The sequence below is a fragment of the Pseudomonas sp. genome (assembly GCF_002796985.1).
In the GTDB taxonomy this organism is placed as follows: Bacteria; Pseudomonadota; Gammaproteobacteria; order Pseudomonadales; family Pseudomonadaceae; genus Pseudomonas.
On the sequence record NZ_PEKX01000011.1, the window covers coordinates 56,915 to 114,585 of the forward strand.

General features: G+C 64.9%; 40 protein-coding genes and 1 pseudogene (2 of these 41 running past the window's edge). 24 read left to right on the top strand and 17 right to left on the bottom strand.

Annotation, left to right across the window (positions count from 1 at the left end; translation table 11 throughout):
* The 3 genes in view from CTR55_RS17530 to CTR55_RS17540 are tightly spaced (at most 27 nt apart) and all read left to right on the top strand, a layout consistent with a single transcriptional unit that may run on beyond the window.
* Positions 1-558: the 3' end of a MexC family multidrug efflux RND transporter periplasmic adaptor subunit gene (locus CTR55_RS17530; protein WP_296288102.1), read on the top strand. The gene continues 600 nt to the left of window position 1, outside the view; 558 of the gene's 1,158 nt are visible here — the last part of the coding sequence; its start codon lies beyond the left edge, outside the window; the stop codon is at positions 556-558.
* 27 nt (positions 559-585) lie between these two features.
* Positions 586-3,717 carry an efflux RND transporter permease subunit gene (locus CTR55_RS17535; RefSeq protein WP_296288103.1) on the top strand — a complete coding sequence of 1,044 codons (3,132 nt, stop codon included), beginning with the start codon at positions 586-588 and terminating at the stop codon, positions 3,715-3,717.
* A 5-nt stretch (positions 3,718-3,722) separates the two neighbouring features.
* Positions 3,723-5,126: an efflux transporter outer membrane subunit gene (locus CTR55_RS17540; RefSeq protein ID WP_296288148.1), complete on the top strand. Its 1,404-nt coding sequence runs from the start codon at positions 3,723-3,725 to the stop codon at positions 5,124-5,126.
* Between the two features lie 172 nt (positions 5,127-5,298).
* On the opposite strand, the gene CTR55_RS17545 is transcribed toward CTR55_RS17540, so the two are convergent.
* Positions 5,299-5,607, bottom strand: coding sequence for an NIPSNAP family protein (locus CTR55_RS17545; RefSeq protein WP_296288104.1), 309 nt, complete (start codon positions 5,605-5,607; stop codon positions 5,299-5,301).
* A gap of 302 nt (positions 5,608-5,909) precedes the next feature.
* On the opposite strand from CTR55_RS17545, the gene CTR55_RS17550 reads away from it, so the two are divergent.
* Positions 5,910-6,602, top strand: a complete 693-nt coding sequence (locus CTR55_RS17550) for an MgtC/SapB family protein (protein WP_296288105.1) — start codon at positions 5,910-5,912, stop codon at positions 6,600-6,602.
* 56 nt (positions 6,603-6,658) lie between these two features.
* Here the strand turns inward: CTR55_RS17550 and CTR55_RS17555 are convergent, their stop codons facing one another.
* Entirely contained in the window at positions 6,659-7,003 is a 345-nt protein-coding gene (locus tag CTR55_RS17555) for a cupin domain-containing protein (RefSeq protein WP_296288106.1), read from the bottom strand.
* 250 nt (positions 7,004-7,253) lie between these two features.
* Between CTR55_RS17555 and CTR55_RS17560 the strand changes: the two genes are divergently transcribed.
* Positions 7,254-8,591 carry an OprD family porin gene (locus tag CTR55_RS17560; protein WP_296288107.1) on the top strand — a complete coding sequence of 446 codons (1,338 nt, stop codon included), beginning with the start codon at positions 7,254-7,256 and terminating at the stop codon, positions 8,589-8,591.
* 644 nt (positions 8,592-9,235) lie between these two features.
* Here the strand turns inward: CTR55_RS17560 and CTR55_RS17565 are convergent.
* From CTR55_RS17565 to CTR55_RS17590, 6 genes are all read right to left on the bottom strand, one after another.
* A complete protein-coding gene (locus tag CTR55_RS17565; RefSeq protein ID WP_296288108.1) occupies positions 9,236-10,036 on the bottom strand; it encodes an AraC family transcriptional regulator in 801 nt (266 codons plus the stop codon).
* 50 nt (positions 10,037-10,086) lie between these two features.
* Positions 10,087-10,824 (bottom strand): TorF family putative porin, encoded by a 738-nt coding sequence (locus CTR55_RS17570; RefSeq protein WP_296288109.1) that lies wholly within the window; start codon positions 10,822-10,824, stop codon positions 10,087-10,089.
* Positions 10,825-10,891: 67 nt separating this feature from the next.
* A complete protein-coding gene (locus CTR55_RS17575; protein WP_296288110.1) occupies positions 10,892-12,565 on the bottom strand; it encodes a carboxylesterase family protein in 1,674 nt (557 codons plus the stop codon).
* 452 nt (positions 12,566-13,017) lie between these two features.
* Positions 13,018-16,167, bottom strand: coding sequence for a CusA/CzcA family heavy metal efflux RND transporter (locus tag CTR55_RS17580; protein ID WP_296288111.1), 3,150 nt, complete (start codon positions 16,165-16,167; stop codon positions 13,018-13,020).
* Between the two features lie 12 nt (positions 16,168-16,179).
* Positions 16,180-17,430, bottom strand: a complete 1,251-nt coding sequence (locus CTR55_RS17585) for an efflux RND transporter periplasmic adaptor subunit (RefSeq protein WP_296288112.1) — start codon at positions 17,428-17,430, stop codon at positions 16,180-16,182.
* 171 nt (positions 17,431-17,601) lie between these two features.
* The gene (locus CTR55_RS17590) at positions 17,602-18,810 is read right to left on the bottom strand and encodes a TolC family protein (RefSeq protein WP_296288149.1); all 1,209 of its coding nucleotides are present in this window, start codon (positions 18,808-18,810) and stop codon (positions 17,602-17,604) included.
* A 440-nt stretch (positions 18,811-19,250) separates the two neighbouring features.
* Here CTR55_RS17590 and CTR55_RS17595 point away from each other — a divergent pair, with 440 nt between their 5' ends.
* Together CTR55_RS17595 and CTR55_RS17600 are read left to right on the top strand one after the other, a co-directional pair.
* The gene (locus tag CTR55_RS17595; RefSeq protein WP_296288113.1) at positions 19,251-19,925 is read left to right on the top strand and encodes a heavy metal response regulator transcription factor; all 675 of its coding nucleotides are present in this window, start codon (positions 19,251-19,253) and stop codon (positions 19,923-19,925) included.
* The gene (locus CTR55_RS17600; protein WP_296288114.1) at positions 19,922-21,307 is read left to right on the top strand and encodes a heavy metal sensor histidine kinase; all 1,386 of its coding nucleotides are present in this window, start codon (positions 19,922-19,924) and stop codon (positions 21,305-21,307) included. Before CTR55_RS17595 ends, CTR55_RS17600 begins: the two co-directional genes overlap by 4 nt.
* Before the next feature lies 1 nt (position 21,308).
* Here CTR55_RS17600 and CTR55_RS17605 read toward each other — a convergent pair whose 3' ends face one another.
* Positions 21,309-21,644, bottom strand: coding sequence for a DUF2790 domain-containing protein (locus CTR55_RS17605; RefSeq protein ID WP_296288115.1), 336 nt, complete (start codon positions 21,642-21,644; stop codon positions 21,309-21,311).
* Between the two features lie 331 nt (positions 21,645-21,975).
* Here CTR55_RS17605 and CTR55_RS17610 point away from each other — a divergent pair, with 331 nt between their 5' ends.
* Entirely contained in the window at positions 21,976-22,644 is a 669-nt protein-coding gene (locus CTR55_RS17610; protein ID WP_296288116.1) for a TIGR04211 family SH3 domain-containing protein, read from the top strand.
* A gap of 408 nt (positions 22,645-23,052) precedes the next feature.
* Here the strand turns inward: CTR55_RS17610 and panB are convergent, their stop codons facing one another.
* Entirely contained in the window at positions 23,053-23,877 is an 825-nt protein-coding gene (panB, locus tag CTR55_RS17615; RefSeq protein WP_296288117.1) for a 3-methyl-2-oxobutanoate hydroxymethyltransferase, read from the bottom strand.
* An 86-nt stretch (positions 23,878-23,963) separates the two neighbouring features.
* Between panB and CTR55_RS17620 the strand changes: the two genes are divergently transcribed.
* The 6 genes from CTR55_RS17620 (at position 23,964) to CTR55_RS17645 (ending at position 34,524) form a co-directional block, all read left to right on the top strand.
* On the top strand, positions 23,964-24,764 hold the full coding sequence (locus CTR55_RS17620; RefSeq protein WP_296288118.1) for a helix-turn-helix transcriptional regulator: 801 nt from the start codon (positions 23,964-23,966) through the stop codon (positions 24,762-24,764).
* Positions 24,765-25,124: 360 nt separating this feature from the next.
* Positions 25,125-27,437, top strand: a complete 2,313-nt coding sequence (gene metE / locus CTR55_RS17625) for a 5-methyltetrahydropteroyltriglutamate--homocysteine S-methyltransferase (protein WP_296288119.1) — start codon at positions 25,125-25,127, stop codon at positions 27,435-27,437.
* Positions 27,438-27,695: 258 nt separating this feature from the next.
* The gene (gene cobF / locus CTR55_RS17630) at positions 27,696-28,460 is read left to right on the top strand and encodes a precorrin-6A synthase (deacetylating) (protein WP_296288120.1); all 765 of its coding nucleotides are present in this window, start codon (positions 27,696-27,698) and stop codon (positions 28,458-28,460) included.
* A 238-nt stretch (positions 28,461-28,698) separates the two neighbouring features.
* Entirely contained in the window at positions 28,699-29,265 is a 567-nt protein-coding gene (locus CTR55_RS17635) for a cysteine dioxygenase family protein (protein ID WP_296288121.1), read from the top strand.
* 119 nt (positions 29,266-29,384) lie between these two features.
* The gene (locus CTR55_RS17640) at positions 29,385-30,515 is read left to right on the top strand and encodes a two-component system response regulator (RefSeq protein WP_296288122.1); all 1,131 of its coding nucleotides are present in this window, start codon (positions 29,385-29,387) and stop codon (positions 30,513-30,515) included.
* Positions 30,516-30,558: 43 nt separating this feature from the next.
* A complete protein-coding gene (locus CTR55_RS17645; RefSeq protein WP_296288123.1) occupies positions 30,559-34,524 on the top strand; it encodes a response regulator in 3,966 nt (1,321 codons plus the stop codon).
* A 13-nt stretch (positions 34,525-34,537) separates the two neighbouring features.
* Here CTR55_RS17645 and CTR55_RS17650 read toward each other — a convergent pair whose 3' ends face one another.
* Positions 34,538-35,314, bottom strand: coding sequence for an IclR family transcriptional regulator (locus tag CTR55_RS17650; protein ID WP_296288124.1), 777 nt, complete (start codon positions 35,312-35,314; stop codon positions 34,538-34,540).
* Between the two features lie 177 nt (positions 35,315-35,491).
* Here CTR55_RS17650 and CTR55_RS17655 point away from each other — a divergent pair, with 177 nt between their 5' ends.
* From CTR55_RS17655 to CTR55_RS17670, 4 genes are all read left to right on the top strand, one after another.
* Complete coding sequence (locus tag CTR55_RS17655; RefSeq protein ID WP_296288125.1) at positions 35,492-36,250, top strand: ABC transporter substrate-binding protein; 759 nt, start codon at positions 35,492-35,494, stop codon at positions 36,248-36,250.
* A gap of 110 nt (positions 36,251-36,360) precedes the next feature.
* Positions 36,361-37,017 carry an amino acid ABC transporter permease gene (locus CTR55_RS17660; protein WP_296288126.1) on the top strand — a complete coding sequence of 219 codons (657 nt, stop codon included), beginning with the start codon at positions 36,361-36,363 and terminating at the stop codon, positions 37,015-37,017.
* Positions 37,014-37,757, top strand: a complete 744-nt coding sequence (locus tag CTR55_RS17665; protein WP_296288127.1) for an amino acid ABC transporter ATP-binding protein — start codon at positions 37,014-37,016, stop codon at positions 37,755-37,757. Before CTR55_RS17660 ends, CTR55_RS17665 begins: the two co-directional genes overlap by 4 nt.
* The gene (locus tag CTR55_RS17670) at positions 37,754-39,040 is read left to right on the top strand and encodes an FAD-binding oxidoreductase (protein WP_296288128.1); all 1,287 of its coding nucleotides are present in this window, start codon (positions 37,754-37,756) and stop codon (positions 39,038-39,040) included. The genes CTR55_RS17665 and CTR55_RS17670 overlap by 4 nt, the downstream gene beginning before the upstream one ends.
* Before the next feature lie 29 nt (positions 39,041-39,069).
* On the opposite strand, the gene CTR55_RS17675 is transcribed toward CTR55_RS17670, so the two are convergent.
* The gene (locus CTR55_RS17675; protein WP_296288129.1) at positions 39,070-39,837 is read right to left on the bottom strand and encodes a nuclear transport factor 2 family protein; all 768 of its coding nucleotides are present in this window, start codon (positions 39,835-39,837) and stop codon (positions 39,070-39,072) included.
* A 224-nt stretch (positions 39,838-40,061) separates the two neighbouring features.
* Between CTR55_RS17675 and CTR55_RS17680 the strand changes: the two genes are divergently transcribed.
* From CTR55_RS17680 to CTR55_RS17695, 4 genes are all read left to right on the top strand, one after another.
* Positions 40,062-41,156 carry a polyamine ABC transporter substrate-binding protein gene (locus CTR55_RS17680; RefSeq protein WP_296288130.1) on the top strand — a complete coding sequence of 365 codons (1,095 nt, stop codon included), beginning with the start codon at positions 40,062-40,064 and terminating at the stop codon, positions 41,154-41,156.
* 226 nt (positions 41,157-41,382) lie between these two features.
* Positions 41,383-42,741, top strand: a complete 1,359-nt coding sequence (locus tag CTR55_RS17685; protein ID WP_296288131.1) for a glutamine synthetase family protein — start codon at positions 41,383-41,385, stop codon at positions 42,739-42,741.
* Between the two features lie 41 nt (positions 42,742-42,782).
* A complete protein-coding gene (locus CTR55_RS17690; RefSeq protein WP_296288132.1) occupies positions 42,783-43,868 on the top strand; it encodes a polyamine ABC transporter substrate-binding protein in 1,086 nt (361 codons plus the stop codon).
* Between the two features lie 14 nt (positions 43,869-43,882).
* Positions 43,883-45,178, top strand: coding sequence for an FAD-binding oxidoreductase (locus CTR55_RS17695; protein WP_296288133.1), 1,296 nt, complete (start codon positions 43,883-43,885; stop codon positions 45,176-45,178).
* Positions 45,179-45,469: 291 nt separating this feature from the next.
* On the opposite strand, the gene CTR55_RS17700 is transcribed toward CTR55_RS17695, so the two are convergent.
* From CTR55_RS17700 to CTR55_RS17710, 4 genes and pseudogenes are all read right to left on the bottom strand, one after another.
* Complete coding sequence (locus CTR55_RS17700) at positions 45,470-46,270, bottom strand: helix-turn-helix domain-containing protein (protein ID WP_296288134.1); 801 nt, start codon at positions 46,268-46,270, stop codon at positions 45,470-45,472.
* 338 nt (positions 46,271-46,608) lie between these two features.
* Positions 46,609-53,550 carry a YadA-like family protein gene (locus CTR55_RS17705; protein ID WP_296288135.1) on the bottom strand — a complete coding sequence of 2,314 codons (6,942 nt, stop codon included), beginning with the start codon at positions 53,548-53,550 and terminating at the stop codon, positions 46,609-46,611.
* Between the two features lie 33 nt (positions 53,551-53,583).
* A pseudogene (locus CTR55_RS27390) lies at positions 53,584-54,114 on the bottom strand (ESPR-type extended signal peptide-containing protein); the annotation flags it as partial.
* Positions 54,115-54,506: 392 nt separating this feature from the next.
* Positions 54,507-55,403, bottom strand: coding sequence for a hypothetical protein (locus tag CTR55_RS17710; protein ID WP_296288136.1), 897 nt, complete (start codon positions 55,401-55,403; stop codon positions 54,507-54,509).
* Between the two features lie 602 nt (positions 55,404-56,005).
* Between CTR55_RS17710 and CTR55_RS17715 the strand changes: the two genes are divergently transcribed.
* On the top strand, positions 56,006-56,284 hold the full coding sequence (locus tag CTR55_RS17715; RefSeq protein WP_296288137.1) for a hypothetical protein: 279 nt from the start codon (positions 56,006-56,008) through the stop codon (positions 56,282-56,284).
* Positions 56,281-56,748 carry a hypothetical protein gene (locus tag CTR55_RS17720; RefSeq protein WP_296288138.1) on the top strand — a complete coding sequence of 156 codons (468 nt, stop codon included), beginning with the start codon at positions 56,281-56,283 and terminating at the stop codon, positions 56,746-56,748. Before CTR55_RS17715 ends, CTR55_RS17720 begins: the two co-directional genes overlap by 4 nt.
* 103 nt (positions 56,749-56,851) lie before the next feature.
* On the opposite strand, the gene CTR55_RS17725 is transcribed toward CTR55_RS17720, so the two are convergent.
* A protein-coding gene (locus tag CTR55_RS17725) for an RNA methyltransferase (RefSeq protein WP_296288139.1) crosses the window boundary here: on the bottom strand, positions 56,852-57,671 show its 3' portion. It continues 224 nt past the right edge of the window; only the last 820 of its 1,044 coding nucleotides appear in the window; the start codon falls outside the window, past its right edge; it ends in the stop codon at positions 56,852-56,854.

Here is a 57,671-nt window from a genome sequence, read left to right on the forward strand (position 1 = left end):
ATGGCGCGCATCCAGCAACTCGACCCGATCTACGCCGACTTCACCCAGCCCGTGGCCGATGCCCTGCGCCTGCGTGAGGCGCTCAAGAGCGGCAACCTCGCCGCCGGCCAGAGCCAGGCCCTGAGCCTGCGGGTCGAAGGCACGCAGTACGAGCGTCAGGGCGAGCTGTTGTTCACCGACATCTCGGTGGACCGTGGCACCGGCCAGGTCTCGCTGCGCGGCAAGTTCACCAACGCCGACGGCCTGCTGCTGCCGGGCATGTACGTGCGCGTCACCGCGCCGCAAGGCACCGACGCCAAGGCCATTCTGGTGCCGCAACGCGCCGTGCAGCGCGCCACCGACGGCACCGCCCACGTACTGGTGATCGGCGCTGATAGCCGCGTCGAGACCCGCTCGGTGCAGACCGGCGCCATGCAGGGCTCGCGCTGGCAGATCAGCCAGGGCCTGGCCAGCGGTGACCAGGTCATCGTCGGCGGCCTCACCGGCCTGCAGCCAGGCGCCAAGGTCGAAGCCCGTCACGCCCAGGAGCAACAGCAGCAACAGGCGTCGAGCCAGTAAGGCGAGGACCGCCGCGAGGAATTTCCCATGTCACTGTTCTTCATCAAGCGCCCCAATTTCGCGTGGGTGGTGGCGCTGTTCATTTCCCTGGCCGGCCTGCTGGCCATTCCGCTGCTGCCGGTGGCCCAGTACCCCAGCGTGGCGCCACCACAGATCACCGTCACCGCCACCTACCCCGGCGCCTCGGCACAGGTGCTGGTGGACTCGGTCACCAGCGTGATCGAGGAGGAGCTCAACGGCGCCAAGGGCCTGCTCTACTTCGAGTCCACCAGCAACTCCAACGGCATGGCCGAAGTGGTGGTCACCTTCCAGCCCGGCACCAACCCGGAGCTGGCCCAGGTGGACGTGCAAAACCGCCTGAAGAAGGCCGAGGCGCGCATGCCCCAGGCCGTGCTCACGCAGGGGCTGGAGGTCGAGCAGACCAGCGCCGGTTTCCTGCTGATCTACGCGCTCAACTACAAGGAAGGCTCCGCGCGCACGGATACGACCGCCCTGGGCGACTACGCCGCGCGCAACATCAACAACGAGCTGCGCCGCGTACAAGGCGTCGGCAAGCTGCAGTTCTTCTCCTCCGAAGCCGCCATGCGGGTGTGGATCGACCCGCAGAAGCTGGTCGGCTACGGCCTGTCCATCGATGACGTGGGCAATGCCATTCGCGGGCAGAACGTGCAGGTGCCGGCCGGCAGCTTCGGCGCCTCCCCCGGCAGCAGCGAGCAGGAGCTGACCGCCACCCTCGCGGTGAAAGGCACCCTGGATGACCCGGCGGAGTTCGGCCGCATCGTCCTGCGCGCCAACCCGGACGGCTCCACCGTCAAGCTGGCCGACGTCGCGCGCCTGGAAGTGGGCAGCGAAAGCTACAACTTCACCGCGCGCCTGGACGGCAAGCCCACCGTGGCCGGCGCCATCCAGCTCTCCCCCGGCGCCAATGCCCTGCAGACCGCCGCGCTGGTGAAGGAACGCCTGGCCGAGCTGTCGGTGAACTTCCCCGACGACGTCGAGTACTCGGTGCCGTACGACACCTCGCGCTTCGTCGACGTGGCCATCGAGAAGGTCATCCACACCCTGCTCGAAGCCATGGTGCTGGTGTTCCTGGTGATGTTCCTGTTCCTGCAGAACGTGCGCTACACGCTGATCCCGGCCATCGTGGTGCCGGTGTGCCTGCTCGGCACGCTGACGATGATGTACCTGCTGGGCTTCTCGGTGAACATGATGACCATGTTCGGCATGGTGCTGGCCATCGGCATTCTCGTCGACGACGCCATCGTGGTGGTGGAGAACGTCGAGCGCATCATGGCCGAGGAAGGCCTGCCCCCGGCCGCCGCGACGGTCAAGGCGATGGGCCAGGTGTCCGGCGCGATCATCGGCATCACCCTGGTGCTCTCGGCGGTGTTCCTGCCGCTGGCGTTCATGGCCGGCTCGGTGGGCGTGATCTACCAGCAGTTCTCCCTGTCGCTGGCGGTGTCGATCCTGTTCTCCGGCTTCCTCGCCCTGACCTTCACCCCGGCGCTGTGCGCGACGCTGCTCAAGCCAGTCCCTGAGGGCCACCACGAAAAACGCGGTTTCTTCGGCGCCTTCAACCGCGGCTTCAACCGCCTGACCGAGCGCTACACGCGGCTCAACAGCGCGCTGGTGAAACGCGCCGGGCGCTACATGCTGATCTACGCCGGCATCCTCGCGCTGCTCGGCTACAGCTACCTGCGCCTGCCGGAATCCTTCGTGCCGGTGGAAGACCAGGGCTACATGATCGTCGACATCCAGCTGCCGCCGGGCGCCACCCGCGCGCGCGCCGACGTCACCGGCCAGGAGCTGGAGCAGTTCCTGAAATCCCGCGAGGCGGTGGCGTCGTCCTTCCTGGTGATGGGCTTCAGCTTCTCCGGCATGGGCGAGAACGCCGCACTGGCGTTCCCGACCCTGAAGGACTGGTCCGTGCGCGACAAATCGCAGTCCGCCGAGGCGGAAACCGCGGCGGTAAACCAGCGTTTCGCCGGCATCAGCGACGGCGCGATCATGGCCGTTACCCCGCCGCCAATCGACGGCCTGGGCAACTCCGGCGGCTTCTCGCTGCGCCTGCAGGACCGCGCCGGCCTCGGCCGCGAAGCGCTGCTGGCAGCCCGCGACCAGTTGCTCGGGCAGGCCAACGGCAACCCGAAGATCCTCTACGCCATGATGGAAGGCCTCGCCGAGGCGCCGCAGCTGCGCCTGGAGATCGACCGCGAGAAGGCACGCACCCTGGGCGTCAGCTTCGAGTCCATCAGCAGCGCGCTGTCCACCGCCTTCGGCTCCTCGGTGATCAACGACTTCGCCAACGCCGGCCGCCAGCAACGCGTGGTGGTGCAGGCCGAACAGGGCGACCGGATGACCCCGGAAGCCGTGCTCAAGCTCTACGTGCCCAACGCCAGCGGCGAGCTGGTGCCGCTGTCCGCCTTCGTCAGCACCCGCTGGGAAGAAGGCCCGGTGCAGTTGGCGCGCTACAACGGCTACCCGTCGATCCGTATTTCCGGCGACGCCGCCCCCGGCGTCAGCACTGGCGAAGCCATGGCCGAGATGCAGCGTCTGGTGAGTGAACTGCCAGCCGGCATCGGCTACGAATGGACCGGCCTCTCCTACCAGGAGAAGGTCGCCAGCGGCCAGGCCAGCCAGCTGTTCGCCCTGGCGATCCTGGTGGTGTTCCTGCTGCTGGTGGCGCTCTACGAGAGCTGGGCGATCCCGCTGTCGGTGATGCTCATCGTGCCCATTGGCGCCCTCGGCGCGGTGCTGGCGGTGACGGTCACCGGGCTGCCCAACGACGTGTACTTCAAGGTCGGCCTGATCACCATCATCGGCCTGGCGGCAAAGAACGCGATCCTCATCGTCGAGTTCGCCAAGGAGCTCTGGGAGCAGGGCCACAGCCTGCGCGACGCCGCGATCCAGGCCGCACGCCTGCGCTTCCGCCCGATCATCATGACCTCCATGGCCTTCATCCTCGGCGTAGTGCCGCTGGTGCTCGCCAGCGGAGCCGGCGCCGCCAGCCAGCGCGCCATCGGCACCGGGGTGATCGGCGGGATGCTCAGCGCCACGCTGCTGGGGGTGATCTTCGTGCCCATCTGCTTCGTCTGGCTGCTGTCGCTGCTGCGTCGCCAACCCAAACCTGCGCATCAACCCACGGAGGCCGCGCAATGACCACCCTGCGCAAACCCGCGTTTGCCGCCAGCGCGCTGCTGCTCGCGGTGGCCCTGAGCGGCTGTTCCATGGCCCCCACCTACGAGCGCCCCGAGGCACCCGTGGCGCAGAGCTGGAGCGGCCCCGCCGCCCAGCCCGGTACCGCAGCGAGCAACCTGGACTGGCAGAGCTTCATCGTCGACAGCGACCTGCGCGAGCTGGTGAATGTCGCCCTGGACAACAACCGCTCGCTGCGCCAGACCCTGCTGGATATCGAACAGGCCCGCGCGCAGTACCGCATCCAGCGCTCGGACCGCGTGCCCGGCCTGAGCGGCGCCGCCAACGGCAATCGCCAGCGGCTGCCGGCGGACCTGTCCAACAGTGGCAGCTCGGCGGTGAGCAGCAGCTACCAGGTCGGCCTGTCGCTGCCCGAGTACGAGCTGGACCTGTTCGGCCGGGTGAAGAGCCTGACCGACGCCGCGCTGGAGCAGTACCTGTCCACCGAGGAAGCCGGGCGCAGCGCGCGCATCGCGTTGATCGCCGAGGTCAGCCAGGCCTATCTCACCTACGACGGCGCCCAGCGCCGTCTGCAGCTGACCGAGCAGACCCTGGCCAGCCGCGAAGACTCGCTGAGCCTGATCAGCCAGCGGCGCACCGCCGGTGCGGCCACCGCGCTGGACTATCAGGAAGCGCTGGGGCTGGTGGAGCAGTCCCGCGCGGAACTGGAAAGCAATGCGCGGCAGAAGCAGCAGGCGCTGAACGCCCTGGTGTTGCTGGTGGGGTCGGCGGATGCGACCAAGCGCATCCCGCAGGTGCCGCAGGACAAGCCCATGCTGATCCAGGACATCGCTCCCGGCACACCGTCCGAGCTGATCGAACGACGCCCGGACATTCTGGCCGCCGAGCACGTGCTCAGGGCGCGCAACGCCGACATCGGCGCGGCCCGCGCAGCGTTCTTCCCGCGCATCAGCCTGACCGGCAGCTTCGGCACCTCCAGCGCGGAAATGTCCGGGCTGTTCGACGGCGGCTCGCGTTCGTGGAGCTTCGTGCCGACGCTGTCGCTGCCGATCTTCGATGCCGGGCGCAACAGCGCCAACCTGGACCTGGCCAAGGTGCGCAAGGACTCGGCGGTGGCCGCCTACGAAGGCACCATCCAGACGGCGTTCCGGGAAGTGGCCGACGCGCTCGCGGCGACCGACACCCTGCGCCGCGAAGAAGCCGCGCGCCGGGCTTTGGCGAACACCACCAACGAAACCCTGAAGCTGGCCAAGGCTCGCTACGAAGGCGGCGTCGACAGCCACCTGCGCTATCTCGACGCGCAGCGCAGCAACTTCGTCAACGAGGCGGCCTACATCGAGACCAGCACCCAGCGGCAGATCGCCCTGGTGGACCTGTTCCGCGCCCTTGGCGGCGGGTGGAGAGCGCTCTAGCTGCTCCTCTGCCGGCGGATGGCAATCGCGGACGGAGCCCGCTCCTACGCTGGCCGGATACGTAGGAGCGGACTCCGTCCGCGATGATTCCAGCGTGTAGGGCGCATAACCCGGAACGGGTTATCCGCCGCCATGGTACGTAACGCCAGCGTCGGAATCCGCTTCAGGGGAATCAGTCGCCGAACACCGGTCGGAAGAAGCTCCGCTCGTAGCTGAGGATGCAGCGGGTTTCTTCGGCATATCGGAACGCTGCCTGGCATTCGGCGTCCTCCATGGACTGCTGCCGGTAGCGCTCATAGTCGGCCAGGCTGGGGAAGGTGAACATCGCCAGGGCGATGTTGCTGGCCCCCTCGGAAGGCAGGAAGTAACCGTGGTGCTGGCCGCCGAAACGCTCCACCAGCGGGATCCACAACCGGCCGTAGTGTTCGAATTCCTTGAGCTTGTATGGGTCCAGCACGTAGCGCAGGTAACAGGTGACCATCTCGCCAACTCTCTTCCGGTGAAAGGGATGGCCACTCTACCCAATCCTCGCGGGAACACATAAACCCGTGGCATGCGCACCGCTCTTCGTAGGAGCGAGCTTGCTCGCGAACAGCCCTCCCGGCGACGCCGGCGTGAAGCGGTTCGCGAGCAAGCTCGCTCCTACAGGTCACAGCCCGCCTGCGACATGTCAGCCCGATTCGCTGCCAGGCCCGTTAGACTGGCCACACGTTCATTTTCACCCGGGGCACGATGCCCCTTTTCCACTAGCGCCGGCGCAAGGCTGGCGCGGAGCACCAAGGTATGTACTTCGATATCGTCCTCGACCTCTTCGCGGCGCTCTGTTTCGGCGCGCTGATCGGCATGGAGCGCCAGTGGCGCCAGCGCTTCACCGGCGTCGCCACCCACGGCCTGGTCGCCCTCGGCGCCGCCACCTTCGCCACCCTGCCCTTCCTCATGGGCGCGGAGGACCAGGTGGTGCGCATGTCCGCCCAGGTGGTCACCGGCATCGGCTTCCTCGGGGCCGGCGTCATCATGCGCGACGGCCTCAGCGTGCGCGGCCTGAGCACCGCGGCGACGATCTGGTGCACCGGCGCGGTGGGCGTGCTGGCGGGTAGCGGCTTCCTCGCCGCCGCACTGGTGGCGACTCTGCTGATCGTCCTGTGCAACCTCACGCTGCCGCCGGTAACCCGCTGGATCCAGCGCCACGCCCCCATCGAGCCAAGCAGCGAGCGCTACTACACCGTCCAGGCAGTCACCGAGACCCATCAGGAAGCGCTGGTGCGCTCCACCCTGCTGCGCCGCCTGAGCGCCAACGGCCTGGCCCTGCAAAGCCTGGAAAGCCATGCGCGCAAGACCGGCGGCGAAGTGGAGGTCGCCGCCCTGGTGCTGGCACCCAGTGACAAGGACAGCCTGCTGGAATCACTGGTCGGAGAACTGGCCCTGGCGCCTTACGTATCAGCGGTGAGCTGGTCGATCAGCGACGGGCCGCAGTAAGCATCACGCAATGAAAAAGGGAGCCCATGGGCTCCCTTTTCTCATCTCGCCCGGCATCAGGCGAAGACGAAATACTTGCGCACCGTCTCCACCACTTCCCAGGTGCCCTTCATGCCCGGCTCGATGACGAACACATCGCCGGCGCGCAGGTGGACCGGCTGCTCGCCCTCGGGCGTGATGACGCAGTAGCCGTCGAGGAAGTGGCAGTACTCCCACTTCTCGTAGTTCACCGCGAACTTGCCAGGGGTGCAGATCCAGGTGCCCATGATCTTGCTGCCGTCCGCCGACAGGTAGGCATTGAGGTTGACGGTATGCGGATCGCCGCCGATGCGCTGCCACTTGGTGGCGTCCAGCACGGGCGTCGGGCAGGTGTCGCGCAGCACGGTGATGAAGTCGGACATGACAGCTCCAGGTCGTTGCAGGGAAGGTCCGCCACCATAGCCACCGGCCCATCCAAAGAGTTGCCTGGATTCGACATCGGTATGTCTGCCAGCGCTACCCGCCCCCCCCTTCCCGCTCCTGACAGATTTGTCATCCGCCGCTCATGCAGCCGTTAACCGTGCTCCCACACGATGCCCGTGGCCCTCGCCACGCCTGGGCGAAAACAACAACAGCAGGCGGTAACCGACCATCCTGCCTTAGGAGCACATCATGAACCGACGCAAAATCCCGCTGGCGGCTTCGCTGCTGGCACTGGGGGTCGCTTCGCCGACCGTCCTCGCCGAAGCTAAAACCGAAGAAAAAGCCGAAGGCTTCATCGAAGGCGCCAGCCTGGAAATTCTCAACCGCAACCTCTACTTCAACCGCGACGCCCGCCACGGGCAGTCCGTGCCGCCGCGCGGCAACGGCTACTCGGAAGTCTGGGCCCACGGGATCATCGGCAAGTTCGAATCTGGCTTCACCCAGGGCACGGTTGGCGTCGGGGTGGACGCCTTCGCCATGCTGGGTTTCCAGCTCGACACCGGTGACGGCCGCAACGGCGCCGGCAGCTCGGTGGACGTATTGCCCACCGACAACGACGGGCGTACCGAAAGCGACTACTCCAAGGCCGGCGGTGCCGCCAAAGTGCGCCTGTGGGATACGGTGCTGAAGGTCGGCGACGTGTTCCCCGAGACCCCCGTGGTGCATTACGGCGATTCGCGCCTGCTGCCCGAATCCTTCCGTGGCTTCACCCTGCAGAACACCAGCCTGGAAGGCCTGAGCCTGCAGGGCGGCCGCCTGCATTCCATGAGTCAACCACAGTCGCGGCAGATGGACGACGGCTTCGCCACCTTCTACGCAGGCCCGGTGGATTCGCCCTGGCTCGCCTACGGCGGCGGCGACTACGCCATCAACGACAACGCCAGCGTCAGCCTCTACAGCAGCCGCCTGAAGGACGCCTGGAACCAGTACTACTTCGGCACCGCGCTGAACTTCCCGCTCAGCGAGGCGGTGGAGCTGTTCGGCGGCTTCAACTACTACAAGTCGCAGGACGAGGGCCGCGAGCTGCTCGGCGAGTTCAACACCAACATCTGGAGCGCCAGCGCCGGCGTGCACTTCGGCGCCCACCGCATCGCCGTCAGCCATCAGCGCAACAACGGCAACAACGACTTCGACTACCTGCGCCAGGCTGACTCGATCTACCTCGACAACTCCATCCAGTACAGCGACTTCAACTCGCCGAAGGAACGCTCGTGGATGGTCCGCTACGACCTCGACATGGCCACCTACGGCGTGCCCGGCCTGAGCTTCATGACCCGCTACGCGCGCGGCACCGACGCCGATTACTCCAACGCCAACGCCGTATACATGCGCCGCGACGACAACGGTGATCCGCTCACTGACCAGAAGCGCTGGGAGCGCGACATCGAGGCCAAATACGTATTCCAGGAAGGCCAGCTGAAGGACCTGTCGCTGCGCGTGCGCCAGGCCACCACCCGCGCCACCGCTTTCGAGTCGGACCTGGACGAAGTGCGGCTGATCGTCGAATACCCCCTGGCGATTCTGTGACGACCTGCGCCTGGCGGGCGGATGACGGAATTGTCAGCTGCGCCTCAGCCTCCCGTTAGGCGCCCCTGCGTATAACGGAAGGCATCACCGCCCCCCAAGGCATCTGGTGATGATTTCCCCGCAGCAACGTTCCTCTCCCTGGCGCTCCACGTGCCCTTTGGGGGGAGAGGAACACTCGGCGCCCTTCTGGGCGCCTTTTTTTTGCGCCGTAAAAAGCTGTACCGGCAGGGAGCCGGACATTACGCGAGCAAGCTCGCTCCTCCGAAAGGCACTCCGGAGTTTGAGCTGGACTGTAGGAGCGAGCTTGCTCGCGAACCGCACCCTGCCGCCGCCCCGGAAAACGCTTGCGCAGGATGGGTCGGGCGGCGTTCCGCAAGCTTGCGGTACCCATGCTGTCGGTGCACCGGAATCGATGGGTATCGCTGCGCTCCACGCCATCCTACGCTCGTGCTCCGCCGTGATTTCGGTGTGGATGGAAACTCCGCTCCTACCTGAGACTCCGTGCCAGGGCTGGGGTGAGGGGGGAAGCACAGGCACGGACTATCCAGAGGAAGACAGTTGCTCCTACGAGCGAGCTGAGCTGTAGGGGCGCATGCCGCCGCTACAGGGAGCACGGTGCGTCATGCGCCCTGCCAACCAGGCCCTCAGACCTCCTCGCAGCCTTCCACTGTACCCAGGCAATTGACCAACAGAAGCTCTTCGTCGCCATCTGAACGCTGAGTGCCAAAATACTGGAAGATCGTTCTATAGCCGTGGGAGTCGTCATAGAAGCCTGCAGACAGGAAAGCCTCATGAGGCTTCCAGTCGTATGCAGGCCCCTGAGTACTCACCAGGTGCCGAAACATTGCATGCAACTGCTGCCAAGTCTTGTACTTGGATAGGGTCATCCCGACCTGCCTCTTGAAGAGGTGGCGCAGCCGCTCCGACGACAGTCCGCAAACTGCCGCAAGGCTGCTTAGATCCAGCCTACCTACCGGGTTCTTGGACAGCTCTTGTGCAACGAGCTTAAGGCGCTCGTCCTCAAGTTGGGATTCATTCTTCACTGCTACAACTGCTTTCACGGTACTCACAAGAGTCCGAATGTCAGCAGGCGCCAACCGCGCACTGAAAACGCCTTCAAAGCCAGGATTGCACTCCAGCAACCGGTTGTGAATTTGTGGTGCTTCCTTGAGCGTGCAAGGACGGTGCTGTATGGCTTGGCCTGCGGCGGAAAGTGGATCCAGATAGATGACGATGGTGCGCGTAGCGACCACAGAGCTCCAAATCCCTGCTGGATGAAGCAGGCAGATGGAGGACAGCTCCTCCCCTTCGCGCAAGCAACATGTCAGAACATCTTCTGGTCCACCCAACAGAATCGCAGGAGCCAGCATCTCGGAATGGTCATACCCGCCAGGCCCTGCGTACAGGATCCAGTCAGGCCCTACGTACAACGCTTGCTTCGACATGATGATCTTCAAGAATGCGAGCAGGGGGCTTTCGCCCCCTGCTCCAAGTTTTAGAAACTCTTGGTGACGCCAATGACGACGCTGCCGGAGCAAATGTCGTCATATCCCTGGGTGTTGAGACACTCCGATTTCGACAGATCGGTATCGACGTAGCTGGCTTTCCAGGTGACTCCCCAGAGGTCCTTTTCAATGCCAACTTCACCCTCATTGTAGCGAGAGCGACTGTTACCGCTGTTAGTTACGATGACATTGTCTTTTGCATCGACGACACCATAGCGCGCCATCAGCCGGGTCGAATCGTTGACGGGGTACATATAGGCAATCGAGGTGTAGCTGCCGCTTTGATCGCCACGCACGTTATCGGAGTACTGATAGGAGAGTTCGAACCCCAGGTACCGGAAAATTGCGTAGCTGCTTGTCTGATTCAGCTCACTGCTCTTGGGATACTCATACCGAAGAACCCCAAGATCCAGCGATAGATCATCCGTGATTGGGACATACCAACCTACGTAGTAATCCTGCTCCCGGCGGGTATCCACACCCGCGCCATAGTCCACCGATGAAACCCAGACGCCGGTGTAGAGGCCGATAGGTGATGTGAGAGTTACTCCGCCCTGTATCGCCGGGTCGCCCAAGCTTTGAGATATCCCCTTGTCGCGATAGTCGCTTACGGCTCCCACCTCAATGTCCAGTTCGAACCCTTCCCCTAAGGGCACCGCATTGACGTTGCCAGCGAACAGGAATGGCAGGCACGAGCCAGCCACAAAGGTAGCGATCTTACGATTCATGAATGCACCGTTTCTTGTTATTGAGTCCCGTCCAATTGCGGACGGGACATTGGTCGGCAGGTAGGTATTAGAGGAATGAGGTGAATGCTTCCTTGGCCCAGATTTTCCGGCGTTCGGACTCTGGGTCGGCTTCAGCCTTGGAGGCCTCGCTCCAGACCATCGTGCTGCGGCTGGAGGTGTCGTACTTGGGCCACTCGGGCACGTTCGGACCATTGGGGTTGCCGGTCTTGGCAAAGTTTGTCCAGGCGGCAATCATCTGCTCGCTCAACTTCTGATCGACAGCGCGCTGCTCTTTCTCGACGGCATCCCCTCCAGGCACCCATGCCAAATCCATGGTTCCGAAGAGGAAAGGAAGCTCCAATGCATGGACGGCGCCCAGATCAGGCGTTCCACTGGGGAGGTATGAAGTGGGCACTTTCCACTGAAAGCGATAGAGGTAGACGTTGCCGTGCTGACTCAACTGGCGTTCGGCCATGCGGCGCATGGGCTGAATCATCGAGTAGTCATCGTTCTGAGCCTGGCGAATGATGTTCTGATCGTCAGTGTTCAGAATTTCTGCATAGCGCTTGTCCAGCTTCGAGCCAATTCGACCTTCAAGACTCGCGAGGTATTTCTCCGGAATTGGCGGTGTGGCCGGGCCAAAATCCGTCTCCTCGGTGAACATGTTACGGAGCTTGCTGTCGTAGAGACTCCAGTAATTCAGCTCATTCTGAGTGGCTCCTGCCATCAGATCGATACCCTTGGCATTACCCGTACTCAGGGCTTTGTTGGGCTCGTCGATGATGACCTGGCCATCAACAAAAGGCGCAAAAAGCAGGTCGCCAATGGCTGCTTCCTCGAAGGCTTTCTCCTGAGCCACGAGCAGTTGCTCCGGGGTCGCTTTGAGCAGTTCATCTATCGACTTGAAGCCACCGGCGCCGACGATGGTTTTGCCTGCTTCAAGGGCGAAGCGCTTCGAATGGATAAGATTGCCAGCCCCACTCTGAGCAATAGCTCGTTTGAAGAGCTTCGACGGTTCCTTGGTTGCCAGTAGTGCGTTCACCGATGCACCGCCGGCAGATTCGCCGAACACAGTGATGTTGTCGGCATCACCGCCGAAAGAGGCAGCGTTGCGCTTGACCCACTCGATGGCAGCGATCTGGTCGAGCAGACCATTGTTACCGCTTCCCGCGTACTCCGGGCTGATTGCCCCCAGCTCCATGAAACCGAACAGGCCGACGCGATAGTTAATGGTAACTACCACAACATCCTGGCTGGCCAATCGATTCCCGTTGTAGAAATCGGAGGAGCCGTTGCCGACGACGAAAGCACCACCGGGGAGGAAGACCATGATGGGGCGTTTCTTTTGGTCTGCCGCAGGCGTCCACACGTTCAGGTGGAGGCAATCTTCACTTTCGTAGATTTCTTTCTCGCTGCCGTCCGGGCCACGCACAACCCGTCCAGGGAATGGGTACTGCTCCAGAGGGTCTTTAACCTGAGGGCACGTGGAACGGAACTTGTCCGCTGCCAGGACACCGTCCCATTTGCCTGCCGGCTGAGGCGAGCGGAAGCGCAGCTCACCCACAGGGGCTGCTGCGTATGGGATGCCTTTGAAGGAAATTACCGAGCCCTCGGCAACCCCCCTTACTTCACCGCTCTCGGTCTTGGTGCACGCGGCACAGTCCGAGCTGGCCATCACCCCCTGGCTGATCCCCACGCCAGCAACGAGCGCCCCGATCACTGCAATACTTTTTATTTTCACAGTTGTCTCCGAGTTCTTATTAGAGGCTCGGAGCATGCGACGCATGTTGTAACAAGTATTGTACGAGACGGTTGCGGGAGAGATTTCCTTGGCAGGCGCACGCATCCGAGGGTCAAGAAGCGAGGCAACTCAGCTTCGCAAGAGATATCTGCTGAGGCAAAGCAGAAAGGACGACAGAGTGGGAGTGTTTGCGCGTGCCAAAGCGGAGCAGAAACACTCATCGCGAAGCAAACAGAGCCAGCTCTAAAGCACAAACGTTAGAACAGTCGGGCTTGCCGGCGGATCGCGGGCAAGACCCGCTTCTACAGGAAGCACTACACCGTGCGGTTACACGGCGGCTGGGCTTCCGCTGCCTTGGACTTAACCAAGGCCAGAGCGCAGGAGCCCCCTGTAGGCGCGCCCCATGGGACGCGATCGCGGGCAATGCCCGCTCCTGCAGGGGGAGCACCAAGTCAGGCGCCCTGCCCCTCCTCATCCCGCCGATGCATCCACCGATACAGCGCCGGCAGTACCAGCAGCGTCAGCGTGGTCGAGGACAGGATGCCGCCAATTACCACCGTCGCCAGCGGCCGCTGTACTTCCGCACCGGTGCCGGTCGCCAGTGCCATGGGTACGAAGCCCAGCGATGCCACCAGAGCCGTCATCAGCACCGGACGCAAGCGCGTCAGCGCGCCCTCTCGGATCGCCACGTCAAGGCCACGCCCCTCCTCTCGCAGACTGCGGATGAAGGAGATCATCACCAAGCCGTTGAGCACCGCCACGCCCGACAGCGCGATGAAGCCGACGCCAGCGGAAATCGACAAGGGAATGTCCCGCAGCCACAGGGCGACCACCCCGCCGGTGAGGGCGAAGGGAATCCCGGTGAACACCACCAACCCGTCGCGGACGTTGTTGAACATCATCAGCAAGAGGGTGAACACCAGCAGCAGCGCCACCGGCACCACGATCTGCAAGCGTTGCGCCGCCGACTGCAACTGCTCGAACTGGCCGCCCCATGTGGTCCAGTAACCGGCCTGCAGCTTCACCTGCTGCTCGATTTTGCCGCTGGCCTCGGAGACGAATGACCCGATATCCCGCCCGCGCACGTTGGCGCTGACCACGACGAGACGCTTGCCGTTCTCGCGGCTGACCTGGTTCGGCCCCTGCACCAGTTCCAGGCGCGCCACTTCGCCCAGGGTGATGAAGCCGATGCGCGAATCCGTGGCGTTGGCCGGGGCCGGCACCGGGATGAGCATGCGCGACAGCGCGTCGATGTCGCTGCGCAGGTTTTCCGGCAGGCGCACGATCAGGGCGAAGCGGCGGTCGCCCTCGAACAGCGTGCCGGCCTGGCGGCCGCCGATGGCCACGGCGACGTTGTCCTGGATGTCACCGACATTCAGCCCGTAGCGCGCCGCGCGCTGGCGGTCGATGTTCACGGTGAGCACCGGCAAGCCGCTGGTCTGTTCGACCTTCACCTCGGAAGAACCCTGCACCTGGCGCAGCACGCCAGCGATCTGCTCGGCGGTCTGGTTCAGCACCGCCATGTCGTCGCCAAAAACCTTCACCGCCACGTCGCTGCGCACGCCGGAGATCAGCTCGTTAAAGCGCAGCTGGATCGGTTGCGACAGCTCGTAGGCGCTGCCCGGCACGCCGTTGGCGGCCTCCTGGATTTCCGCCTCCAGCTGCGCGCGGCTCTTCTTCGGGTCGGGCCATTGCTCCTTGGGCTTGAGCATCACGTAGGCGTCGGAAATGTTCGGCGGCATCGGATCGGAGGCAATCTCCGCGGTGCCGGTGCGGCTGAACATACGCTGCGCTTCCGGCACCTTGGCCAGCACCTGGCGCTCGAGTTTCTCCTGCATGGCCACCGATTGCGACAGGCTGGTGCCCGGCGTGCGCAGCGATTGCAGGGCGAAGTCGCCCTCACCCAGGCTGGGCACGAACTCGCTGCCCATGCGGCTGGCCAGCACGCCCGAGAGCACCACCAGCACAGCGGCGAAAGCGAACACCAGCGCGCGGCGTGCCATCACCCAGTCCAGCACCGGTTCGTAGGCCCGGCGCGCACTGCGCATCAGCAGGTTTTCCTCTTCCTTGACCTTGCCGGTGATGAACAGCGCGATGGCCGCCGGCACGAAGGTCACCGAGAGAATCATCGCCCCCAGCAGCGCCAGCACCACGGTGAAGGCCATGGGGTGGAACATTTTCCCCTCGACGCCGGTGAGGGCGAAGATCGGCAGGTACACCACCATGATGATCAACTGGCCATAGATCAGCGCCCGGCGCGCCTCCTTCGACGCGGCGAAGACTTCGTGCATGCGCTCGCTGCGGGTCAGCATGCGACCGTGGTGTTGCTGGGCATGCGCCAGGCGGCGGATGGCGTTCTCGACGATCACCACGGCGCCGTCGACGATGATGCCGAAGTCCAGCGCGCCGAGGCTCATCAGGTTGGCGCTGATGCGGTTGCTGAACATGCCGGTGAAGGTGAACAGCATGGCCAGCGGGATCACCATGGCGGTGATCAGCGCCGCGCGGATGTTGCCGAGGAACAGGAAGAGCACCGCGATCACCAGGATCGCGCCCTCGGTGAGGTTGCGCTTGACCGTGGCGATGGCCTTGTCCACCAGTTGCGTGCGGTCGTAGACGGTCACCGCCTTGACGCCGGCCGGCAGCGTGCGGTTGATCTCCTCCAGCTTGGCAGCGGCGGCCTTGGCAACGGTGCGGCTGTTCTCGCCGATCAGCATGAACACCGTGCCGAGCACCACTTCGCGGCCATCCTCGGTCGCGGCGCCGGTGCGCAGCTCGCGGCCGAGATCGACCTCGGCAACGCTGCGCAGACGGATCGGCGTACCGTCGACGTTGGCGACCACGATGTTGGCGATATCCTCCAGGCTGCCGACCTGCCCCGGCGCGCGCACCAGCAGCTGTTCACCATTGCGTTCGATGTAGCCGGCACCGACGTTGGCGTTGTTGCGCTCCAGCGCGGCGATCACGTCCGCCAGGGTCAAGCGGTAGGCGGCCAGCCGGCGGGTGTCGGGCGCGACCTGGAATTGCTTGGCAAAGCCGCCAATGGTGTTCACCTCGGCCACGCCGGGCACATTGCGCAACTGCGGCTTGATCACCCAATCCTGGATCACCCGCAGGTCGGTCGGCGTGTACTCGCTGCCGTCCTCCTTGCGCGCGCCCTGCTCGGCCTCAATGGTCCACAGGAAGATTTCCCCGAGGCCGGTGGAGATCGGCCCCATGGCCGACTCGACGCCTTCGGGCAACTGCTCGCGCGCCTGCTGCAGGCGTTCGTTGACCAGTTGGCGGGCAAAGAACAGGTCGGTGCCGTCCTTGAAGATCACCGTCACCTGCGACAGCCCCGAGCGCGAGATCGAGCGCGTCTGCTGCAGGCCCGGCAAGCCCGCCATGGCGGTCTCCACCGGGTAGGTAATGCGTTGTTCGGTTTCCAGCGGGGTAAAGCCCGGCGCCGAGGTGTTGACCTGCACCTGCACGTTGGTGATATCGGGGACCGCGTCGATGGGCAGCTTCTGGTAGCTGGCGATGCCCAGACCGGCCATGCCGAGGACGGCGAGCAGCACGAGATAACGCTGCTCGATGGCGAAACGAATGATGCGTTCAAACATGGGAGCGCCCCGTCAGTGAGCGTGGGACGCCGAGCTCTTGCCCAGCTCCGACTTGAGAATGAAGCTGCCTTCGGTAGCCACCTGATCACCGGCGACGAGACCGGCCAGCACTTCGACCTGACCGGCACTGCGCGCGCCAAGATCGACCGGGCGCGGGTCGAAACCCTCGGCGCTGCGCACGAACACGCTGGGCTTGCCCTCCACTTCCTGGATCGCCTGTTCCGGCACTGCGACCGCCACCTGGCGCGCGTTGCTACTCACCCGCACGTTGACGAACAGGCCGGGGCGCCACGCCCCATCAGGGTTGGCCAGGGTGACGCGGGCCACCGCGCTGCGGGTCTGCTCGCCGAGCAGGTTGCCGACATAGCTGACGCGGCCGTCGACCTGCATGCCCAGGTCCGCCGCTTCCACCCGCGCCGGCTTGCCTACCTGCACCCGTGCCAGGTCCTGAGGCGCCACGCTGAAGCTGGCCCAGACCCGCGACAGGTCGGACAGGGTGAAGGCCGCTGTGGTCTCGCTGACCACTTCGCCGGGCACCAGGTGCTTCTCCACGACTACCCCATCGAAAGGTGCACGCAGTTCATAGCGATTACCGCCGGCGCTGGCCGACACGCCGCTCAAGGCGTTGGTCTTCTGCTGCGCGTTGGCCAGGGCGATGCGCGCTTCTTCCAGGTCCTGACGTGCCTGCAGGTAGTCCTGCTCGGCGGAAATCTTTTCCTGCCACAACTCCCGCTCGCGCTCGAAGGTCTTGCTCGCCAGGCCCACCCGGCGCTGCGCGGCGGCCAGTTCGCTGCGCAATTCGGAGACCTGCTGGCTGGCGATCACGGCCAGCAACGCGCCCTTCTTCACGCTCTGCCCCAGTTCCACCGCCACCGACTCCACCACCCCCGGCGTGCGCGGCACGACGTGGGCAGTGCGGTCCTGGTCAAAGCCGATTTCGCCGGGCAGGCTGAAGGCTTCGTCCAGCGCACGCGGGCCGGCGGTCGCCAGCTGGATGCCGGCCGCCTCGATCTGTGCGGGGCTCAGGTGCAGGCCTTGCTCTTCGGCTTCAGATTCCTGCGCGGCGTGGTGTTCGCCATCGCCATGGCTGGGCGCTTCGGCGTGGCGGGTTGGCGCGGCACTGCCGTGGTGCTCGCCGTCAGCATGGGTCGCATCGTCGAGATGGGGGCCGTCAGCCTGTTCGCTGCCCATCCAGGCGTAGGCGCTGACACCGAGCGCCGAGGCCAGTAGCACGGCGAGGGCAAGAGGGGTTTTCTTGATCATGGAAGCTCCGGGAAAAGTCCGCCGACGCTGCGTCGAGGCGCAGGCCGCGCAGGGTGATGGAGGGTGCTGAAGAGGTCGTGGATGCACCAATGGACGGGCAGGCTGGCGGTCGGCGCGGCGGCGGATGGCGTCAGACTCACGAGCAGCAGGCCGAGCCAGGCGCAACGACGGTTAGCGCGCCGCGCCGACATCGCCGTAGACCCGTTCGATGCGGCCCCAGGCGTCGCTGACCTGGGCCAGCGCACTCAGGTACTGGTCGCGGGCGGTGATCAGGGTGCGCTGGGCGTCGAGCACTTCGAGGAAGCCGAACTTGCCCATCTCGAAACCGCGTGTGGCGCTCTCCACCGCGGTCTGGGCGCTGGGCAGGATGGTCTGGCGGAAGGCGTTCACCTCGCCCTGGGCGGTGCTCCACTGCTGCAGCGCCTGCTGGGTTTCCTGGCGCAAGCGCAGCTCGGTGGCATTGCGCAGGTCGCGGGCCTGATCGGCGCGGCGCGACTCGGCAAGAATGTTGCCCTGGTTACGGTCGAACAGCGGCAGCGGCAAGCTGAAGCCGATCACCGCAATGCGGTCACGGTTGCCGGCGTCGAGGGTTTCCTGGGTGCCCAGGCTGACGTCAAGGTCGGGAATACGCTGGGTCTTCGCCAGTCGCACGGCGGCCTCGCCTTCGTCGATACGGGTTTGCGCCAGGCGCATTTCCGCGCTGTCGCCCAGCCGGTCGAGTAGTTGGTTGCTGCTGGGCAACTCGGGCAGCGGGCGAGCGCTGTCGCTGCGTACGCCAGTGAAGTCCGGCAACGCCAGCCCCATCAACGTCGCCAGCGCCTGGTTGGCGTCGGCCCGCTCGCGGCGGGCGCGGCTCTGCTCCAGGCGCACCTCGGCCAGTTGCACCTGCGCGCGGTTGGCCTCCAGCGGCGGTGCCTTGCCGGCGCGCACACGCCCCTCGGCGGCAACCACCCCGCGCTGCGCCAGCTCAACCGACTGTTGCGCCAGACGCTCACGCTCCTGGGCGCGCAACGCCGTGTAAAAGGCGGCGATCACCTCACCGCGCAGTTGATTGCGCCGCGCCTGCAGGCTCAGCGCCGCGACGTCCTGACCGCGCTCGGCCAGCTCCACCCGCGCGCCACGCTTGCCGCCCAGTTCCAGCGGCTGGCTGATGCCGACGGTGGTGGTGCGGTTGCGCGACTCGGTGCCCTCCTGCTGCCAGGACAACGTCGGGTTGCGTAACAGCCCGGCCTGATCCCGCAGCCCCTGGGCGATGCCGATCTCGCGGCCACTGGCGGCCAGCTCGGGGTTACCACTGGCGGCGGCCTGCAGGGCATCCTCGATGCCGATCTCGCGGGCCTCGGCCCAGGCGGGGATCTGCCAGAACAGCCAGACGAGCAGAGCTGCCCGCGGAACGAATCCAGAACGTCTTGAAAACACGGCGAACCTCACACGGTGGAGTCAACTTCGACGGCGTGCCGTCATTTCCTCCGGGCAAGCTAAGTGCGCCTCGCTAGCGACAAGGTGACTGAATAATTACAAACATGTAATTGGCCATCGGCCGAGTTCCCGTTGTATGTATTTAAAAAGGCCCAACGGCTTATCCAGGTAACTTCAGGAAACAATTAGCGCCACTACGGTGAAATCCTCTTCCTCCTGAAACCCCTTACAGACCAGCCACCTACAGAACTTTCCCAACGCCGATCGCGGTAGAAAATGCGACATCGCCACGATTGACCCTGAAGTCGCTACAGCTTCTAGACTGCGCCCGTTTTCCCAGACGCGGCGAACTTGCCTGCGCCTGCCGCAGCACTCTTCAAGTAATTACCGGGTAACTATCCATGAAAATCCTGCTCATCGAGGACGACCACAAGACGGCCGACTATCTGCAACAGGGGCTGAGCGAAAGCGGCTATGTCGTCGACCGCGCCGACAATGGCGTCGACGGCCTGCACCTGGCCCGGCAGTGCGCCTACGACCTGATCATCCTCGATGTGAACCTGCCGCAGATGGACGGCTGGGACGTGCTCGCCAGCCTGCGCCAGCACAGCGACATCCGGGTGATGATGCTCACCGCCCGCGGCCGCCTCACCGAACGGGTGAAAGGCTTCGACCTGGGCGCCGACGACTACCTGCTCAAGCCCTTCGAGTTCCCCGAACTGCTGGCCCGCGTGCGCTCGCTGCTGCGTCGCAGCGAACGCATCGACCAGCCCCAGGTGCTGGAGATCGGCGGCCTGGAGCTGGACCCAGGCCGCCACCGCGCCTACCGCGACAGCCAGCGCATCGACCTGACCAGCAAGGAGTTCGCCCTGTTGCATCTGTTGATGAGCCGCAGCGGTGAAGTGCTCTCGCGCACGCAGATCATCTCGCTGGTCTGGGACATGAACTTCGACTGCGACACCAACGTGGTGGAAGTCACCATCCGCCGCCTGCGCGCCAAGATCGACGATCCCTTCGCCGAGAAGCTGATCCACACCCTGCGCGGAGTCGGCTACGTGCTGGAATCCCGCGCATGAAGCCGGCCAGCCTGTCGCTGCGCATCGGCTTGTGGGTCGGCGCGCTCGGTTCGGTCCTGACGCTGTTGCTGGTCACCCTGGCCTACCTCGCTCTCGACCACCAACTGGACCAACGCGCCCACCGCGAGCTGGAAGACAAGCTCGGGCAGCTGCGTCATGCGCTGGATGCCGACCCCGGCCTCGCCGCCCTGCCCCTGCGCGGCCATGCCCTGCAGGACCAGTTGATGGGCCATGACAACCTCAGCGCCGTACTCCTCGAAGAGCAGCGCGGCCGGCCGGCGCAATTCAGCAGCGCACCGAATCCTGATCTGCCGATACTCGATGAATTCGCCGGCAGTGGCCGCGCCTTCGCCTGGACCTCGCCGGACGGCCGGCGCCTGCTCACCGAACGCAGCCTGATCCGCCTGCGCGACGGCAACACCCTGCGGGTATTCCTGACCCTGGATCGGCGTGACGACGACGCCCTGCTCGGCGCCTTCCTGCGTTCGGCCTGGCTGGCGCTGCCGCCGCTGCTGCTGTTGATCGCCCTCGGCGCGCGACTGGTGGCCAAGCGCGGTCTGCAGCCTTTGCGGCAGTTTGGCCAGGTGGCCTCGCTGGTCACCACGCAAGACCTCAGCCACCGCATTCCGGTGCAGGACCTGCCACGGGAACTGGGCAAGGCCGCGCGGGCGTTGAACCTGATGCTGCACCGGCTGGACGGTGGCGTGCAGCAGCTCACGCAGTTCTCCGACGACATTGCCCACGAGTTGCGCTCGCCCATCGGCAACCTGCTGGGCAAGGCGCAGGTGACGCTGTCGCGGCCAAGGGACAAGGAAGAATACGAAGCCGTGCTCGCTGCAAGCATCGAGGAGCTGGAACGGGTCGGGCGGATCGTCAGTGACATGCTGTTCCTCGCCCAGGTCAGCCACCCGCGCGCACTGCTGCCGCAGGAGCCGGTACAGCTGGAAGAAGAAGCGGCAAAAGTCGCCGAGCTGTTCGATTTCAGCGCCGAGGAGAAGTCGCTGCGCATCGTCATCGAGGGTCGGGGCCAGGTGGTGGGCGACCGCCTGATGATCCAGCGGGCCATTTCCAACCTGCTGTCCAACGCCATCCGCCACACGCCCGAGGGCGAGTGCATCAACGTGCAGGTGCGCGACGACGGTGAGGCAGTGACGCTACAGGTGCAGAACCCGGGTACGGGCATTGCCGCCGAGCATCTGGAACACCTGTTCGAGCGCTTCTACCGGGTGGACAAGGGCCGCTCGCGGGCCCAGGGCGGCACGGGCCTGGGGCTGGCCATCGTGCGTTCGATCATGGAGTTGCACCTGGGAACGGCCAGCGCACAAAGCTCGGAGGAAGGGCCGACGCGCTTCCTCCTGAAGTTTCCCTGTTCGCCCGACTGAATCAGCGGGTGGCGCGACAGGCCACGCGCTCGGTGCGGTACTCGATGGCCTGCTCGTCGCCAAAGGAATCCTTGTAGCGCATCTGCACCGGCACCACGCCGCAGTCCTTGCTCAGGGGCGTGACTGCCACCACTTCGGCGATGTCCAGGTTCATCCCATAGGTGTACTGCTTCGCCTCGGCGATCTGCGTCGGCGAGGGTGCGCTCTGGCGGGCCTGCATGGCTTGCTGGCGGGCCTGCTCCATGCGGGCGAAGGTGATGTCGCCGCCGCCATCGGCCAGCGCCAGGGAAGAAGTGCCCAGCAGGGCCGTCAGCAGGAAGATGCGGGAGAGTTTCATGGCAGTCACCTCGTGGGTGTGTGGGGAATGACTCCACTGTATGAGGCCGCCGCTAACGGGAAGCTGAGGCAAGGATGACGATTCGGTTATCCGCACTGATGGCCATCGTGGAACTTTCCCGCCACTCATCCGCGCATTTTCCTACCGGTGAACTCTCGGCGTCCGACGACTGTCTGTGTGCTGTCGGCCCTCCGGGTAGGAATTCTGGCCATTAGCCACCCGGACAGCCCTGAACCGGCCAGTTCTGAACCCTTCGTTCCAGATAAATCGCCCGGCCGGCGTTTTCGCTCCCGCAAGGCGGGTTTCGTTTCAAGTCATGTGAAGATTGCCCATGCCCCTATCGCGTCGCTTCCCCGCACGAGTTACTTCCCTCCAGACCCGCGCCCTCGGTGCCTGCCTGCTTGGAGGCCTGCTGGCAGCCGGCGCCCCGGCCCAGGCCGAGGAACCGGCGAGCAACGCGCGCTGGGTGAACGACAGCCTGAGCACCTACGTGCGCAGCGGCCCCACCGATGGCTACCGCATCGTCGGCACCCTCACCTCCGGGCAGAAGGTCCAGCTGGTCAGCACCTCGGGCGACTACAGCCAGGTGCGCAGCGACAGCGGCAACAGCGTGTGGATCGCCAGCAAGGACCTGCAGGAAAAGCCTGGCCAGGCCGAGCGTCTGCCCGCGCTAGAGCAGCAGGTCACCGAGCTGACGACCCAACTGCAGACCATCGACGATTCCTGGAAGAACCGCGTGCAGGGCATGCAGGAAACCCTGGATGCCCGCAAGAAGCTCATCGATGAGTTGCAGGCCGCGCGCAGTGCGCTGGACAGCGAGCTGAACGAGGCGCGCTCGAAACTGCGCGACACCCAGGCGCAACTGGGCGACGAGAACAAGCAGGTGCTGATGCGCTACATGGCCTACGGCGGCAGCATCGCCGGCGTCGGCCTGCTGGCCGGGCTGATCCTGCCGACCATGCTGCGCGTGCGCCGCAAGCGCAGTACCGAGTGGGTCTGACGCTTCAGTCGATGTGCAATTCGTACTGCCGATAACCCAGAGCGTCGCTGCCCGCCCCAACCAGGCGCTTCCAGCAGACCTGTAGGAGCGAGCTTGCTCGCGAACCCGCCCAACGCCGACCTTGCCGGGGGATCGCGCCCATGGGGCTCCCCTACAGGTCAGCTACGTCGTTTCCACCTTTGTAGGAACGGGCCATGCCCGCGATCCGCGGACACCGTCCGCGCCAGCCGCTGGCACCGAAGCATCTGGAATGCCATCGCGGACGAAGTCCGCACCTACGCGCATGGACGGGTTGGGCGCAAGGGCTGTCGCAGGCATGGCCAGCTCCTACAGGGGAGCTCCGGCGTCAGTCTGTAGGATGGGCGGGGACGCCTAGTCCATGCCGGCGTCAAATCCAGTGCACTGAACTCACTCCTTCGCCATCCCGAAACAATGCCGCGCCTGCGGGAACTGGCGCTCGCGCACCTCGCTGGCGAAGCGTTCGGCCGCCGCGCCGATCAGCTCGTCCACCCGCACGTACTGTTCGGCGAACCGTGGAATCTGTTCGCCGGACAAGCCCAGCATGTCCTCCGTCACCAGCACCTGCCCGGCGCAGGCGGGTGAAGCGCCGATGCCGATCACCGGGATATCCAGCCGATCACACACTTGCCGCGCCAGCGGCTCCAGCACGCCTTCGAGCACCACGCTGAAGGCCCCAGCCGCCGCCACGGCATCAGCGTCGCGCAACACGCGCGCTGCACCGGCCTCCTCCTTGCCCTGCACCTTGAAGCCGCCGAGGGCATTGAGCTTCTGCGGCATCAGGCCGATATGCGCCATCACCGGAATGCCGCGCTCGACCAGAAAGGCGATGGTCTCGGCCATCTCCGCGCCCCCTTCCAGCTTCACCGCCTGCGCGCCGCTTTCGGCGAGCACCCGCGCGGCGGCGAGGAACGCCTGCTGCGGCGAGGCCTGGTAGCTGGCGAAGGGCATGTCCACCACCACGCAGGCCCGTTGCGAGCCACGGACCACCGCGGCGCCGTGGGCGATCATGGTGTCCAGGCTGACAGCCAGGGTATGCGGCATGCCGTAGAGCACCATGCCCAGCGAATCCCCCACCAGCAGCACATCGACGTGCGGGTCCAACAGGCGCGCCATGGGCGCCGAGTAGGCGGTCAGCACGACCAGGCTGCCGGGTTCGCGGCGTTGACGGATGTCCAGGACGGACAGGCGTTGTTGCGGACGATGAACGCTCATGAGGTTCTCCCACTTCGGACTGGATTTGACCGAGGAAGACGCTACCATCGGCGCCAACTGACCCACTTCCGCAAGAGAGACAAGCTATGCCGCCTACGGGACAGGATGCTCTGGCGCTTCCCGGCTTCACCGCCCTGCCCCGGCCGGTCTGGCTGCGCGCCTTCGACATGCCCGCCGGGCATGCGGTGGAACCCCACTCCCACCCCTGGGGCCAACTGATGTATGCCGCCAGCGGCGTGCTCGAAGCGACGACCGAGCAGTACGCCTGCGTGATCCCGCCACGCCGGGCGATGTGGCTGCCGGCGGGCGTCCGCCACAGCGCGCGGGCCCGCACGCTGGTGGTGCACCGCAGTTTCTACCTGGCGCCGGAACTGGCTGCCGGCCTGGGTCCCTGCCGCGTGCTGGAAATCTCACCGCTGCTGGACAACCTCATCCAGCGCGCCAGCGAGTTCCCCCGCGATTACCCGGACGAGGGGCCGGAAGCACGGCTCCTGCAGGTGCTGGTGGACGAGCTGCACAATGCAGCGGACTCCGGCCTCGCCCTGCCATTGCCGCGCGACGCCCGGCTGCGACGTGTCACCGACCACCTGCAAGAGCACCCCGGCGAGCGTCTGGGCATCGAAGACTGGGCTCAACGCGTGGGTGCCTCGCGGCGCACCCTGGCGCGGCTGTTCCGCGACGAGACCGGGCTGTCCTTCCGCGAGTGGCGCGAGCGCGTGCGCCTGCTGGCGGCGCTGCCGAGGCTGGAGCGGGGTGAGTCGGTGACGTTGATTGCCGGCGAGTTGGGCTATGAATCCACTTCGGCGTTCATCGAGCTGTTCCAGCGCCAGCTTCATACCTCGCCCGGCGCGTTGGCGCGGCAGATGCGGGCGGGTAATCCAGCGTGACGGGGAGGATTTCGCGGACAAGGTCCGCGTGTATGGTGTCAGGGTAGGAACCTGTCGGGGGTGGAACGTAGGGCGGATAACCCGGAACGGGTTATCCGCCGATGGCCTCGCGGGGGATAACGCTGCCGCGTTATGCGCCCTACGCTTTGCGATATATCGCGGATGCAGTCCGCTGGCACCCCGTCCTACAAAGAGTGACTCGGCAGGTTCGAGGTGGTTACTTGCGCGGACGTCGTTCGATCCTGCATCAAGCCAGAACAACATGAACATTTCTTATGTTCATCACAAAAACATTGAGTTTGTTTCATGAAAGCCGTGCCGCGAGAATTTCTCCATCGTTGATTCACTGGAGAATTTCACATGGCGCTGGCACACAACCTCGGCTTCCCCCGCATCGGCCGCGACCGCGAGCTGAAGAAGGCCCAGGAGGCCTTCTGGAAAGGCGAGCTGGACGAAGCCGGCCTGCGCGCGGTTGGCCGCGAACTGCGCGCCGCGCACTGGCAGGTGCAGAAAAACGCCGGCATCGAGCTGCTACCGGTGGGCGACTTCGCCTGGTACGACCAGGTGTTGACCCACTCGCTGACCTTCGGCGTGATCCCCGAGCGTTTCCGTGGCCACGGCGAGGCCAAGCCGACCCTGCAGACGCTGTTCGCCATGGCGCGAGGCGCTGTTGGAAATGAGAGCTGCGCAGGCTGCTGCGGCGCCCATGCGCAAGAGATGACCAAGTGGTTCGACACCAACTACCACTATCTCGTGCCCGAATTCACCGCTGACCAGCAGTTCGAACTGAGCTGGGAGCAATGGTTCGAGGAAGTGGAAGAAGCCCATGCCCTCGGCCACCGCGTCAAACCCGTGGTGATCGGCCCGCTGACCTATCTCTGGCTGGGCAAGGCCAAAGGGGGCGATTTCGACAAGCTGGACCTGGTCGAACGCCTGCTGCCGCTCTACGGCCAGATCTTCCGCCGCCTCGCCGCGCAAGGCGTGGAGTGGGTACAGATCGACGAGCCGATCCTCGCCCTCGACCTGCCGCAAGACTGGAAGAACGCCTTCGAGCGCACCTACAACCTGTTGCAGAGCGAACCGCTGAAGAAGCTGGTGGCCACCTATTTCGGCGGCCTGGACGACAACCTCGGCCTCGCCGCCGGCCTGCCCGTGGATGGCCTGCATCTTGATCTGGTGCGCGCACCCGAGCAGTTCCCGACCATCCTCGACCGCCTGCCGGCCTACAAGATTCTCTCCCTCGGGGTAGTCAACGGCCGCAACGTCTGGCGTTGCGGCCTGGAGAAGGCCCTCGACGTGCTGCGTTATGCCCACGACCGTGTGGGGGAGCGTCTGTGGGTCGCGCCGTCCTGCTCGCTGCTGCACAGCCCGGTAGACCTGGAGCGAGAAGACCAACTGGATGCCGAGCTGAAGAGCTGGCTGGCCTTCGCCGTGCAGAAGTGCGCCGAAGTCGCCCTGCTCGCCCGCGCCATCAATCAGCCCGAAGCCCCGGAAGTCCTCGCTGCACTGGAGCGCAGCCGCGCCGTGCAAGCCAGCCGCGCCGCGTCGCCGCGCATCCACAAGGCGGAGGTAAAGGCGCGCCTGGCCGCCGTGAAAGCCGCCCATAGCCAGCGCCGCTCGCCCTTCGCCGAGCGCATCGTCAAGCAGCGCGCCGGCCTGAACCTGCCGGATTTCCCCACCACCACCATCGGCTCCTTCCCGCAGACCTCGGCCATCCGCCTCGCACGCCAGGCCTACAAGCAGGGCAAGCTCAGCGCCGGCGACTACACCGAAGCCATGCACAGCGAGATTCGCCACGCCGTGCAGATCCAGGAACAGCTGGGGCTGGACGTGCTGGTGCACGGCGAGGCCGAGCGCAACGACATGGTCGAGTACTTCGCCGAGCAGCTCGACGGCTACCTCTTCACCCGCTTCGGCTGGGTGCAGAGTTATGGCTCGCGCTGCGTCAAGCCGGCAGTCATCTTCGGTGACCTGAGCCGCCCGAAAGCCATGACCGTGGAGTGGATCCAGTACGCCCAGGGCCTCACCGACAAGGTCATGAAGGGCATGCTGACCGGCCCGGTGACCATGCTGATGTGGTCCTTCCCGCGCGAGGACGTGCCCCGCGAGGTACAGGCCCGCCAGTTGGCCCTGGCGATTCGCGACGAAGTGGTCGACCTGGAAGCCGCCGGCATCAGGATCGTGCAGATCGACGAGGCGGCCTTCCGCGAGGGCCTGCCGCTGCGCCGCAGTGACTGGGGGCGCTACCTGGACTGGGCCACCGAGGCGTTCCGTCTGTGCGCCTGCGGCGTGCGGGACGAAACCCAGATCCACACCCACATGTGCTACAGCGAGTTCAACGACGTGATCGAATCCATCGCCGCCATGGACGCCGACGTCATCACCATCGAGACCTCGCGCTCGGACATGGAGCTGCTGGAAGCTTTCGAGCAGTTCGAGTACCCCAACGAGATCGGCCCAGGCGTCTACGACATCCACTCGCCACGGGTGCCGGGCAAGGACGAGATGGTCAAGCTGCTGCGCAAGGCGGCCCAACGCATTCCCGCCGAACGCCTGTGGGTCAACCCGGATTGCGGCCTGAAGACCCGCGCCTGGCCGGAAACGGAAGCGGCGCTGGTGAACATGGTCGCCGCCGCCCGCGAGCTGCGTAGGGACGTGGCGCTGCTGGGTTGACGCGTTACGCCCCTTTGTTCAGGTCGCCGCCCTACGCTGCGGCCCTGTATCGCTGTTTGTAGGATGGCGTGGAGCGCAGCGATACCCATCGAATTCGTCGCACAGACAGCATGGGTATCGCTGCGCTCCACGCCATCCTACGAAATCCTTGTAGGCCCCAAGCGGTATCCGCCCCAAGCTGCTGCGGCCATCCGGCGCGTGAGCCGGAGCGGCAACGGGAGTATGGTTGAGCGCCTCGATCCAGCAGCAGGACCAGACATGAAGCAACTGCTCATCATCGGCATCGGCGCGGGCGACCCCGAGTACCTCACCGTGCAGGCGATCAACGCGATGAACCGTGCCGACGTGTTCTTCCTTATGGACAAGGGCGCGAGCAAGGACAAACTGATCCAGCTGCGCCGCGACATCCTGCAGCGCTACGTCAGCCGGAGCGACTACCGCATCGTCGAAGCCGACAGCCCCGAGCGCCTGCGCGAAGGCGGTTATGCCGGGCAGGTGCGTGACCTCAATCTCGCCAAGCAGCGGGTGTTCGAGCGGTTGATCGAGGACGAAGTGAAGGACGGCCAGTGCGGCGCCTTCCTCGTCTGGGGCGACCCGTCGCTGTACGACAGCACCCTGCGCATCCTCGACGCGATCCTGCGCGAAGGCCGCGTGGCCTTCGATTACCAGGTGATCCCCGGCATCACCAGCGTGCAGGCCCTCGCTGCGCGCCACCGGGTGCCGCTGAACGCCATCGGCCAGTCGGTGCAGATCACCACCGGCCGGCGCCTGGCCGAAGGCTTCCCGCAGAACGCCGAGAGCGTGGTGGTGATGCTCGATGCCGAAGACACCTACCGCCAGCTGGACGACCCGGAACTGGAAATCTACTGGGGCGCCTACGTCGGCACGCCGGAGGAAATCCTGCTGGGCGGGCGGCTCGCCGAGGTCGGCGAAACCATCCAGCGCACGCGCCAGGAAGCCCGCGAGGCCAACGGCTGGATCATGGATACCTACCTGCTGCGGCGCGCGCCGAAGGACGACTGAGCCCCCACGCAGGGCGCACGACACCCACAGCGCCATCCGCCGAAGTGGCGGATAACCCGTACCGGGTTATGCGCCCTACGGTTTTGAGTAGGGCGCATAACGCGCCAGCGTTATCCGCCGCGAGACAACTGGCGGATAACCCATGCCGGGTCAAGCGCCCTGCGGCTCTGAGCAGGCTTGGCAAAAGCGGCTAGAGTGATTTCGTTGTGTCGCCAACGCCCGCGGGAGCACCTCGCTCATGCCCAACGCCACCCTCGCCCGCTTCATCGACCACGCCACCCAGCTCAGCCGGCAGGAATCCGAACCCTGCCAGTGCGTGGCCTCGCTGGCGCCCTTCATGATGGAGCTGCTGCCCCACGCCGGCGACTTCCTCGAAGCTCACCACTACCAGAGCGACCCGAGCCACTACGCCCGCAACCTGATCTACCAGGCGCCGGACGACAACCTGTCGCTCTACGCCCTGGTCTGGTCGCCGGGCCAATGGACGCCGGTGCACGACCACGGCAGCTGGGGCGTGGTGGGCATAGTCGAGGGCGTGCTGGAGGAGCGCAGCTATGTCTGCCTGTCCGCCGACCGCAGTCGCGACGAAGGCATCGAGCTGGTCAAGGGCGGCATGATCCTGCTGCCGCCCGGCGCGGTCACCAGCTTCGTGCCCAACCCCGACCACATTCACGTCACCGGCGTTCCCGCCGACCGCCCGCGCGCGGTGAGCCTGCACCTCTATGGGCGGATGATGAACAACTACCACATCTATGACGTCGAGGCCGGCACGCGGTGCTTCGTCGAGGTGGAACACAACGGTTGAACGTACCACCGCAAGGGCATCTCGCCAGGCGCGAGACGCCTGGCCGGCGCTGTCTATACTGATTCGGGCGCACAGCAAGGAAGTACCGTGGCGCGCCCCCCTTCGGCGGAGAAAGGTCAATGAATGCACCTGGTCCCGTTGTCCGTCCGACGATTCTGATCGTCGACGATGCCCCCGAGAACCTGACGCTCCTCTCGGAATTGCTCAAGCTGCTGTACCGCGTGAAAGCCGCGCGCAGTGGCGAGAAAGCCCTGCAGATCGTCCTGTCCGACGAGCCGCCGGACCTTATCCTGCTGGATGTGATGATGCCTGGCATGGACGGCTTCGAGGTCTGCCGGCGCCTGCGCGACGATGCCCGCACGCGCCATATCCCAGTGATCTTCATCACCGCCCAGGACACCGCCGACGAGGAAATACGCGGCCTGGAACTGGGCGCCGTGGACTACCTGACCAAGCCGATCAACCCGCCCACCGTGCTGATGCGCGTGGACAACCAGCTGCGCATCAAGGCTGCCGCCGACTTCCTGCGTGACCAGAACGAATTCCTCGAACGGGAAGTGCAGCGGCGCACCCGCGAACTGACGGCGATCCAGGACGTCACCATCCTCGCCATGGCCTCCCTGGCCGAAACCCGCGACAACGAGACCGGCAACCACATCCGTCGTACCCAGCACTACGTCAGCGCCCTGGCCGAACACCTGCAGCAGCACCCGCGCTTCGCCGCCGAGCTGGATATGGAAACCCGCCAACTACTGTTCAAGTCGGCACCGCTGCACGATATCGGCAAGGTCGGTATCCCCGACCATATTCTGCTCAAGCCCGGCCGCCTCACCCCCGAGGAGTTTGAGCTGATGAAGCGACACACCACCCTGGGTGTCGATGCCTTGCAGAAAGCCGAGGAGCGCCTGGGCATGGACGTTCCCTTCCTCCGGCTGGCCAAGCAGATCGCCGCCGGCCACCACGAGAAGTGGGACGGCTCGGGCTATCCCAAGGGCCTTGCCGGTGAGGCAATTCCCCTGTCGGCACGGCTGATGGCGCTGGCCGATGTCTACGATGCGCTGATCAGCAAGCGGGTCTACAAATCGCCCATGTCGCACTCCAGCGCAGTGGAGTACATCCAGAGCCAGCGCGGGCGGCATTTCGACCCGGATGTCACCGATGCCTTCCTGGCCCTGAAGGACGAGTTCCACAGCATCGCCGAGCGCTTCAACGACAGTGATGGCGACCCGGCGGGCTACATCCGCTCCTGAGGCGCCGCCCCGTATCACACGCGTTCCGCCAGGAGGCGAACCGATGGCGACCCCGCTCGGCTTACTTCAGCGCCTCAAGCTGCGCACCCGGCTGGTGCTCGGCTTCGGCGGCATCCTGCTGCTGGCCCTGTTCGTCGGGCTGTACAGCCTGAACGTGCAACGCCAGCAGATCGAGCAGATCAACGTGATCTACGAAAAGGAAATGCTCGGTCTCTCGCACATCGAAGCAGCTCGCGTCGCGCTGGCAAGCATGGGGCGGAGCATTCGCCAGTTCGTGCTGGCCTCCGACGAGAGCAGCAGGACCCAGGCAGTCCGGCAACTCCACGAGGTCAAGGCCACCCTGCGCGAGGAGATCGAGCAGGCGCGTCCGCTCATCTACCGCACGCCCGCCCTGCAAGGGCTGGTGCGATTCGAGGCCTCCTACGAGGAATACCAGGACCAGATACAGCGTGTCCTGACGCTCAACGACCAACCCATCCGACCGGGGCAATCCACCGACCTGGGGGCCATCGCGCTGCTGTCGTCCACCGCCTTGCAGCGCCCCGGCGAGGTGGCCAACCAGGCACTGGCGGAGGTGGCGCAGATCAAGCGCGAGGGCGCCGACCTCGAGGTCCAGCACGCCACCGAACGCTTCCACCACAGCGTGCAACTGACCATCTGGATGCTGGCCCTGGGCGTGGGCGGCGGCGTGCTGTTCTGCACCCTGATCAGCCTGTCGATCCGCCGGCCCGCCGACCAGTTGCGCCACACCGTCGACGCCCTCAGCAAGGGCGAGCTGGACGTGGAGATTCCCTTCCAGGACTACCCCAACGAGATCGGCGACATGGCGCGGGCGATCACGGCACTGCAATCCGAGGCGCGGCAGATGGCCAACCAGCGCTGGGTGAAAACCCAGTTGGCGATGCTCAGCAGCCAAATGCAGTCGGTCGCCGGCTCCAGCGAACTGGGCGACCGCACCCTGGCTACGCTGGCCCCGCCCATGGCCCTGCGCCGTGCGTCCCTGCACATCCATGAAGAAGACAGCGGTGAGCTGGTGCTGCTGGGCAGCTACGCCGCACCGCCGGATCTGCTCCAGCGAATGCCGCAAGGCCAGGGCCTGATCGGGCAGTGCGCGAAACAGCGGGCACCGATCCACCTGCGCCAGCCCGAACACGCCCTGGAAGGCGAATACGCACCGCCGCGGTTCCTCGACGTGCTGCCGCTGATCCATGGCGAGCGACTGGTCGGCGTGCTGGCCCTGGAGGCCTTGCAGGAGCTGGGCCCGAGCCGGCGCACGCTGCTCGAGGAGTTCCTCCCACTGCTGGCGATGAACCTGGAAATCCTCGAACGCACCACCCGCACCGAGCAGTTGCTGGCGGAAACACTCACCCAGGCCGAACAGATGGAGCAACAGGCCGCCGCCCTGCAGGAGAGTGAAAAGCACCTGCAATACATCCTCGATTGCAGCCCGGTCAGCGTGGCGATCTCGACCCAGGACCAGTTGCACCTGGTGAACCCCGCCTTCGGCGAAACCTTCGGCCTGAAAGCCGGCGACCAGGCGACCGGGCTCTATGTCGACACAACGGAACGCGAGGCGATCTGGGAGGAGATGCTGGCCGGTGAGCAGATGCTCGAACGGGAAGTGCGTCTGTACGACCGCCAGGGCGGCGAGCGCGACATCCTGGCGACCTACCTGCCCATCCGCCACCAAGGCGAGTTCGCCATGCTGGCCTGGCTGTACGACATCACCGAACGCAAGTTGGTCGAGCTGGAAACCCGCCGCGCCCGCGACCTGGCCGAGGAGGCGACGCGAGCCAAGAGCGAGTTCCTCGCCAACATGAGCCATGAAATCCGTACGCCGATGAACGTGATCATCGGCATGAGCAGCCTCGCCCTGAAAAGCGGGCTCAACGCGCGGCAGCACAACTACGTACAGAAGGTCCATCGCTCCGCCGAAGGCCTGCTCGGCATCATCAACGACATCCTCGATTTTTCGAAGATCGAGGCCGGGATGATGAGCGTGGAGCACGTCGAGTTCCGCCTGGAGGACGTGCTCGAACAGTTCTCCGGCCTGGTCGGTTTCAAGGCGGAAGAAAAGTCGCTGGAGCTGCTGTTCCAGCTCAGCCAGGAATTGCCCACCTCGCTGGTCGGCGACCCGCTGCGCCTGGGGCAGATCCTGCTCAACCTGGGCAACAACGCGGTGAAGTTCACCGAGCACGGGGAAATCGTCCTCGGCATCGAACCGGTGGCGATCAGCGCCCACGAGGCGCAGCTGCATTTCTGGCTGCGCGACACTGGCATCGGCATGACCGCCGAGCAGTGCGGGCGCATGTTCCAGTCGTTCATCCAGGCCGACTCCTCCACCTCGCGCCGCTACGGTGGCACCGGGCTGGGGCTGTCGATCTCCAAGAGCCTGGTGGAGCTCATGGATGGGCGCATCTGGGTCGACAGCGAACCGAGCAAGGGCTCGGTGTTCCATTTCCACGCACACTTCGGCATCCCCGCGACCGCCGCGCCACGGCGCATGCGCCGTGCGGAGGAGCTACTCGGCGTGCGCGCCCTGGTGGTGGACGACAATGCCTCGGCGCGGGAAATCCTCTCCGGCCTGGCCCTGAGCTACGGGCTGGAGGTGGACGTCGCACGCAATGGCAACGAAGCACTGGAGTGGATCAGTGATGCCGAGCGGCGGCAGTTGCCCTACCAACTGGTGCTGGTCGACTGGCAGATGCCGGGCATGGACGGCATCGAAGTGGTCTCGCGGTTGCACGCCGGCCACTGCGAGGATGTCCCCGCGGTGATCATGGTCACCGCCTTCGGTCGTGAAGAAGCGCTGGATGCCGCACAGGAACGTGGCGTTGAACTGGGCACGGTGCTGACCAAGCCGGTGACGCCCTCCACCCTGCTGGAGTCGATCAACATCGCCCTGGGCAAGGAAAGTCTCGCCGAACCGCGCAGCCGCGAGCGCCAGAGCGCTACCGACGAGGCCCTGGCCAGCGTCGCCGGTAGCCGGGTGCTGCTGGTGGAAGACAACGAACTGAACCAGGAGCTGGCGATGGAGCTGCTGGGCGATGCCGGCATCGAGATCGTGCTGGCGGGCAACGGCCAGCTGGCGCTGGACCGGCTGGCCATCGACCAGCGCTTCGACTGCGTGCTGATGGACTGCCAGATGCCCGTGCTCGACGGCTATGCGGCCACCCAGGCACTGCGCCTGCGCCCGGAACTGGCGGCGCTGCCGATCATCGCCATGACCGCCAACAACATGGCCGGCGACCGCGAACTGGCGCTGGCCGCCGGGATGAACGACCACATCGCCAAGCCCATCGACCCGGAAGCGATGTTCCTCACCTTGTCGCGCTGGATCAAACCTCGGCACGAGGTGTCAGCCGCCAGGGCTCCCGCCCCGGTCGAGCAGCAAACCCTCCCGCAGAACCTGCCGGGCATCGACACCCACGCAGGAATGGCCACCTGTGCCGGCAAGACGGCGCTCTACGAACGGCTGCTGCTGCGCTTCCAGACGAGCTACCAGGACTTCATCACCCCGTTCCGCGAGCTGGACCCTGCCAGCGATCCTGACATCCGTCGCCGGGCGGCCCACTCCCTGCGCGGCGCGGCGGCCAATATCGGTGCCCTGGCGCTGGCGAAGTCGGCCACGGCGCTGGAGGACGCCTGCCAGGCGCAGGCCCCGGAAGAACTGATTTCGCGCCTGCTGTTCGACCTGCAGGCGCAACTGGACATCGTCCAGGCAGGCTTGGCGAACCGGCTCATCCAGCCAGTGGAGCCGCCCGCCGTGGCGAGCGTGACGCAAGACCAGGCCAGCGCCCTCCTCCAGCAACTGCGGAGCTTGCTGGAGAACAGTGACACCAGCGCAGGCGACCTCATCGGCCGGCTGGCCGGCTTCTACCACGACCCGTCGCGGGCCGAGCTGCTCCGGCAAATCGCCGAGGCCATCGAGAGCTTCGACTACGAACAGGCGCTGGCTCAGTTGCAGCAACTGATCGACGGCGCGCCGGAGCAGTTGCCGCAGGCCTGAGCCGCTCTGGCGATCACAGCGTCCTGATCGAGGTGCTGATGGCCCGTGCGCACTCGATAGCCGCCGGCGCCAAACGGCGTTCTGCCTCTTCGCGGGTCCAGCGGCTGGTGGGCGCCACCACATGCACGGAAGCCACCGGGCGGCCCTGGCTGTTGCGTACCGGCGCGGCCACGGCCATGTCCCCCAGGAACAGCTCTTCGCTGTTGATCGCATACCCCTTGCGGCGGATCTCGGCGATCTCGGCGAGGATTTCCTCCAGCGAAGTGCGGGTGTACTGGGTGTGGCTGGACAGGTCGCTGTCCCGCAGCAGCTCCAGCACTTCGTCATCGCTCAGCGCACTGAGGAAGGCACGCCCCGAGGCGGTGCAGTACATGGGGATGCGGCTGCCGATGGGCAGGTGGATGGGGATGAACTTCGGCCCCACGAAGCGCGCCACGTAGAGCATGTCGGTGCGCACCGGCTCGGTGAGGTTGGTGGTCTCGCCGGTGGTCTGCGCCAGCTCGGCGAGAAAGGGGTTGGCGACGTCCACCAGGGTATCCGCGGCGAGGTAGTTGTAGCCGATCTCCATCACCTGCGGCGTCAGCTGGAAGCGCTTGGTCTGCGGGTGCTTGCTGACGTACCCCAGCGCTTCGAGCGTGTGGATCATCCGCTGCGCCGAACTCTTGGTGATGTCGGCAGCCTCCGCCACCTCCGCCAGGTTCATGGTGCGGTTGCGCGCGTTGAAAGCGCGCAACACGGCCAGGCCCTTTTCCAGCGACTGGTTGAACAGGCTGTTTTCGTTGTCGCTCATGTCTCGTCCTTGGGGAGGATCCGGTTTTTATTATGTCGTGAATATCGATATGCGATATTTATAAATCTCTTTACGATTTTTGTAAATCATTTATATTGCGACCAACGCCTCCTGCCGATACTCGAGGCTATCCATAACGCATAAAGACAACAAACCGCGTCAAATGGGAGTTCACCAATGCATCCTCGCCTCCGCGTGTTTTCCTGCGCCCTCGCGCTCGTCGCCAGCTGCGCCGCATCCCTGGTCGCCCAGGCCGAACCTCTGAAAGTCGGCGCCACCGCCACCGGCGTGCCGTTCACCTTCCTCGACGTCAAGACCAACAGCATCCAGGGCATGATGGTCGACTCCGCCCAGGCCGTGGCCAAGGCCGGCGGCTTCGACGTGGAAATCGCCCAGACCACCTTCGCCGCGCTGATCCCCTCGCTCACCGCGAAGAAGATCGACCTGATCTCCGCCGCCATGCTGCGCACCCCCGAGCGGGAGAAAGTGGTGCAGTACTCCGACCCGGTATTCGAGTACGGCGAAGGCCTGGTGGTGCGCGCCGACGACGACAAGGCCTACACCAGCATGGATGACTTCAAGGGCGAAGTGGTCGGCGCCCAGGTCGGCACCATCTTCATCGACAAGCTCAACCAGCGCGGCATCTTCAAGGAAGTGCGCGGCTACGACTCCCTCGCCGACCTCACCCGCGACCTGGCGCTGGGCCGCATCAAGGCCGGCTTCGGCGACCACCCGATCCTCGCCTACCAGATGGCCAAGGGCAGCCTGAAAAAGGTCCGCCTGGTGGACAGCTACCAGCCGCAGATCAAGGGCGAGGTCTGCCTGATCCTGCGCCAGGGCGACCCGCAGCTGCTCGCCCAGGTCAACAAGGGCATCGCCAGCATCAAGGCCGACGGCACCCTCGCCGGCATCATCGGCAAGTGGCACCTGGACTGACGTCCACTTTTCTCCGCGCCGCCCCCAAGACTTACCCGCACCTTTCGCCGGAGCCCCGCGCCCGGTGAAGGGTGACGGCCGCCTCCTGATTTCCGCTCACGGACACCCCTATGTTTCTCCAGAATGCTCTGGACTTCCTGCCCATTCTTTTGAGTGGCGCGGTGGTCACCGTGCAGGTCACGATTGCCTCCTTCGTGCTCAGCTCGCTCATCGGCCTGGCCTTCGCCCTGATGATGGTGTCGAAGGTCCGCGCCGTCGCGCTGTTCGCCATTTCGGTGGTCAACGTCATCCGCGGCCTGCCGATCATCGTGCAGCTGTTCTACATCTACTTCGTGCTGCCGGACTTCGGCGTGCAGCTCAGCGCCATGCAGGCCGGGATCATCGGCCTGGGCATCGCCTACTCGGCGTACCAGGCGGAAAACTTCCGCGCCGGCATCCAGGCCATCCAGCAGGGGCAGATCGAAGCCGCCGAATCCCTCGGCATGCGCGGCCCGATGATCATGCGCCGGGTGGTGCTGCCGCAGGCCTTCCGCATCGCCCTGCCGCCCTACGGCAACACCCTGGTGATGATGCTCAAGGACTCCTCGCTGGTGTCCACCATCACCGTCGCCGAGATGACCCGCGCCGGCCAGCTGATCGCCTCCTCGACCTTCGAGAACATGACCGTCTACACCCTGGTGGCCCTGCTCTACCTGGCCCTGAGCCTGCCGCTGTCGTTTGCCCTGCGCCGTCTCGAAGCGCGCATCGCCACGAGGAAGAAAGCATGATCCGCATCCAGTCGCTGCACAAAAGCTACGGCAGCACCCGCGTCCTCGAAGGCATCGACCTGTCCGTGGAGAGCGGCCAGGTGGTGTGCCTGATCGGCCCGTCCGGCTCGGGCAAATCCACCCTGCTGCGCTGCATCAACGGCCTGGAAACCTACGAAGGCGGCGACATCCGGGTCGGTCAGGAACGCGTCGACCGCCACGCCCACTCCATCCATGAAATCCGCACCCAGGTGGCGATGGTGTTCCAGCGTTTCAACCTGTTCCCCCACCGCACCGCGCTGCAGAACGTCATGGAGGGCCCGATCTACGTCAAGAAGGAGCGCCCGGACGAAGCCCGCGAGCACGCCCGCGCCCTGTTGGAAAAGGTCGGCCTGAGCCATCGCATGGACGCCTACCCGGACGAACTCTCCGGCGGCCAGCAACAGCGCGTCGCCATCGCCCGCGCCCTGGCCATGCGCCCCAAGGCGATCCTCTTCGACGAACCGACCTCGGCACTGGACCCGGAACTGGTGGGCGAAGTACTCGCAGTGATGCGCAAGCTCGCCGACGAAGGTATGACCATGGTGGTAGTGACCCACGAGATGGGCTTCGCCCGCGAAGTGGCGGACAAGGTCTGCTTCCTCTATGGCGGCCGGATCGTCGAGGAAGGCGCGGCCAAGGATGTGCTCGGTGCGCCGAGCCAGCCGCGCACCCAGGAATTTCTCCGGCGCCTGCTCAACACCGACGGGGGCCTGGCATGAACGCCCAGCCCCTGGCACTGCCGCCCTCGCTCTGGGCGGCCACCGCGAACGCCGGCCCGGCCACACCGGCGCTGGCGGAAGACAAGCAGGTCGACGTCGCCATCGTCGGCGCCGGCTACACCGGGCTGGTCACCGCCCTGCACCTGGCCCGCAACGGCGTGCGCGTCTGCGTACTGGATACCGGCGAGCCGGGCTGGGGCGCTTCAGGGCGCAACGGCGGGCAGGTGATCCCCGGCCTCAAGCATGACCCCGACGACCTGCGGCGCATGCTCGGCGGCGACAAGGCCGAACGCCTGATCGACGTCGCTGGCGGCGCTGCCGATGAAGTCTTCGAGCTGATCCGCCGCTACGCCATCGACTGCGAAGCCACCCGCCAGGGATGGATCCAGCCCGCCGCCTCGCCGGCCGCCCTACGCGCGATCGAGAAGCGCGCCGAGCAATGGCGCCTGCGCGGCGTGCCGGTGGAGATGCTCGACAAGAGCAGCGTCGCCCGACGCATCGGCAGCAACGACTACCTCGGCGCCTGGGTTGACCCGCGCGCCGGTAGCGTCCAGCCGCTGAGCTACGTGCGTGGCCTGGCCCGCGCCGCGCTGGCCGAAGGCGCTGCCATCCACGGCCACAACCGCGTGACCGACCTGCGCCGCCACGGCAGCGGCTGGCAGCTGACCACGGATACGCAGCACAAGGTGACCGCCGAACGGGTGATCCTCGCCACCAACGGCTACACCGACGACCTCTGGCCGAAGCTGCGGCAGACGGTGATCGCCGCCAACAGCTTCATCGTCGCCACCAAACCCTTGCCGGAGAACCTGCGGCGCAGCGTGCTGCCCAATGGCGAAGTCTGCTCGGATGCGCGCCGGCTGCTGCTGTACTTCAAGCAGGACGCCCGTGGCCGACTGTTGCTGGGCGGTCGCGGCCCGTTTGCCGAACCGCGCTCGCCCGGCGACTGGCTGCACCTGAAGCGCTCGCTGCTGGGGTTGTTCCCGCAACTGGCCGAAGTCGAGTTTGAGTACCAATGGAGCGGTCGCGTGGCGCTGACCCCGGACTTCATGCCAAGGCTGCACGAACCGGCGCCGAACCTGAGCATCCTGCTCGGCTACAACGGGCGTGGCATCGCCATGGCTTCGACCCTGGGCCGGCACCTGGCGGAGCGCCTGCTGGACCGTGAGAAGGACTTCCCCTTCCCCGTCACCCCGGTGCGGCCGATCCCGTTCCACGGTTTGCAGCGCCTCTATCTGGGCGTCGGCATCGCCTGGTACCGGCTGCTCGACGCCGTACTCTGAGGGTCCCCGGCCTGGCGTCTTCGTCAGGCCTAGCTCCCCTCCTGCATCACCGCCAGGTAAGCGCGCGGCGGCTGCCCGGTGTGCTCGCGGAAGCAACGGTAGAACACCGACAGCGAGTTGAAGCCGACGGCGAACGCCAGTTCGTCGATGCGCGCGGCCGGTTCCTCGCGCAGGCGTTCCAGCAGATGACCGATGCGCGCCTGGTTCAGGTAGCGGTAAAAGCTTTGCCCCAGCACCTGGTTGAGCAGGTAGGAAATCTGGTTGCGCGTATAGCCGGTGGCCCGCGCCAGGCGCTCCAGGTCCATCTCCGGGTCGAGATAGGGATGGGCGCTGCCGAAGTAGGATTCGATATCCAGCAGCATCGTCCCCACCTGGGCCGAGTTCAGGCCCAGCCGGCGCGGGTCCTTGACGCCCTCCTCACGCTGCTCGCGCACTGGCGTGGCGTATTCGTGGACACGCCAGATCAGCCCGTCGCGCACGGTGATCGCCTCGCTGGCGCGGAACGAGGCCAGCCGGCTGCTGCGGCGCAACGTCAGGCGCGAACGGTACTGGATGAACGCGGTGTCGCCATCGGCGCGAATCTGGTCGATGTGCTCGATATGGTGCTGCGGGCTGCGCGGCATGGCCGTGCGGATATAGCCGGGCAGCTCGCTGGCGGGGATTTCCAGGTCGTTGTAGAAGTCGCAGTAGTGCACCTGCGGATGGAACATCGCCAGCACGCCTTCGACGTCACGGTTCATCCAGCACTGGTGGTAGCGCGTGACCACCGCACGGGTGCGCTCGGTTTCCTCACTCATTCCTGTCCCTCCGCCGCGTAGGCCTCCAGCGTAGGGCGCGGACAACGCGCTGCACAGAGCCGCGGGTCCGCAGCAGCATTGGCGATTCCGCCCGTGCACGGAAGAACGACGCAAAGCCGCGCCACGCCTAGTTTTCGGCCAGGGCCGAAAACAATAGAACAGGGCCCATTTCCCACCTGCCGATCGCATGGGCGCCGCGCTAGCCGGCGCCCCCAGGAGTGAAGATGAACAAGCGTGCTTTGGGTTGTCTGGCCGGCCTGCTGGCCGGTGCCGCATTGCCGGTGATGGCGGCGCCGCAAGAGGTGCATTTCGCCAACTGGGCTGACTACATCGGGCCGACCGTGCTGCAGGATTTCCAGAAGGAAACCGGGATCAAGGTGGTGCTCGACGCCTTCGAGTCCGACGAGGTACTGGAGGCCAAGCTGCTCACCGGGCATTCCGGCTTCGACGTGGTAGTCCCTTCGGCAGACTTCCTCGCCCGCCAGCTCAAGGCCGGTGTCTACCGCCCGCTGGACGACGCACTGCTGCCCAACCGCAAGAACCTCGACCCCGACCTGCTCGCCCGCGTGGCCCAGTCCGACCCCGGCAACCGCTTTGCCGTGCCCTACCTCTGGGGCACTGTCGGCATCGGCTACAACCCGGCGAAAATCAAAGCCGCGCTGGGCGCCGACGCGCCGCTGGACTCCTGGGACCTGGTGTTCAAGCCGGAGAACCTCGCCAAGCTCAAGGGCTGCGGCGTGGCCTTCCTCGACTCGCCGGCGAAGATCCTGCCGCTGGCCCTGCACTACCTGGGCAAGGACCCGAACAGCAACAACCCGGCGGATTACCAGGCCGGCACCCGACTGCTGGCAAGCCTGAAGCCCTCGGTCACCTACTTCAGCTCCACCAAGTACATCGCCGACCTCGCCAACGGTAACGTCTGCGTGGCCATCGGCTTCTCCGGCGACGTCTTGCAGGCACAGAAGAGTGCCGAGGAAGCCGGGGGTTCGGTGCAGGTGGAATACAGCGTGCCGAAGGAAGGCACCAACATCTGGTTCGACAACCTGGCCATCCCCAAGGACGCGCGCAACCCCGAGGGCGCCCACGCCTTCATCAACTACCTGCTGCGCCCCGACGTGATCGCTAAAACCAGCGACTACCTGCACTACGCCAACGCCAACGTGCCGGCCAAGGCACTGATGGAGCAGAAGGTCCGCGACAATCCTGCGGTCTATCCGAACGCCGAGCGGGTCAAGGGCATGTACGTCAGCCTGCCGCCTAGCCCGTCGATCCTGCGCCTGATCACCCGCGACTGGAGCCGGATCAAGTCCGGGGTCTGACCGCCAGCCTCACTCCACTCAAGACAGCAGCCCCGGTCGCCATTGGCTTCCGGGGCTGTTTGCATTGGCCGGAGGCGCCTTTTTTGTGGCGATTCCCAAGCCTTGCCGAAAGTGGATAGAACGCACGCGTGCCTCCAGCCGACACTAGCCACGCCTGGCAGCAAGATGCTGCGCGCGCACCCATTACAAAACCCCCTTACAAAATCAAAAACCGTCAGAGGCTTGTATGACCACCCCCGCCGAGCAGTTGGAGCAACGGCTGAAGCAACAGAAAATCACCGAAGTCGAGTGCGTGGTGAGCGATCTCACCGGCATCGCCCGCGGCAAGATTTCCCCCACCAACAAGTTCCTCGGCGAAGGGGGCATGCGTCTCCCCGAAAGTGTTCTGCTGCAGACGGTCACCGGCGATTTCGTCGATGACGACGTCTACTACGACCTGCTCGACGAAGCGGACATCGACATGGTCTGCAAGCCCGACCCGGACGCCATCTTCCTGGTGCCCTGGGCGCTGGAACCGACCGCGATGGTCATCCACGACACCTTCGACAAGGTCGGCAACCCCATCGAACTGTCCCCGCGCAACGTGCTCAAGCGCGTGCTCAAGCTCTACGCCGACAAGGGCTGGAGCCCGGTTGTGGCGCCGGAGATGGAGTTCTACCTGACCAAGCGCAGCAGCGACCCGGACTTCCCGCTGGAAGCCCCCGTCGGCCGTTCGGGCCGCCCGGAAAGCGGCCGCCAGAGCTTCTCCATCGACGCCGCCAACGAATTCGACCCGCTGTTCGAAGACGTCTACGACTGGTGCGAACTGCAGGGCCTGGACCTGGATACGCTGATCCACGAAGACGGCCCGGCGCAGATGGAAATCAACTTCCGTCACGGCGACGCGCTGAGCCTGGCCGACCAGATCATCGTGTTCAAGCGCACCATGCGCGAAGCCGCGCTCAAGCATGACGTCAGCGCCACCTTCATGGCCAAGCCGATCACCGACGAGCCCGGCAGCGCCATGCACATCCACCAGAGCGTGCTGGACATCGCCACCGGCCAGAACATCTTCGCCGCCGAAGACGGCTCCATGAGCGAGCTGTTCCTGCACTACATCGGCGGGCTGCAGAAATACATCCCGAAAGTGCTGCCGATGTTCGCGCCGAACGTGAACTCCTTCCGCCGCTTCCTGCCGGACACCTCCGCGCCGGTGAACGTCGAATGGGGCGAAGAGAACCGCACCGTGGGCCTGCGTGTACCCGCCGCCCCGCCGATCGCCATGCGCGTGGAAAACCGCCTGCCAGGCGCCGACGCCAACCCGTACCTGGCGCTGGCCGCCAGCCTGCTCTGCGGCTACCTGGGCATGATCGAGCAGATCAACCCCAGCGCCGCCGTCCAGGGTCGCGCCTACGAACGCCGCAACCTGCGCCTGCCGATCACCATCGAGGACGCGCTGCAGCAGATGGAAGACTGCGACGTGCTCAAGGAATTCCTCGGCGAGAAATTCGTGCAGGGCTACGTGGCGGTGAAGCGCACCGAGCACGAGAACTTCAAGCGGGTGATCAGTTCCTGGGAGCGCGAGTTCCTGCTGCTGAGCGTCTGATTCCTCATCACTGACTTCACAACAACAATTCGGGAGTCCCCATGAGACTGCTGCGCACCCTTGCGCCCTTCGCCCTGGCAACCATCGCCTCGGCCGCACACGCTGCCCCTTCGGTCAGCATCTACAACTGGACCGACTACATCGCCCCGGACACCCTGGCCGGCTTCCAGAAGACCACCGGGATCAAGCCGGTGTACGACGTCTTCGACTCCAACGAGACGCTGGAAGGCAAGCTGCTGGCAGGCCGTACGGGCTACGACGTGGTGGTGCCGTCCAACCACTTCCTGACCCGCCAGGTGCAGGCTGGTGTATTCCTCGAGCTCGACCGCAGCCAGTTGCCGAACTGGAAGCACCTGGACCCGAAATTGCTCAAGCTGCTGGAGCAGAACGACCCGGGCAACAAGCACTCGGTGCCCTACTTGTGGGGCACCAACGGCATCGGCTACAACGTCGAGAAGGTCAAGCAGGTGCTGGGCGTCGACCACATCGACTCCTGGGCCGTGCTGTTCGAGCCGGAGAACATCAAGAAGCTCAACGCCTGCGGCGTCGCCTTCATGGACTCGCCCGACGAGATGATCCCGTCGGTGCTCAACTACCTGGGGCTGGACCCCAACAGCACCAACCCGGCGGACTATCCCAAGGCCGAGGCGAAGCTGGAGGCGGTGCGCCCGTACGTCACCTACTTCCACTCCTCGAAGTACATCTCGGACCTGGCCAACGGCAACATCTGCGTGGCCTTCGGCTACTCCGGCGATGTGTTCCAGGCCGCAGCGCGGGCCAAGGAAGCCAACAACGGCATCGAGATCGCCTACGCCATTCCCAAGGAAGGCGCGAACCTGTGGTTCGACCTGATGGCCATCCCCTCGGACGCGAAGCATCCGGAGCAGGCACTGGCGTTCATCAACTACGTCCTCGACCCGAAGGTGATCGCCGACGTCAGCGAGTACGTCGGCTACCCCAGCGCCAACGCCGACTCCAAGACGCTGCTACCCACCGAGATGCAGAACAACCCCGAGGTCTTCCCGAGCCAGGCCGTGCTCGACAAGCTGTACATCGCCAAGGCGCCGCCGCCCAAGATCATGCGCCTGATGACCCGCAGCTGGAGCAAGATCAAGTTCAACCAATGAAACGAGAAAGTCCCATGAAGCACACCGACGAGCACGCCGCGTCCTATTACGCCGCGACCGCCCGTGACTCGCAGCACTACCCTTCCCTCGCGGGGGACGTGCGGGCGGATGTCTGCGTGATCGGCGGCGGCTTCACCGGCGTCAACACCGCCCTGGAGCTGGCCCGGCGCGGCCACTCCGTGGTGCTGTTGGAAGCCCGGCGTATCGGCTGGGGCGCCAGCGGGCGCAACGGCGGGCAGTTGATCCGTGGCATCGGCCACGATGTCAGCGGCTTCGCCAAGTACGTCGGCGAAGAAGGCGTGCAGTACCTGGAGCAAGCCGGCGTGGATTCGGTGGCCCTGGTCGCCGAGCGCATCCGTGAACTGGCTATCGAGTGCGACTTGCGCTGGGGCTTCTGCGAGCTGGCCAATACCCCGGCGCAGTACGCCGCGATGGTCCGCGAACAGGAAGAGCTGAGCACCTCGGACTACCCCCACGAAACCCGGCTGGTGCCGCCGGAGCGCATGCGTGAGGTGGTCGCTAGCGACTGCTACGCCGGTGGGCACATCGACATGGGCTCGGGCCACCTGCACCCGCTGGACCTGGTCAAGGGCGAAGCCCGCGCGGCCAAGGCCTTCGGCGCGCAGATCTTCGAGCAGAGCCCGGTGCTGCGCATCGAGCACGGCACCACGGCCGTGGTGCACTGCGCCCAGGGCCGCGTGCTGGCGAACACCCTGGTGCTCGGCTGCAACGCGCACCTGGAGGAGCTGGAGCCGAAGCTCACCGGCAAGGTGCTGCCTGCCGGCAGCTACGTGGTGGCCACCGAGCCGCTGTCCGAAGAACTGGCGGCGCAGCTGATCCCGCAGAACATGGCGCTGTGCGACCAGAAGGTGGGGCTGGACTACTACCGCCTGACGGCCGACCGTCGCCTGCTGTTCGGCGGCGCCTGCCACTACTCCGGGCGCGACCCGGCGGACATCGGCGGCTACATGCGGCCGAAGGTGCTCAAGGTGTTCCCGCAGCTGGAGCAGGTGAAGCTCGACTACCAGTGGGGCGGCATGATCGGCATCACCGCCAATCGTTTCCCGCAGGTCGGGCGGCTGAACAGCCATCCGAACGTGTACTTCGCCCAGGGCTATTCCGGCCACGGGCTGAACGTCACTCACTGGTCGGCCAAGCTGCTCGCCGAAGCCATCCACCAGGGCGAGAGCAAGGGGCTGGACCTGTTCAGCGCCGTACCGCACCTGACCTTCCCCGGCGGCAAACTGCTGCGCTCGCCGCTGCTGGCGCTGGGCATGGCGTGGTATCGGGTGCGCGAGTTGCTGGGCTGATCGCACCCTCGTGCGGACAACCGCGAGCGGTTGTCCGCCCTACCAGAACCGCTCCCGTAGGGCGCATAACCCGGAAAGGGTTATCCGCCGCCATGGCGGATAACGCCTTGGGCGTTATGCGCCCTACGATGCTGGCATTGGGGATGGCATGGTACCGGGTGCGTGAGCTGCTGGGCTGATCGGCGCTGCCGGATGCCTATCGCGGACGGAGTCCGCTCCTACGTAACCGGCTAGCGTAGGAGCGGACTCTGTCCGCGATGTTCCCAAGCCCGCTCCGTCACCGGCACGGGATCAGGCCCGGCCGCCCAACTTGGCGGTGGTCTTCGGGTACTCGCCGAACAACGCGAAATACGACTGGGAGAATCGTCCCAGGTGCCAGAACGACCACTTCATCGCCACCTCGGCCACGCTCATGCCGGACTCGGCGGCGGCCAGCAGGTCACGTCGCGCGGCATTCAGCCGACGGTTGCGCAGCCAGACGATGGGCGGCATGCCGGCGTAATGCAGGAACGACTGCTGCAGCGTGCGCGGTGAAACACCCACCTTGGCGGCGAGGTCGGCCATGCCGAACTGCTCGTCGGGGCAGTCGTTCACCAGTTCCTTGACCCGCTGCACCACGCGCTTGGCCTGGACGATGGAGCGCGCCCGGCGTTCGCCATCCAGCGGGGCCTCGCACAGCAGCGAGAAGCAGTGGGAAACGATGCTCTGCGCCACACCCGGCGCATCCATCGGATCATCACCGGCCGACGCGCCGGTCAGCAGGTTGCTCAGCGAGGTCGCCACCGACTGGCAGTGGCCCGAGCGCAGTGGCGTCAGCACCAGGTCGGCAAAGGCATCGGCCGGCTGGCCCCAGTGCTCGGACTCCTTGATCACCACCGCCACCTCGCGGTAGTTCTCCGGCGTGACCCAGGCGTTGCGGGTTTCCCCGTCGAGCAGGTAGAGCGCGTTGTCGGACATGTCGAAGCTGAACACCAGGGCGCCGGGCGGGGCGTGGAACTCCTGCTCCACGCGCAGGTTCATCTGCTCCTCGTAGAGCTCGATCCCCTCGACCTCGGCATGCAGGATGCGCCCGGAGAATCGCCCGGCGGACATCTGCGTGTACTGCTGTTCCCAACCAGGAATGGCTATGCGCTGCTGATCTACTTCTTGTGCTTCGACAACCCGGATCGCCATACCCAGCCCTGCTGGTGTTTTCAGATGGGGAAGGCTAACAATCGGCACAAGGTCGGTGCAAGTCAGGCAAGCCTCCAACGGTCACCTCACGGGCCTGCCGCCCCTGCCCTGCCCTGCGCCCAAACCAGAGCGCGCATCGCCCTTTCGACTCCTGAACGAAAACGCCCCGATACTCGGACAGAGTATCGGGGCGCTTGTTTTCGGTTGCCTTGCGCGGTCTGCCTGCTGCCAACCGGCGGCAGGCAGACCGCAGTCGGTTACCAGTTGTAGCCGACGGAACCTCCTGCCGAGAAGCGGCCCTGGGTATCGGTGCTGCCACCCAGCTTGGTGGTCCACTTGCCGTCGTTGGAGACGTGGGACATACCCACCGACACGGCGGACTGGCCGTTGAACGTACCCATGCCCACCGCGGTGGTGCTGCCACCGTTGACCATCGGCTGCGGCAGGCTGGCGATGGCAATGGCCCCGGCGATACCGGCGCTCAGACGATCATCCTGCTCGCTGATGTCGTTCTTGAGGTCGTTGTAACGCTGGTTCGATTCGTTGCCCATGGCGGTCAAAGCATCGCTCACCTGGCCCACGTTGACGGCGTCGGTACGCTGGGTACCCGCTGCCACATGGGTGATCTGGCGTTCGTTGCCCGCGCTGCCGACGGCCACGCTGTTGTCACGTTCAGCCACCGAGTTGGCGCCCAGAGCCACCGAGTTCTTGCCCTTGGCCTTGGCGTTGTTGCCAATAGCCGTGCTGTTGTCAGCCACGGCTTCGGCACCGGCGCCGCCAGCGACGGAGCTGTTGCCGGTCGCCTTGGGCTTGGGCAGGTTCTGGGAGTTTTTCACCTGGAACATGCCGTCGGTACCGTTCTGCACGTTGGTCACATCGTTCTCGACCTTGGTCACGCGATTGTCGACCTTGGCAATCGAGTCAGCCATGCCATCGGTGATACCGGCAACCTTGCTGTCGGTGTACGACTTCGATTCCGCCACGGCACCGTCGAGCTGACGCAGGTTGACCGCATCGGTCGCCTGTTTGGCGTCGGCCACGTTGCTGAGGGTACGGGTTTCGCCAGTGGTGGCATTGCCGAACGACACAGTGCCAAGAGTCACGTTTTCCATGCCCGAGTAGCGGCCGGTGTAGCTTTCCGCGCCACGACCGTTGTCACTGGCACCCTGACCCACGGCAACGCTGCCTTTCGCCGAGGCGTTGGCGCCATCGCCCAGGGCGACAGAACCTTCGCCGCTGGCCACAGCCTTGCCGCCTACCGCGATGGAGTCTGCGCCGCTGGCAACCGAGTCAGCCTGGGTGGAGCTGGTGTGGAAGTACTTCACGCCACCGCCGTTGACGATGTTGGTCACGCTGCCTTCGAGGTTGGTCACACGGCCATCGATGACGGCGACCTTGTTGTTGGTCTCGTAGAGCTGCGCGCCGTTCACCGCGTCGGAGCTGCTGGCACTCAGTTCACCGGCCTTGATGTTGGTCAACTGGACGGCCTTGCCGGCAGTACCCAGGGTGACCTTGTCGTGAGCGGCCGAGTCGTACATCACCGCATCGCCCATCACGCCGTTCAGGCTGGTGATGGAGTTGTTGATGGTGTTGATGTCCGTGGTGTTCTGCGCAGTACGGCCATCCAGGTTGGTGATCGCATCGCCTACGTTGCTCACGTTGGTGATGGAACCATCGACGTTGGTCACGCTGTAGCTCGGCGCGGAGATGGAGCCGTCCGCATTCACAGCCGAACCGCCACCCATGGCATCAGCTACCGACTGGCTTACGCCGAACAGCTGGCCGCCGTTCACGGCGTCTTTGCTGCCCGAAGCCACGGTACCGTCAGCCACGTTGATCAGTTTGCGAGCGCCGTCGGTGCCAGCGAAGTCGACTGCGGCGCCATCGGTGTCTTTGCCGACAGTGAGGTTTTCGCCAGCAGCGGACTGCTGAACCAGGCCGATGGTGCCGCTGTTGATGTTGTTGGTGATATCGGTGATATCGCCTTCAACGGTGGTCACTCGGCCGTCCAGGTTGGTGATCGACGTGGTGTTGTTCGCCACGCGACCATCGATGTTGCTGATCGCATCACCCACGTTGCTCACGTTGGTGATGGAACCGTCGACGTTGGTGACGCTGTAGCTCGGCGCGGAGATGGAGCCGTCCGTATTTACGACCGAGCCGCCGCCCATGGCATCGGCTACCGACTGGCTTACACCGAACAGTTGGCCGCCGTTCACGGCGTCTTTGCTGCCCGAAGCCACGGTACCGTCAGCCACGTTGATCAGCTTGCGAGCACCGTCTGTGCCAGCGAAGTCAACCGCAGCGCCATCGGTGTCTTTGCCGACAGTGAGGTTTTCGCCAGCCGCGGATTGCTGAACCAGGCCGATGGTGCCTGCGTTGATGTTGTTGGTGATGCTGGAGATATCGGTCGTGTTCTGATCAACCTGCTGGTTGGTCGCAAACAGCTGCGAACCGTTCACCGCATCGAGGCTGTCGGCAGAGAGTTCACCAGCCTTGACGTTGGTCAGCTGCACCGGAGTACCGGCGGCGCCGAAAGTCACCTTGTCGTGGGCCGAGGAGTCATACATCACCGCATCAGCCAGCGTGTCACCCATGTTGGTGATGTTGGTATTGATGCTGTTGATGTCGGTGGTGTTCTGGGTGACGCGGCCATCGAGGTTGGTGATCGACATGGTGTTGCCAGCGATGTCCGAGGTGTTCTGATCCACCTGCTGGTTGGTCGCAAACAACTGCGAACCGTTCACCGCATCCAGGCTTTCAGCCGAGAGTTCACCAGCCTTGACGTTGGTCAGCTGCACCGGAGTGCCAGCGGCGCCGAAAGTCACCTTGTCGTGGGCCGAGGAGTCATACATCACCGCATCGGCCAGCGTGTCACCCATGTTGGTGATGTTGGTGTTGATACTGTTGATATCGGTGGTGTTCTGAGTGACACGGCCATCGAGGTTGGTGATCGACGTGGTGTTGCCGGCGATGTCAGTGGTGTTCTGCGCCACTTGTTCGTTGGTCGCAAACAGCTGCGAACCGTTCACTGCGTCCAGGCTTTCGGCCGAGAGTTCACCGGCCTTGACGTTGGTCAGCTGCACCGGAGTACCGGCAGTGCCGAAAGTCACCTTGTCGTGGGCCGAGGAGTCATACATCACCGCATCGGCCAGCGTGTCACCCATGTTGGTGATGTTGGTGTTGATGCTGTTGATATCGGTGGTGTTCTGGGTGACGCGGCCATCGAGGTTGGTGATCGACGTGGTGTTGCCGGCGATGTCAGTGGTGTTCTGTGCCACTTGCTCGTTGGTCGCAAACAGCTGCGAGCCGTTCACGGCGTCTTTGCTGTCGACCGCCAGAGTACCGTCGGCCACGTTGATCAGCTTGCGAGCACCGTCAGTGCCAACGAAGTCAACCGCAGCGCCATCGGTATCCTTGCCGACAGTGAGGTTTTCGCCAGCAGCGGACTGCTGAACCAGGCCGATGGTGCCGCTGTTGATGTTGTTGGTGATGCTGGAGATATCGGTCGTGTTCTGATCAACCTGCTGGTTGGTCGCGAACAGCTGCGAACCGTTCACTGCATCGAGGCTTTCAGCGGACAGTTCACCAGCCTTGACGTTGGTCAGTTGCACCGGAGTACCAGCGGCGCCGAAAGTCACCTTGTCGTGGGCCGAGGAGTCATACATCACCGCATCGGCCAGCGTGTCACCCATGTTGGTGATGTTGGTGTTGATGCTGTTGATGTCGGTGGTGTTCTGAGTGACACGGCCATCGAGGTTGGTGATCGACGTGGTGTTGCCGGCGATGTCAGTGGTGTTCTGCGCCACTTGTTCGTTGGTCGCAAACAGCTGCGAACCGTTCACTGCGTCCAGGCTTTCGGCAGAGAGTTCACCGGCCTTGACGTTGGTCAGCTGCACCGGAGTACCGGCAGTGCCGAAAGTCACCTTGTCGTGGGCCGAAGAGTCATACATCACCGCATCGGCCAGCGTGTCACCCATGTTGGTGATGTTGGTGTTGATGCTGTTGATGTCGGTGGTGTTCTGGGTAGTACGGCCATCCAGGTTGGTGATCGCATCGCCTACGTTGTTCACGTTGGTGGTGGAACCATCGACGTTGGTGACGCTGTAGCTCGGTGCGGAGATGGAGCCGTCCGCATTCACGATCGAACCGCCGCCCATGGCATCGGCCACCGACTGGCTTACACCGAACAGTTGGCCGCCGTTCACGGCGTCTTTGCTGCCCGAAGCCACGGTACCGTCGGCCACATTGATCAGCTTGCGAGCGCCGTCAGTGCCAGCGAAGTCAACCGCAGCGCCATCGGTGTCTTTGCCGACAGTGAGGTTTTCGCCAGCAGCGGACTGTTGAACCAGGCCGATAGTGCCTGCGTTGATGTTGTTGGTGATATCGGTGATATCGCCTTCAACGGTGGTCACGCGGCCGTCCAGGTTGGTGATCGACGTGGTGTTGCCAGCGATGTCGGTAGTGTTCTGATCAACCTGTTGGTTGGTTGCGAAAAGTTGCGAGCCATTCACCGCATCCAGGCTGTCAGCCGACAGCTCACCGGCCTTGACGTTGGTCAGCTGCACCGGAGTGCCAGCGGCGCCGAAGGTCACCTTGTCGTGGGCCGAGGAGTCATACATCACCGCATCGGCCAGCGTGTCACCCATGTTGGTGATGTTGGTATTGATGCTGTTGATGTCGGTGGTGTTCTGGGTGACACGGCCATCGAGGTTGGTGATCGACGTGGTGTTGCCGGCGATGTCCGAGGTGTTCTGATCAACCTGCTGGTTGGTCGCAAACAGCTGCGAACCGTTCACCGCATCGAGGCTGTCGGCAGAGAGTTCACCAGCCTTGACGTTGGTCAGCTGCACCGGGGTACCGGCGGCGCCGAAGGTCACCTTGTCGTGGGCCGAAGAGTCATACATCACCGCATCGGCCAGCGTGTCACCCATGTTGGTGATGTTGGTATTGATGCTGTTGATGTCGGTGGTGTTCTGGGTGACGCGGCCATCCAGGTTGGTGATGGACGTGGTGTTGCCAGCGATGTCCGAGGTGTTCTGATCCACCTGCTGGTTGGTCGCGAACAGTTGGCCGCCGTTCACGGCGTCTTTGCTGTCGGCCGCCAGAGTACCGTCAGCCACATTGATCAGCTTGCGAGCACCGTCTGTGCCAGCGAAGTCGACGGCAGCGCCATCGGTATCCTTGCCAACAGTGAGGTTTTCGCCAGCTGCGGACTGTTGAACCAGGCCGATGGTGCCGCTGTTGATGTTGGTGGTGAGGTTGGAAACATCACCTTCAACGGTGGTCACGCGGCCGTCCAGGTTGGTGATCGACGTGGTGTTGCCGGCGATGTCAGTGGTGTTCTGCGCCACTTGCTGGTTGGTAGCGAACAGTTGCGAGCCATTCACCGCATCCAGGCTGCCAGCAGACAGTTCACCGGCCTTGACGTTGGCCAGTTGCACCGGAGTACCGGCAGCGCCGAAGGTCACCTTGGTGTGGGCCGAAGAGTCATACACCACTGCATCGGTCGTGACGCCCATGTTGCTGATGGTGGTGTTGAGGGTGTTGATGTCGGTGGTGTTCTGCGTCACCTGGGCGTTGGTCGCGAACAGCTGCGAACCGTTCACCGCATCGGTGCTGGCCGCGGAAACCTGGCCTGCCGCCACGTTCTGAACTTGCCGGGTAGCTGAAGCACTGCCCACGCTGAACACGCCCGTCGGAGTGCCGCCGGCATAGGTATAGGTTTTGCCGCCGATGGTGCCGCTGCTGGTAGTTACCGCTGCTGAAGTGGTGGCGCCGTTACCGATGGCCACCGAGTTGGCCAACGAAGCATTCGCGCCATTACCCAACGCCACGGCGTTCGTTGCAGTTGCGGTCGAGTTCACACCAAGGGCCATCGAGTAGCCACCCGAAGCGTTGGAGCTAGCCCCCAAGGCGATTGCACGATCCCCCTCGGCGGCGGCGTTTACACCGACCGCCGTGGCGGCAGCGGAGGCTTTGGAGAGGCCACCCAGTGATGTGGAGAAGTCACCATGAGCATTGGCGCCTGCCCCCACAGCCACGCTCTGACCGTTGCCAGACCCAGAGGAGAAGGCATAGCTGTCAGCACCGATCGCGACCGAACCGGAGCCATCGACCTTGCTGCTGGTGCCCACCGCAACGGCGTTCGAGACGGCCGAATTAGCGCCGTTGCCGATCACCACTCCGCTATTACCCGAGGCCACCGCAGCCGGACCAATCGCCGTGGAGTTCGCCCCCGTCGCCGACGAGTCAGCCAGCGCAGAGTTAACGTGGAAGTACTTGATGCCACCGCCGTTGTTGATGGTGGTGATACTGGTGTTCAGCTTGCCCAGGGCCGAATCAACCTTGGCAAAGCCGGTGCCCACATCAGCAGCCGCCCCCGAGGTACCGGCAATACTGTTGGCGTTGGTCAGCAGGTAGCTGGGCGCAGTGATGGCGCCGGTGCCGCTGTTGAAGGCTGCGCCACCACCCAGGGCGGTGACAAGCGGAGTGAGCTGCGAGACGTTCACTGCATCGGTACTGGCAGTACCGGCGGCCATGTTGATCATCTGGCGCTGCAGCGAACCGTTGCCGATGGAAACGCTGTTGGCACGGTCGGCCACCGACTGGTTACCCAGGGCGACGCTGTTGGCCTTGGAGGCACTGGCGTTGTAACCCAAAGCCGTCGCCGCCGCAGTCGTCGTGGTGGCGCCTGCGCCCAGGGCGATCTGCTGCTCGCCGCCAGCCACCGAGGTGGTGGTTGCTGCAGTACCAATGGCGATGCCCGCACCGTTGGAGGTAGCCGAGAGGCCCAGCGCAATACCGGTACCGTAGGTGGCCTTGGCGTTCTCACCGATGGCGACCGAGGAGTTGCCGGCGGAGCTCGCACTGGCATTGGCGCCGATGGCCACACTGTTGCCTGAGGCCGATGCATCATCGGTACCGTCATTCTTGCCCGAGGCCTTGAAATAGCGGTTGGTCTTGGCGGCCATGGCATTGACCTTGCCCAGCGCCGCGTCAACCTTGCCAAAGCCGGTGCCCACATCAGCAGCCGCACCCGAGGTACCGGCAATACTGTTGGCGTTGGTCAGCAGGTAGCTGGGCGCAGTGATGGCGCCGGTGCTGCTGTTGAAGGCTGCGCCACCACCCAGGGCGGTGACCAGCGGAGTGAGCTGCGAGACGTTCACAGCATCGGTACTGGCGGTACCGGCAGCCATGTTGACCACTTGACGCCGCCACGCGCTGGTACCGACGGAAACGCTATTGTCACGGTCCGCCAAGGCTCCCGACCCTAACGCCACAGCTCCGTATGCGGTGGCTTTCGCCCCAGTACCGATAGCTGTCCCGTCAATAGCAGCGCCTGTCACCTGCGCACCAAAGCCGAGTGCAGTGGCATTGAAGACGGAGCTGTCGGTCATAGCCCCATAGCCGATCGCAACAGACTGTGCGCCCAGCACCGAGGCATTACCACCCAGTGTGACACCATATGCACCGGCGGACAGGGCGTTGACGCCGATGGCAACACCAGAACCATTATCGTTGACGTTGGCCGTCACCTTCGCGCCGCTGCCAATGGCGACCTGATTCGAATTGACGACCGTGCCCCCATCCAGCCCGCCGGCTTCCACGGGGTCGACAATACCCAGAGCACTCAACCCCATGGCGGCCGCAAACGCGGCAATACGAGAGGTGGGGGATTTGGTACGGCTCTTGGCTAATTCGGATGCAGCGACGTAAGTGCCAGTCTTCTCACACCAGACGCTGCGGTAACTTCGGTTCATGGATGAACGCTCCAAAACATTTGAGGGGACCGCCGCAAACTGGTTGGCGGGCGGATGACACGATGTTAGGGAGCGAGCCGCGCAGACGAAGTCGTAGCTTTCGGAACCGGATGTAGGATTAATCCCTTCAGAAAACTCGCCAGACGAATCATTAGCTGACAGCAGGAACAGAAAGGAGCCGCGACGTCCGAGCCCCTCTTCCGAGCGTGTTCGCCAGCGGAAGGGCAGACGCAGCGCGTGCCGGGAGCAGAAAGAAGATCAACGAGAAAAAGCCGGAGCACACCGGGCTGAACGTATCCCGATGCATGCTTTCCGGCTTTCCCGCAGAAGGGATTGCAACGACCGTCCAGCCGCAGCTGGTGCCTGGCCAGACGGTATTCCGCCAGCGCTCGTCAGCGCACGTCGTCGACCTGGCCGACCTGGAGCAGGTTGTCGACCTGCAGACGGTAGTTCGCCCCCAGCAGAATCCCCTTGCCGTACCAGAGCTGGCCGTAGTTGCGCAGGCTCAGGCCGTCGCTGCTCGATAGCTGATAGCGGAAGCCGGTGTCAGTGCGGAAGGCCAGCTGGTTGGCATCCAGCTGGTCGAGTTGGAAGTGGGTGCCCGACGCCGGCCGCAGTTGCTGCTGGCGCGCCAGGTAAGCGGGTGCCAGCTCGCCGAACAGGGCCTGGGCGCGGGCCCGGTAGTCCGCCTCGGTCAGGCCCGGCAGTGCCGACAGGCGCGAGGCGATCACGGCGAACACTTCGGCGTTGGCGCGGCCCTGGCTCAACTTGACCGACAGCATCTGGTTCACCGCCTGCTGGTCGATCTCGCGACGGGCTTCGGCGGGCTTGGCCTTGGCGTCAGCCTTTGCATCGGTTTTGGCATCGGCCGGGGCGACCGACACCGTACGCATCAGTTCGGCGGGGTTGGGCAGCAGGAACGCTGCATCGGCCTGGGCAGCAGCGCAGGCGGTGAGTTGCCCGGCACGGTCGCCGTTCACCAGCAGGGCCAGCGCGTCTGTGCTCCGGCGCGGCAAACGGCTGGCGTCGACGCCGAGCTTGGCCAACTGCGCGGCGTTCTGCGCCGCGGTGATTTGCCCCTGGGCGAGTGCACAGAGCTGGTTTTCCAGCAGGGGGATACGCTTGCCGCTGAAGGTTGGCGCCAGGCTGCGCACAGCTTCCTGCACCAGCGAGAGCGCCGGAACGCCGACGCGATTATTGGCGGCAGGCCGCATACCGGAAAAACCGGGTTGTTCGCAGCCGGCGAGGACGGCCAGCAGCGCGGGGAGAGCAACGAGTTTGAGCTTCATGGGACAACCTGCTGAGGGAAATGAGAACGACGCCGGGCGGTGGTACCGCAGCGATGTGGCGCCGATTCTAGAAATCCCCCTGCCGGTTGACGGTCCGCGAACTCTCATCATCACGTAGGAAAATTCCTGATGAAAAATCCATCTGTCAGGAAAATAACTCTCCATACAGCGGGATCTCGTCACACTCCCAGGTTTGTTCCCAGCGCAACGCATGACAGGCCAATGCGATGCTTCCCACACGCCATTACCCTTGTGAGCCTACGCGCGTCGTCGATAGCCTCCCCTTCGTCACAGCTCATCTGTGGCCGGGTGTCGCAACTCGATTGGAATCAGGAGCGCACGTAGCGCCATTTGCATCGGAAACGGGTTTCTCAACTACCCCTCGATCCAGTGCATCTATGGCAGACCGTGCGGGGAAGGCCTATGCCTTACCGGTTTTGCTCCTTCCACCGGTTTGCGACCCTCGCACGGTCCGCCACCCTAACTTCGTGTCGCAACGAAAGGTGGCGGCTCCTCAATGAGAGAAGGAGCAACGGAAATGCACTACCCCCCTTTCACCCCCGCGCACCACCGCTCCCCCGCCCTCCGCCGTGAGGTGCACCATGCTTGACGCCCACTTCACTCCCCTCCCCGCACAGCCCCACGACGACGTGCTGTTCGTCAACGCACTGGCCCCCGCCGACCATCTGTACGACTGCGCCAGCCGCCGGCTGGCAGCCGTGGAAGACCTGTTGCGCCTGCTGGAAAGCAACCCCGACAGCGGGCTGGTTGACGAGGTCGCCCGCCTCGCCGCCGCCATCGCGCCCCTGGTCAGCGAAGCACAACACCTTTACGAGCTGGCCCTGGACCAACGCCAACGCACAGCCCGGAGGCCGACATGACATTCAACGACGACGATCCATCCCTCGCGATCTACGAGCAGACACAGAAGACCCTGAACACACTGGGCCGCCTGATCCACCTCCGGGCGACGGAGGTCGAACTCGATCTCATCCGCCAGTTGCGCCATCAGGTTCATGAAACGTACTGGCAGGCGCGCCTGGATCAGCGGATCGCCCACGGTTCGGTCGCCGCCACGCCCTTCTGCCGGAGGATATTCCTCGGCGTGAACCAGCAGAAGCACCTGGAAGAAGTGAACCGAGGCATGCTCGCCGCCGAGCAGAGCATGAGCCAAAGCGGCGGCTCGCCGCCGTGGAACAGGCTGATCTTCGGCCGTAGCCAGTTCACCAGGGGGCAAGCGCGCAACAGCTTTGAGTGCGGCTTCATCCTCCGCCTGTTCCAGATGATCCACGAACTCAGCGCGCTCAACCGGCAGCGGGCCGGCTCCCCGCCAGGCGACGGCTAATTCGCTTCACCGCCCCGAAGACTCGGGGGCAGGCAGCGCGGCCCGTGTCGCGCGGGGACGGCGGCGGGCCCTGCCCGGCGCCCCAAGCCAAAGCAACGTAGCGTTAGCCGGCCGGGATGATCCGTCGCCGGCTCGTGGCGATCAGTTCGGTCGCCCGCGCACGCAGTTGCCCGCAGCCACCGTCGACATCCTGCCCGGCGCTGTTGCGCACCTTGGTCAGCACGCCACGGCTGTGCAGGTAGCGGACCATCTCGGCGATGCGCTCGGCGTCCGGGCGCTGGTACTGGTCGCCTTCCAGCGCATTGAAGGGGATCAGGTTGAGCACGCCGAACTTGCCCTTGAGCAGGCGCAGGATGCCGTCGAGTTCTTCCTGGCTGTCGTTGATGCCCTTGAGCAGTGTCCACTGGTACTGGATCGGGTAGTTCGTGGCGCGCGCATAGGCCTCGCCCTGCTCCACCAGTTCCTCGGGTGTCAGCTTCGGCGCGCGCGGCAGCAGGTGCTCGCGCAGCGCGGCATTGCTGGTATGCAGCGACAGCGCCAGGGCCGGCTTGATTCGCTGTTCTGGCAGGCGCTCGAACACTCGCGGGTCGCCCACGGTGGAGAACACCAGGTTCTTGTGGCCGATGCCGCCATCGGTGCCGAGACGGTCGATGGCTTCCAGCACGTTGTCGAGGTTGTGCGCCGGCTCGCCCATGCCCATGAACACCACCCGCTTCACCGGCCGCACGCGGCGTGCCAGCACCAGTTGGGCGACGATCTCGGTGGTGGAAAGCTGGCGCAGCAGGCCGCTCTTGCCGGTCATGCAGAAGCGACAGCCCACGGCGCAGCCGACCTGGGTGGACACGCACACGCCGCCGCGCGGCAACAGCACGCTCTCCACCATCTGCCCGTCGGCCAGGCGCACCAGCAGGCGCTCGGAGTTG

Excerpts from the sequence above, each read along its gene's own strand:
- CTR55_RS17535 (WP_296288103.1), top strand. The coding sequence starts at position 586 with ATGTCACTGTTCTTCATCAAGCGCCCCAATTTCGCGTGGGTGGTGGCG.
- CTR55_RS17545 (WP_296288104.1), bottom strand. The coding sequence starts at position 5,607 with ATGGTCACCTGTTACCTGCGCTACGTGCTGGACCCATACAAGCTCAAG.
- CTR55_RS17550 (WP_296288105.1), top strand. The coding sequence starts at position 5,910 with ATGTACTTCGATATCGTCCTCGACCTCTTCGCGGCGCTCTGTTTCGGC.
- CTR55_RS17555 (WP_296288106.1), bottom strand. The coding sequence starts at position 7,003 with ATGTCCGACTTCATCACCGTGCTGCGCGACACCTGCCCGACGCCCGTG.
- CTR55_RS17560 (WP_296288107.1), top strand. The coding sequence starts at position 7,254 with ATGAACCGACGCAAAATCCCGCTGGCGGCTTCGCTGCTGGCACTGGGG.
- CTR55_RS17565 (WP_296288108.1), bottom strand. The coding sequence starts at position 10,036 with ATGTCGAAGCAAGCGTTGTACGTAGGGCCTGACTGGATCCTGTACGCA.
- CTR55_RS17570 (WP_296288109.1), bottom strand. The coding sequence starts at position 10,824 with ATGAATCGTAAGATCGCTACCTTTGTGGCTGGCTCGTGCCTGCCATTC.
- CTR55_RS17580 (WP_296288111.1), bottom strand. The coding sequence starts at position 16,167 with ATGTTTGAACGCATCATTCGTTTCGCCATCGAGCAGCGTTATCTCGTG.
- CTR55_RS17585 (WP_296288112.1), bottom strand. The coding sequence starts at position 17,430 with ATGATCAAGAAAACCCCTCTTGCCCTCGCCGTGCTACTGGCCTCGGCG.
- CTR55_RS17595 (WP_296288113.1), top strand. The coding sequence starts at position 19,251 with ATGAAAATCCTGCTCATCGAGGACGACCACAAGACGGCCGACTATCTG.
- CTR55_RS17600 (WP_296288114.1), top strand. The coding sequence starts at position 19,922 with ATGAAGCCGGCCAGCCTGTCGCTGCGCATCGGCTTGTGGGTCGGCGCG.
- CTR55_RS17605 (WP_296288115.1), bottom strand. The coding sequence starts at position 21,644 with ATGAAACTCTCCCGCATCTTCCTGCTGACGGCCCTGCTGGGCACTTCT.
- CTR55_RS17610 (WP_296288116.1), top strand. The coding sequence starts at position 21,976 with ATGCCCCTATCGCGTCGCTTCCCCGCACGAGTTACTTCCCTCCAGACC.
- panB (WP_296288117.1), bottom strand. The coding sequence starts at position 23,877 with ATGAGCGTTCATCGTCCGCAACAACGCCTGTCCGTCCTGGACATCCGT.
- CTR55_RS17620 (WP_296288118.1), top strand. The coding sequence starts at position 23,964 with ATGCCGCCTACGGGACAGGATGCTCTGGCGCTTCCCGGCTTCACCGCC.
- metE (WP_296288119.1), top strand. The coding sequence starts at position 25,125 with ATGGCGCTGGCACACAACCTCGGCTTCCCCCGCATCGGCCGCGACCGC.
- cobF (WP_296288120.1), top strand. The coding sequence starts at position 27,696 with ATGAAGCAACTGCTCATCATCGGCATCGGCGCGGGCGACCCCGAGTAC.
- CTR55_RS17635 (WP_296288121.1), top strand. The coding sequence starts at position 28,699 with ATGCCCAACGCCACCCTCGCCCGCTTCATCGACCACGCCACCCAGCTC.
- CTR55_RS17640 (WP_296288122.1), top strand. The coding sequence starts at position 29,385 with ATGAATGCACCTGGTCCCGTTGTCCGTCCGACGATTCTGATCGTCGAC.
- CTR55_RS17645 (WP_296288123.1), top strand. The coding sequence starts at position 30,559 with ATGGCGACCCCGCTCGGCTTACTTCAGCGCCTCAAGCTGCGCACCCGG.
- CTR55_RS17650 (WP_296288124.1), bottom strand. The coding sequence starts at position 35,314 with ATGAGCGACAACGAAAACAGCCTGTTCAACCAGTCGCTGGAAAAGGGC.
- CTR55_RS17655 (WP_296288125.1), top strand. The coding sequence starts at position 35,492 with ATGCATCCTCGCCTCCGCGTGTTTTCCTGCGCCCTCGCGCTCGTCGCC.
- CTR55_RS17660 (WP_296288126.1), top strand. The coding sequence starts at position 36,361 with ATGTTTCTCCAGAATGCTCTGGACTTCCTGCCCATTCTTTTGAGTGGC.
- CTR55_RS17665 (WP_296288127.1), top strand. The coding sequence starts at position 37,014 with ATGATCCGCATCCAGTCGCTGCACAAAAGCTACGGCAGCACCCGCGTC.
- CTR55_RS17670 (WP_296288128.1), top strand. The coding sequence starts at position 37,754 with ATGAACGCCCAGCCCCTGGCACTGCCGCCCTCGCTCTGGGCGGCCACC.
- CTR55_RS17675 (WP_296288129.1), bottom strand. The coding sequence starts at position 39,837 with ATGAGTGAGGAAACCGAGCGCACCCGTGCGGTGGTCACGCGCTACCAC.
- CTR55_RS17680 (WP_296288130.1), top strand. The coding sequence starts at position 40,062 with ATGAACAAGCGTGCTTTGGGTTGTCTGGCCGGCCTGCTGGCCGGTGCC.
- CTR55_RS17685 (WP_296288131.1), top strand. The coding sequence starts at position 41,383 with ATGACCACCCCCGCCGAGCAGTTGGAGCAACGGCTGAAGCAACAGAAA.
- CTR55_RS17690 (WP_296288132.1), top strand. The coding sequence starts at position 42,783 with ATGAGACTGCTGCGCACCCTTGCGCCCTTCGCCCTGGCAACCATCGCC.
- CTR55_RS17695 (WP_296288133.1), top strand. The coding sequence starts at position 43,883 with ATGAAGCACACCGACGAGCACGCCGCGTCCTATTACGCCGCGACCGCC.
- CTR55_RS17700 (WP_296288134.1), bottom strand. The coding sequence starts at position 46,270 with ATGTCCGCCGGGCGATTCTCCGGGCGCATCCTGCATGCCGAGGTCGAG.
- CTR55_RS17705 (WP_296288135.1), bottom strand. The coding sequence starts at position 53,550 with ATGGCTGCCGGTACCGCCAGTACCGATGCTGTGAACGTCTCGCAGCTC.
- CTR55_RS17710 (WP_296288136.1), bottom strand. The coding sequence starts at position 55,403 with ATGAAGCTCAAACTCGTTGCTCTCCCCGCGCTGCTGGCCGTCCTCGCC.
- CTR55_RS17715 (WP_296288137.1), top strand. The coding sequence starts at position 56,006 with ATGCTTGACGCCCACTTCACTCCCCTCCCCGCACAGCCCCACGACGAC.
- CTR55_RS17720 (WP_296288138.1), top strand. The coding sequence starts at position 56,281 with ATGACATTCAACGACGACGATCCATCCCTCGCGATCTACGAGCAGACA.